Here is a 57,671-nt window from a genome sequence, read left to right as displayed (position 1 = left end):
GCCGGACGCTCGCAGGGCCGCAAGGGCGCGCTCGGCGCTCTCGGGCACGCGGTGCGTCTTGAAGCTCGTGAGCGTGCCGTCGATATCGAAGAACGCGGCCTTGATCATGGTTGTCCCCTCTCATGCTGCCGAATGGGCGCGAGGGCCATTCTAACCAAATAAGGCGGTCTGCACATCGCGGCGCGACGGGGCCTACCCCCTCCGGAAGAACGCGAGCGCGATCGCACCGGGGCCCACATGAGTGCCGATGGTCGCCCCAACCCTGCTCACCGGCAGCTCGGCGCGATCGAGCGCGCGCTCCCAGAGCGCCCGGGAGTCGTCGATGTACTTCTGCAGGACCCGGTCGCTGAGTCCGGTGTAGCCCAGATGGAGGGGCAGGTCGAAATCGACGCCGCCGGCCTCCTCGATCGCGCGGTTGAGCAGGTTCCGGCCGTTCTTGGAACCGCGCGCCTTGCCGCGCAGGACCACCAGCCCGTCATCGATGCCGATCACCGGCTTGATCGCCAGCAGCTCGCCGATGGCCGCCGCGGCCGCCGGCACGCGGCCGCCGCGCCTGAGGTACTCCAAGGTGTCGAGGAGGCCCACCACGCAGACGAGGTCGCGGGCCGCTGTGACGGCCTCCGCGATAGCCGCCCCATCGAGTCCCTCATCCACAAGCTCGAGCGCCCGCTCCACGAGGATGCGCTCGCCCACCGTCGCCGACAGGGTGTCCACCACGTAGACGCCGGCCGCCTCGCCGCCGGCTTCAAATGCGGCGGTCTGCGCGCTCTGACAGATTCCGGAGAGCTTCGACGACAGGGCGATGATGACGATCTCATCCGCTCCCGCCGTGCGCGCCGCCTCGATGGCCTCCGTGTACTGAAACGGGTTCACCTGGCCGGTTGTCGGCAGGTGGTCGCTCTCGATCAGGAGTTCGTAGAAGCGCTCCGTGGTGATGTCGACGCCGTCTCGGTAGACGTCGCCGCCGAAGGCGATCGTGAGCGGCAGCACCGTGAGGCGTGGATCTGCCCCCTGCGCGATATCGCTGGCGGAATCGGTGATGATGTGAACGGTCATGGCTCCTCCATCGAGGTCATAGTGCGCGCGGTCAATGTTGGACATGCTAGCCTTGTTCGTCCCCTATCACTGCATCACCATAGATAACGTTTGTAAACTAGGCTGGTCAGACGGTGCGACACCCGCTTATCTCGTTATCTGGGGATCACTCGGTCTGCGCGGACCCGTGGCACGGAGCGCTTTACCGCGGCGCGGGTCCGGCGGCGGGCACAGCATGGCGTTCAGGTCCTTGCAGCGCATGAACGACGCCTGCGGTGCGAGCCCCAACAGCGGACTCCGTCCAACCTTCCGGCAAACGTCCGTCGANGCGCGAAGGCCGCGCACCGCCGCCCCCTCGGCGGTGTCGCGCCTCGTCAACGCCTGGTGGACCCGCCTGCTGCAATCCATCTACCGGGGCTCCCTCTCAGAGCAGGAAGCCGAGTGCGCGGAGCATGAGACCCGCCGCGACTACCTGTGGAACACCGTGGGCACCGCCGCCTGGGGATTCAGCTTCCCGCTGCTCACGATCATCGCCACGCAGCTCGCCGGTGCCGAGCAGGCGGGCAGGTTCTCGATGGCCTTCGTGACGGGCACCCTCCTCATGATCGCCGCCGGCTACGGCGTGCGCACGCACCAGGTCTCCGATATCGACGAGCGGGCGTCGTTCGCCTCCTACCAGGTGAATCGCCTGATCACGGGCATCATCGCCCTGGTCATCGGCATCCTCTACTGCAGCCTGCGCGGCTACGATCCCGAGATGGCGACGATCTCCATGGGGGTCTACCTCTACAAGATCATCGACGGGGTGGCCGATGTCTACGAGGGTCGGCTCCAGCAGGCCGACAAACTCTATCTCGCAGGCGTGAGCCAGACGATACGCTCGCTCGCCGCCGTCGCCGCGTTCACGATCCTTCTGGCCATCACCCGCACCATGGCCGCCGCCTCCATCGCGATGGCGGTCGTCGCCCTCGCCTCCCTCGTGGTGGTGACGGTGCCGCTGGCGTATTTCGAGACCGAGAAATCACGCGGCGTGAGCATGGCCGAGGTCGGGCGCCTCCTCGCCCAATGCCTGCCGCTCGCCGCGGCGCTCCTGCTCTTCAACCTCATCGAGTCCATGCCGAAGTTCGTCATGGAGGGCTCGCTCGCCTACGAGAACCAGCTCTACTTCAACGCGCTGTACTTCCCCGCCCAGGGGATCCTCCTCGCCGCCGGCTTCATCTACAAGCCGCAGCTCCTGCGCCTCGCGAGCATCTGGGGCAACCCGCGCCGCCGCCGGCGCTTCGACCTCATCGTCGTGGCGATGCTCGGCGTGGTCATGCTCATCACGGCCGTGGTGGCGTTTGCCATGCAGGCCTTCGGCGTCGGGCTCATGGGCATCATGTACGGCCTCGACTTCGAGCAGTACCGCGAGCTCGCCTTGCTCATGGTCGCTGCGGGCGGTGTCACGGCGGCGATCGACTTCCTGTACGCGATCATCACCGTGCTCAGGCGGGCCGGGGATGTGATGAAGCTCTACCTCATCTCCTTCGGCGCCTCGGTGGTCCTCCCGCTCGTCCTCGTGAACCTGTTCGGGATCACCGGGGCCGTCGCGAGCTATCTCGCCACGATGGCCCTGCTCTTCGCGCTCCTCGTCGTGGAGTACGCGCGCATCCGCCGCGCCATCACCCGCGAGCGCAACCCCTTCGGCCGATGCTAGGCTCTCGCCTCGGCGCGCACGGCATCGCTGACGCGCACGGTGTCACCGTCGTCGCGGTGCCCCGACTCCAAAGCCGCTATCCGGTTGCTGCTATCCGAGGTCCGTAGTCCGGTTGCCGCAATCCGGTGGCCGACATCCCGGGGCTACTCGACAAGACTCTGCGCGCCCGGAAAGATTCAGCAAGCCCCCGGTCTCCGAAACCCCAGCCCCTCATTTCGGATTCCACGCGTTTTTGCATTATTGCGAGCTGTGAATAGCCGGTTTGGCAGCCGACGAGTATCGGAATAAAAGATGCAGGTCAGGACTGGTGCATTTTTTGCGTTCTGTATAGAGACGTTCATAGCTCGTGCTTTTTCAGCACAAATCTATGCACAGCTCAAGAAAATGCAATGCAAGAGCGGCTCGACCATAAGAACGCGCCCGCCGAGTCACTCGCCTTCGTTGACCGGCGCGTACCAAACGCGGTGGTCCTCAAGCCTCATGACGGCAACTTGGCCGTGGGGAAAGCCCCCGGCCGCCGACGCATCGATATCGATCTTGTCGGCGATGCCGCCGGTGTCCTGCCATGCCCCCACCTCGACGATGCGCGCATGACCATTCGCATCGAGCACGGGCCCCGCCATGCGTTCGGCGAAACTGCCGAGCAGGATGCTGGGGGTGTGCCCGGCCACCACGATCGGCCCCCGTCCCTGATCATCCACCAGCCCTGTCGGCACCCCCCAGAACCGCTCGCGAATCCAGAGCAGGTCCTCGGCCTCCTGGGCCTCCATCATCGGCATGAGATCGGTAACGGTGAGACGCGCGGGCACGCCCGGATCTGTCAGGTCGATGCCGGCCGTCGCCAGGTGCCCGCGGGCCGCGAGCGCATCGATTCCCGCATGCGCGAGCAGGTAGATGCGGCGCGGCGCCTCCCCCACACTGGCGCGCGCGGCGGAAAACGCGTCGTCCACCTCGATGATATCGAAGAGCGGGAGCTCGGCGACCCAATCGATCAGGTCAGCTGCTTGCGTGCCGGGGAGATCATCGAGCTGCGCCGCCGTGACCCAACCGCCGTTCAGATCCCAGCCGCCCCGTATCGAGAGGTCATCGGTGAACAGGGCCTCGAGCATCATACGCTCGTGATTGCCCATGAGCACGCGGGCCCGGGTAAGCCCGCGCACGAGGCGCAGCACTCCCACCGGATCCGGTCCGCGGTCGATCATGTCACCCATGACGACAACCGTGTCGTCGTCCCCCGGCCCAGCGAGGGCAAGGGCGCGATCGAGGGCGCGCAGGTGCCCGTGAGCATCGGACGTCACGTAGGTGGCCATGGGACCTTCTCTCAAAACCTTCAAGTTCAAGTTCTAGTTGAAAGTTTACCCCTTCCGCCCCAGATGGGGAAGGAGGGCGGAGACGGCACAGCACGCACACGGACGGCAGCATTCCGGGCGTACAATAATTGAAAACCCGCACGACAGGAAGGTGGCCATATGGCACGGGAACTCGCGCTCATCGGATGCGGCAACATGGGGTCGGCGATCATCAGGGGCATTCTCGAAGCGGGTCTGCTCGCACCTGAGGAGATCACGGTGTCCTCCCCCTCCGCCGTCACCGCGGATCGCCTCAGCGGCGAGCTCGGCTGCACCGCGACCACGGACAACGTCGAGGCGGCCCACGATGCCCACATCGTGATCCTTGCGGTCAAGCCCCACCTCATCGAGGTTGTCGCCCGCGAGATCGAGCCTGCGCTCGCTGACGGCGCCATCGTCGTCTCAATCGCGGCCGGCGTCACCCTCGCACGGCTCCATGCGGTGCTCGGCGACGACCGCAAGATCGTGCGCGCTATGCCCAACCTGCCCGCGATGGTGGGCGAGGGCATGAGTGCGCTCTCCGCCGGCGCGCAGGTGGACCCGGCTGAGATCAACCGCGTGAAGAGGCTCTTCGAGGGCTTCGGCAAGGCGGTGGTCGTGCCCGAGCGTCAGATGGACGCGGTCGTGGCCGTCTCGGGTTCCGGGCCCGCCTATGTCTGCCTCTTCATCGAGGCCCTGGCCGACGCCGGTGTCGCTGAGGGGATGGGGCGCGCCGACGCCTACGCCTTCGCTGAGCAGACGGTACTCGGGACCGCGCGCTGCCTCCTGGAGACCGGGACGCATCCGGCAGTGCTGAAGGACCGGGTCTCCTCCCCTGCCGGCACCACGATAGAGGCGGTCGCCACCCTGGAGGAGCGGGGACTTCGCTCGGCCGTCATCGAGGCGGCGAGGATCTGCGCGCAGCGGAATCGCGAGCTGTCGTAGGTAACAAGGGTCTATCCCGGCGATCCGGGAGGGCCCGCCCCCGGGGCGTGGCTTCGCGAACGCCCCGGGGGCGGGCCCTCCCGGATCTGGATATCCACTCGCTACCGTACGTGGGAAAGATGAACGTGTGTGGTCCGCGGCTTTGCCGCGGGCTTTTGCATGGGTGTTTGGGTTGCGGCCGGTTTCTATGCTGGACGGCCGAGAAAGCGGTCGATATCCCGATCATCGAACGACCGAGCCCATTCCTTGTTGACGGGCCGGACTTGATGGTAGGCAGCGTCGACCATGGCGCAACAGTCCGATCAGCTCGCCCGTCTTTGATAGTACAGGCTGGCCTGCTTGTCGCTTTTTGCTCGGTTTGGCGATTCAGCGGCTGGGTCGAGTTTTGCATTTCTTTGAGATATGCATAGATTAAGGGCGAAATGGGTGCCGATATGAACGCCTCTATGCAGAACGAGCGATTTTGCACCAAGCTTTACCTGGTCGTTCTTCTCGGCTAGTCAAGACGTCGGCACTGGGGTGTTCATATCTCAAAGAAATGCAAATCCGACCCATGCGGCCCGCTCCGCTCACCGAAGCACAGCGTTGAAGCAACACTGCGCGCCGATGAGCGCAGCCCTGCCCGCGCCTGCGCGAAGCGCCAAACCGGACCCCCAGCAGAGCGTCCGCAAAGATACGCTCGGGAAGTCCGGGGCTCGGTTTTGCGCCACTTGACAAAGCAGCGGCTATTTGATCACGCGCACGCGGTAGATCGCGGGGATCTCCTTCAGGGCCGCGATCGTCGCGTCGCTCAGGTGCTCGTCGGTATCGAACATGGTGTAGGCGTTCTCGCCGGCGCTCTCGTTCATCATGCGCTGGACGTTCGCGTTGTCCCGCGCGAGCACGGCCGTGATCTGGCCGATCATGTTCGGGACGTTCGCGTGGAGGCAGGCGATGCGGCTCGCCGCGCGGGCCTTGCCCATCGAGCAGGCCGGATAGTTCACCGAATGGGCAATGTTGCCGTTCTCGAGGTAGTCCTTGAGCTCGGAGATGGCCATGTCGGCGCAGTTCGCCTCGGCCTCGGCCGTGCCCGCGCCGGAATGCGTGGTGATGAAGGTCCGGGGCATCGCGACGGTCTTCGGCGTGGCGAAATCGCACGCGAACCAGGAGAGCTTGCCCGCGTCGAGCGCCGCCGCGACCGCGTCCTCGTCGACGATGGTCTCGCGGGCGTAGTTGATCAGGACGGCGCCGGGCGCCAGGAGATTGAGCTGCTCGGTTGAGATCATGCCCACGGTGTCGGCTTTGGAGGGCACATGGAGCGTGAGGTAATCGCAGTCGCGGCAGAGGTCCTCGAGCGTGCCCACGCGCTGTACCTGCTGGGAGAGCGCCCAGGCATGCTCGATCGAGATGAAGGGGTCGTAGCCGTAGACGTCCATGCCAAGCTCAACGGCCGCGTTCGCCACCTTGGAGCCCACATTTCCGAGACCCACCACGCCCACGCGCTTGCCGCGGATCTCACGCCCGACGAAGGCCTTCTTCGCGCGCTCGGCCGACACGAGGATATTCGGGTCGTCGGCATGGGCGCGCACCCATTCCATCGACTGCACGACGCCGCGGCTCGAGAGGATCATCATCGCGATGACGAGCTCCTTCACCGCGTTCGAGTTCGCACCCGGCGAGTTGAAGACGACCACGCCCCGACGGGCGTACTCCTCGATGGGAATGTTGTTCACGCCGGCCCCGCAGCGGGCGATGGCGCGGATGGACTCCGGCAGCTCATAGCCGTGCAGGTCGGTCGACCGCATGAGGATGGCGTCTGCGTCCTCGGCGGTGTCGACGAAATCGTAGCCGTCTCCGAACGCGACCTCGCCGTCTTTGGTGATGTCGTCGATGGTCTTAATATGGCGCATGGTTATTCCTTTCGAGCGGTGTCATGATGGGGATCCTTTCGGCCCGATGCCCCTATTGCCCCAGATGGGACGCGGCCGCCAGAAACGGCGAACCGCACGGGCAACGGGCCTACATAGACTCCTGATGCTCCCGCTCGAACCTGCCCAGATAATCGACGAGCACGCGCACGCTCTCGAGGCTGACCGCGTTGTAGACGCTCGCGCGCATGCCGCCCACCAGCCGGTGTCCCTTGATGCCGACGATGCCATGCTCGGCCGCGCCGGCGATGACCGCTGCATCGAGTTCGGGGGAATCGGTGCGGAAGGTCACGTTCGAGATCGAGCGACTCGCGCGATCGGCGGTTCCGTGGAAGAGCTTCGAGCCGTCGAGGAACCCGTAGAGCAGCTCGGCCTTTTCACGGTTGCGCCGCTCCATCTCAGCGAGACCGCCGGTCCGCTCCACCCAGTGGAAGACCTTCCCGGACAGGTAGATACCGAAGCTGTTGGGCGTGTTGTACATCGAGCCGGCGTTTGCCTGCGCGCGGTAGCTCAGGTAGGTGGGGCAGATGTCGGCGCGGGCGGGCGCCTCGCCGATGAGGTCGTCGCGGACGATGACGACGGTCACGCCCGCGGGGCCGGCGTTCTTCTGCGCGCCTGCGTAGACGAGGCCGTAGCGCTCGATGTCAAGCGGGAAGGAGAGGAAACAGCTCGACACATCGGCCACCAGCGGGGTGTCCCCCGTCTCGGGAAGATCCCAGACGGTGGTGCCAAAGATCGTATTGTTCTGGCAGATGTGCACGTAGTCGAGATCCCGCGCGGCGGCCGCGATCGACGAGAGGTCGGGGATGCGGTCGAAGTTGGTCTCGGCGCTTGTGGCGAGGAGATGGGCGTCTCCATAGCGCTGAGCCTCCTGCCAGGCCTTCTTCGCGAAATTACCGGAGACGACGTAGCCGGCGCGACCGGTGCGCATGAGGTTCAGGGGCACGCCCGCGAACTGGAGCGTGGCGCCCCCCTGGAAGAACAGGATCCGATAGGTGTCGGGAACCCGGAGAATGCGGCGGAGCGTTGCCTCAGCGTCATCGATGATGGCCTGGTAGACCGCAGAGCGGTGGCTCATCTCCAACACGGACATGCCGGTGCCGGCGTAGTCAAGAAACTCCGCCTGGGCCTCCTCGAGCACCTCGAGCGGAAGCGCGGCCGGGCCGGCCGAGAAGTTATGCACGCGTGCCATGCTGTCTCCCTCACGTGTTTGAACAGCTCAGAAGCCTAGCACCGCACGGGCGGGGCATCTGCGTCAAGCGCGTGGTTCATCCGGTGGAAACGTGGGGGTCCGTGGACTATCGGGCTGAGCCGAACACCAGGGCTTTGCTCACTCCCCCAGGACGCTCCGCATGTCCTCCTGCTCGAGGATCTCCTCCAGCGAGAAGCCCTCGCCGTCGAAGGCGTAGCGAACCAGCGAGCAGTTGCCTGGAACATCGGTGTAGCGGGTGTCCCCCGCATCGCGCCAGCGCTCCATGAACGCGAGGCTCGCCGACCCATGGCTCACCGCAAGGACATGCTCATGGCCGGGGCGGCGCATGATCCGAACGAGAGCGTCGTTCACCCGGCGGCTGAACTCCTCCTCGCCCTCGCCGCCAAACTGCTTGAAGAAATCGCCCCAGGGACGCGGCGGCATCAGGTCCACCCGCTCGGCCTCGTACTCGCCGAATGACCATTCGCGCAGATCGGGCACGCGCTCAAAGGGCAGGTCGCAGATGCGTTCGATCGTCTGATGCGTGCGGGCGAGCGTGGAGGCGTACGCGTGGTCGAACCGGATGCCCGCATGACGCACATACCGCCCCACGCGACTCGCCTGCTCCTCGCCCTCGGGCGTGAGCGGGGAGTCGACCCAGCCCTGGATGATGCGGCGCTCATTGAAGAGCGTGCGACCGTGGCGGACGAAGTAGAGCGTGCATGCCATGAAGCCTCCCCTGCCGATGTGTGTTTCGGCGGCATTCTAGCATGGCGAAAGCGGGAGGCGGCTTTGCCGGGCAACGCGCAGATATGGAATGGGAAATCACTGGTGAATGAAGTCCGCATCACCGAATGCGTTACGCATCTTGCGAATTCGCATACCCGCCGCAAGCCCCCGCCCGCGAGCATCGTACACTTGGGTCACCACCTGCAGGAGGGAGACCGTATGCAAAGCGTCATCGATGAGCTCACCGATCTGGCCGATCCCGGATATCGCAGCTTTCAGGCGAAGATCATCCCCACGGTCGATCCTGAGCGCATCTTGGGCGTCCGCACCCCCGACCTCCGCGCCTTTGCCCGGCGCTTCGCCAAAGACCCGAGGCTCAGCGACTTCCTCGTCGAACTCCCTCATGCCGCCTTTGAGGAGATGGGGCTGCACGCCGAGCTCATCGGCCTCATCGCCCGCACGCCTGAACAGGCGTTCCCTATGCTCGATGCCTTCCTTCCCCACGTGGATAACTGGGCGACCTGCGACATCATCCGCGTCCCGGCCTTCGATCGGGACCTGCCCGCCACCCTCTCACAGGTCAGGCGCTGGATCGAACCGGAAAAGCCCGAGTACGTCGTCCGCTTCGGCGTCTGCACGCTCATGGGCCACTTCCTGAAGGACGCCTTCGACCTTGCCCACCTCGACCTCGTCGCCGACATCCATCGGCCCGAGTACTACATCAACATGGCTCGTGCCTGGTATTACAGCATGGCGATCGTGCGGCACTTCGACGAGGTGCTGCCCTTCTTTGAAGCGCGCCCCCTCAAGCTCGACGCTTGGACGCACAACAAATCCCTGCAAAAAGCACGCGAGTCACGGGTGCCCACGGCAGATCAGAAGGCGTATCTGCAGTCGTTGAAGGTTCGCACGGCGCGCTCGAAGGCGTGACCGAACGCCGTGATCCGACACGCACGGTTTTGCATATGAGGAGATGGGCTGCTATGACAGAGCTAGAACGGATGGAGCGCGGTCTCTGGTACGACGCAAACAATGATGTGGAGCTGCTTGCCAAGCGCTCTGAGGCTGAAAGCCTGTGCTTCACCTTCAACCATACGAGCTCTGATGACCCCGCGCACGACGAAGCTCTTCGTACGCTCATCCCCCAGATGGAAGCCGATGCTATCGTGCTCGCTCCCTTCTACGCCGATTACGGTTACAACTGTACGATCGGCGCGGGTACCTTCATCAACCATGGCGCCTATCTGATGGACGGCGCGCCGATCTCCATCGGACGAAACTGCTTCATCGGCCCCTCATGCGGTATGTACACGGCGGCCCATCCCCTCGTCGCCGAGGATCGAAACCTCGGCCTTGAAAAGGCGTCGCCGATCTCCCTTGGCGACAATGTGTGGATCGGCGCGTCGGTGACCATTCTCCCCGGGATCACAATCGGCGACGGAGCCGTGATCGGTGCAGGCAGCGTGGTGACGCGGGACATCCCCGCGTCAGTGATCGCCGTGGGGAATCCCTGCCGAGTGATCCGTCCCATCTCAGAGCTTGATCGTCTCGATGCCTCTGAGCGGTAGACCTCGGTGCGTGCCCGGCCATGGCTCCGTGGTGAATCATCAGCACCTGCGCTCGCGTGCAAACTGCAGGCACACGCGATGCACATGTATCTCCAGAGGGATGTGAAAGGTTCATCTCCTCGCACCGACGGCAGTCCGGGGGGATACCGCCTGGGTTATGGTACCGATGACCGCTGTTAGGCGCCGACACTCGGTGGAGGCGGTGCCCGCTAGAGCCGCTGCCGGCTGATCACATCCCATGCACCTGACAAGCCGCGGCGACAACCTGTGAAAGGAGCCATATGAACGTCAACCAGGCGCTTGAGTATGCAAATGCCTTCTACATCCCGGAGTTCATCTTCGCGGGCGGCTACGAGTCCATCGAGGCCGAACGCGTGAAGGGTGAGGAGGCCCTGAAGGCTCTCCTCGATGAGTGGCGCACCGCCGAGAACCCGGGCTTTGACTTCGAGGTCGTGCGCGAGCTCGCCGACCGCAACCGCGGCCTCTGCGACGCCATCGGCGAGGCTCGCCTGCGCAACGTCACCAGCTCCGCCCTCAGCCGCAGCCTCTCGGATGCCGACCGCTGCGCCGGTATCGCCGCCATGCAGGGCCGCACCGCCGCGAGCGTCGCGCGCGAGGTCCGCGGCGACCGCGACGGCTACGCCGTTGCCTACGTGCGCAAGCCCATCAAGGGCACGGTCCTCGGCATCGACATCGAGACCACCGGCACCGCGCCGGAGCGCGGTTACATCATCAACGTGGGCTGGGAGACCATGGAGCTCGCAAGCGACTCCGCGCCGCAGGACGGCGAGGCTGTGTTCTGCGGTCTTCCCGAGGACCCGTACAAGCAGACCGGCGTGCCCCTGGAGCACATCCACCATATCAACTGGGACATGGTTGAGGGGAAGACCCCCTTCCGTGAGGACGCCGCCCTGCAGGAGCGCCTGCTGAAGCTCATGAAGAAGCACCCGATCATGGCGCACAACGCCGCCTTCGAGGACTCCTGGTTCACCCTGCACCTCGCTGGCTACGCCGAGGCGCGCCGCGCCGGGAAGATCGTGGTCATCGACTCCCGCGATATCTGCCGCAAGCTCGACGGCGAGGTCAACGCCCTGCCGCGCGAGTCGGCCCCGGCGGCCCTCGAGAACTGGGCGCGCCGCCGCGGAACCCTCGTTGAGGGCGAGGTCGAGCGCCACCTCGGCCTGGACGACACCGACCTCATGCTGCGCACCGTGCAGGCCGAGATGAACCGCAAGTCGATGTTCGCGAAATAGACCGCTATGCACTGCGCCGAGGACCGCCCGACTCCCGGTCAGGGCGGTCCTCACGGCTTCCGGACTATGGTGTCGCACATCTCATCTGAGCGCCAGACGCCTACGTTGGCTTGCCGCCCTCTTTTGTCCGTGCTCCTTTCCCGCATATCGGCTCGCGCTCTGGCACCGAAAATTGCATTTCTTTGAGCTATGCATAGCCCCGACGGGCCATTTGAAGTAGTAGCACTATTATGCCAGGTAGATGATGGTGCAAAATTGCGCGTTGTGAATAGCTGGGTTCGCAGCGCACGCTTTCTTTAAGAAAATCTATTCATAGCTCGCATTATTGCAAAACGGAGGAGTCCCTTCGCGCCACAGCATCGACAACTACCCGGCTCCTGGGCAGTGTCGTGGCACCCCGCGCGAGCTGCGCAGCGTCACCTTGGTTCCAGCTTACAGCCCCGCAACCACGGCATCCCAGACACCACCGTACAATTCAGGTACGTAAGCTGCATCGTCTCATGCAGACAGATGACATCGGCACGAGTTGCCTGCATGGAATGTAAGCAGAGCGGTACCCACACACGTGTTAGATCGTTCGCAGCGCGCAAGGGACTCACCCTCGACCGCACGGGCCCGCCCTCACGTGCACGCGGGATCGTCCTGACCCCACTCGACTACTATCGATTTAGCCGCCTATCGTCCGCTTTAGCGGCCCTCACACGCGCACATGGAATCATCGCTCGCAGCACCGTCGAGAGACGTGATTGAAGCGAGCCGATTCGCGATCTCCCCTTTTTCTGCTATTTCTCTTCTCTTTTTCTAACTAATTCATATATAATCACCCTTTATATATAAAATAAATAGAATATAATACTTTTCTATATCAATGAGATGAACGATCATAGATCCATGGCTATCGTCTTCTCACATGCAACCGCACGCGCCTACCATCGAGCGCCCTATCGGCCAACCACCCCGGCTGCGGCACCGTCCTGTCCGCAACCGCTACAGTGTTCCGCCCCCGACGCAAGCTCCCTACAACACGCGCGCATCAAACTCATGGAACTCGGCGTGCCTCCCGGCGCACTGGACTCCATCGACCTTCTTGTTCCAAGCGCGAAAACCCGCCGGGACCTCGCGGGCGTAACGTCTCACGTGCACACGGGCATCGTCGAGACCGGCTCGCTGCTCGCGATCGGCCCGGGAATTCATGTGGCCGACATTCGGCTCACCGCCCTGCAGGCTGCCCAAGACCTCAGCTTTGTCGAACTCGTTGAATACTATTCGGAGATCTGCGGGAGCTATGAGCTTCCGCTCGATCCTGACGATTCCTACCGGGAGCGACCTCCCCTCACATCAATCGTCGAACTCCAAGCATACTTCGATTCGATGTCGTCCTGTTGCCGCGGTTCGAGGAAGGCGCGCCGGGCGCTCCAGTACACACGGGAGAACATGCGCTCTCCCCTCGAGACCGCGCTCGTCATGATGCTCGTGCTTCCGCGAAGCGAAGGAGGTCTCGGCTTGCGAACCTTGCGGACAGACCACCGGATTGATGTGCCGCCCCGGGCGCAGCACCTTACGCGTCGCCATCACTTCTATTGCGATGCCTACCTGCCGAATCCCAGCATCGACTTCGAGTACCACGGTTTTAAGCATGATGATGAGTGCCAAGCAACGATCGACGACGAACGCGTGAACGCGATGCGGGTCATGGGCATCAAGGTGCTCGCTGTCAGACGATGAGCTTTCTTCGACTCCGCCTCATTCCGGCGGTTCTCAGCTGCGGTACGACGTGAAGCCCATCTCGCCGCAACGCGGTTTCCCCCGCATTTCGATCAGCTGCAGGAGCGGCTTAGGCAATTTGTCCTGCGACGCTATCCGTGAGTGCAGGGCGCTCTGGAGGGGAAATCGACTTAGAATCCCTGCGCAACGTGAGTGCAGATCGACCCTCCGGACGACATTGTGACGCGTCGATCGGCTCGTCGCACGTTAGCACGGATCGACTCTGTCCCTCGCCGCACGTACACGCGGATCGGTTCCCTGACGACGCATCGCAAGGCGATCAGTCCAAACCCCATGCCGGCATTGCAAAATCTTGAGCTATGCATAGATTTTCGCCCAGATAGCACGTGCTATGAACCAACCTATTCATAACACGCAATATTGCACCATAATCTACCTGCTCTTTCTCTATATCTACTTCACGTGGCTCCGATGAGCTATGCATAGCTCAAAGAAATGCAAAAAGTCGCCCCATCGCATACGAGCGACGAGGCGACCTTCACAAGGCCAGCTTCAAGCCAGCTGGACAAACGTTCTTCAGGACCGGTGAGGGTCAATGGCCTCCATCACAGCTTGCGCACGCTCATCGCACGCATCGCGTTCAGGATCGCGATCACGGCCACGCCCACGTCGCCAAAGACGGCGAGCCACATGTTGGCGACGCCGAGGGCCGCGAGCACGAGGATCAGCAGCTTCACCCCGAGGGCGAACACGATGTTCTGCCAGACGATCGCCATGGTGCGGCGCGCCACCGCGATGGCCTTCGCGATGTTCGAGGGCCGGTCGTCCATGAGCACGATATCGGCCGCCTCGATCGCGGCGTCGGAACCCATGCCGCCCATCGCGATGCCCACGTCGGCGCGGGTGAGCACCGGCGCGTCGTTGATGCCGTCACCCACGAAGGCGAGCTTCCCGCGCTCCGATTCGGCGGCGATCAGCTCCTCAACACGGTTGACCTTGTCCTCGGGGAGCAACTGCGCGTGCACCTCGTCGATGCCGAGCTCGTCCGCCACCGCGGAGGCCACCTCGGCGCGGTCGCCCGTGAGCATGACCGTGCGCGCGACGCCCGCATGATGCAGTCCCGCGATCGCGGCTGCGGCATCCTTCTTCACCACGTCGGCGATGACGATATGGCCGACATAGCGCCCGTCGACGCAGACATGGAGGACTGTGCCGGTGAGCTCGCACTCGTGGTAGTTTCCGCCATGGTCGCGCATCAGCTTGTCGTTTCCCACGAGGACCACATGCTCATCCACGTGCGCGGACACGCCGTGGCCGGACTCCTCGCGCACCTCGGCGAGACGCGACTCATCGATTGTGCCCGAATAGGCCGCGCGCACCGACAGCGCGATCGGGTGGTCTGAGTACGCTTCGGCATGGGCTGCGAAGCTAAGCACGTAATCGGGGTCGATCCCCTCCTCGGGGTGGATCGCCACCACGTTGAACGTGCCATCGGTGAGCGTGCCCGTCTTGTCGAAGACCACGGTGTCGACGGCAGCCAGGGTCTCGAGATAGTTGGAGCCTTTCACGAGGATACCGAGGCGCGAGGCACCGCCGATACCGCCGAAGAACGACAGCGGAACGCTGATCACGAGCGCGCAGGGGCAGCTCACCACCAGGAAGGTGAGGCCGCGCAGAACCCAGTCGCTCCAGGCCCCGAACCCGAGCAGCGGGGGCAGGACCGCGAGGGCGAGGGCCGCCGCGCAGACCGCCGGTGTGTACACGCGGGCGAACCGGGTGATGAAGCTCTCGGAGCGCGCTTTCTTCTCGCTTGCGTTCTCCACGAGCTCGAGGATGCGGCTGACCGTCGACTGGCCGAAGGCCTTGGTCGTCCGCACGCGAAGTAGGCCAGTCATGTTGATGCAGCCGGATATGACCTGGTTGCCCGGTCCGACGACCCGGGGCACCGACTCGCCGGTAAGGGCTGCGGTATCCAGCTGGGACTCCCCCTCGTCGATCACGCCGTCGATCGGCACGCGCTCGCCGGGCTTGATGACGATCACGTCGCCGACGGCAACCTCATCGGGCTCAACCTGCACGAGCTTCCCGTCGCGCTCAACATTAGCGTAGTCCGGCGCGATATCCATCATGGCTGCGATGGACTTGCGGCTCTTCCCCACCGCATAGGCTTGGAAGAGTTCACCCACCTGGTAGAAGAGCATGACGGCGGCGCCCTCAGCCATATGGGGGTCGGCATCGGGGAAAAGGATCATCGCGAACGCGCCGATGGTCGCCACGCCCATGAGGAAGTTCTCGTCGAAGACCTGTCCACGGCGTATGTTGCGCACGGCACCAGCCAGAACGTCGTGTCCGGCGATCAGATAGGGCACGAGGTAGAGCGCGAAACTCGCGTACAAGCCTCCCCGCTCGCCAAACGCCGACGCCAGGACGCCGAGCTCATCCATGATCAAGATGACCGCGAACAAGGCCAGGGCGGAAAGAATGCGCTTGAGCTTATGCTGCAGCGTCTCCCGTTTCCGGCGGTGCTTCCTTCCCTCTGCCATGATCCCCTCCTATCGCTCAAATATGAATATATGAGCACTTAGATATATATAAGACGGACAAAAGGCCGCCGGCGACGACGACCCTGTGCACTAGACCAGAACGGCGCAATCGGGCTCGAGATCCTCGATGCGGTCGACCACACGGTCGAGCACGGCGTCAAACTCGTTCTCGGCGGCCTCGAGCGTGAGCTTCTGCGTGAGGAAGTTCACCTTAACCGAACGCACCCCTTCAAGGCTGGCCAGGTCATCCTGCATCTTCTGCGCGCAGACCGCGCAATCGATCTCATCGAGCTTGAAGGACTTGCGCATGGTGGCTTCCTTTCCGTTGGACTGCGGTGCGGCGTCATCGTGGCTCCGCGCCGTGGGATCGGAGCTTTGGCCCCGGTTCGCGATGAACTCCAAAACATGACTCATGCCCTGGTTGAGGATGGTGGTGACATGACCGTCCGCGAGCGTGTAGAGGACGCTTCTCCCCTCCCGGCGGAACCGGACGAGACGCGCCTGGCGCAGGGTCCGCAGCTGATGCGACACCGCGCTTTGAGAGGACCCTGTGGCCTCGGCGATCTCCCCCACCGGACGCTCGCGCTCCATCAGAGCGTAGAGGATCTTGACGCGTGTGGTGTCTGAGAACATGCGGAACAGGTCCGCAAGGTCGTAGAGGATCTCATCGGCCGGCAGATCATCGAGGGATGAGAAGTACAGGGCGAGGTCGTCGGTGGCGATGGAGCCGTCTGCTGCGGACTTGTCGCGGTGATTGGCCACCATGCTCGAACCTCCTTCACATATGAACAATCGCTCATATTTCAAGACAACCTCATTATATGAGTGGTCATTCATATGTCAAGGAGAAATCTCTGGAATCCGTGAACGGTGGCACCGAGCGAACAGGCGGCTGGCAGACATCTACGAACGGCGGGAAAGAGCACGCTACAAGAACCGTGATGAGGACTCCCCAGCCCCAGCCGACGTGCTCTGGAAAGGATACCGGGCGGCTCGAAAACGGGCGTCGGATACGCGACGGCCCCCGCTATGATCCCTCAACAGGCAGGTTCGCGCCGCCGGACCGTGATCTTGAGATCGGGCGCAAGCCGCGCCACGAGCGAGATACCGTTCCCCGACAGGCGGTCCCCGGGATCAAGGGCGACCTCCGCGCCGCGCAAGGACACACCGGAAAGTGGCTCGAGCAGGCGCTGGAGCGGCGGTGAGACCGGGGCGACAAGCTGCAGGGGCCCCCTCCCGCGAAACAGGGGGACGTGCATGTTGCCGACCTCCCAGGCGACCCGGGCGAGCGCGGCCGGTTCAGCGGGATCAATGTCGATGATGAGCGCATCGACCGATTTGAGGCGGACCGCGATCGCCACCGGGCGGCCTCCGGCAGCGGATACCGACTCGACAGCGATGACATCGCCGTCCGCAAGCGGGGTGTCGTCCCCGCGCGGGCCGAGGTCGATCTCAAGCTCCCGTCCACCGCGACTGCGCTTCCGCTGCGTGCGCAGGTGAGCCTCATGCCAGGAGAGGTCAACGGGATCGACGTCGAAGGGGCCGCCGAGGCGCCGCTCAAGGGCGATCACCACGGCGGGATCGTTGATATTGCCCAGCAGCTCAGTCGCGCGCACGAACCCACCTCGCATGATCCGGAGCGGGATCAGACCGCTTTGAGCGCATCCAGGATGAGCTCGGTGAGCACGTCGGGGAACTCGCGACCGGCGGCGCGCATCATCTGCGGGAACCGCGAGTAGGTGGTGAGGCCCGGCGTGGAGTTGACCTCGTTGAAGACGACCTCGCCCTCCCCTGTCACGAACAGGTCGACCCGCGCGAACCCAGAGCAGTTCAGCGCCTCGTAGACAGCCATGCCCGCCGCGCGCACGCGGTCGAGCGTGACTGCCGGCAGGGTCGAGGGGCAGCGCAGCTCGGTGTTGGCGCTCGGATCCTGCTCGAGGTGAATGCGGAAGAACCCGCCGCCGGTGACGACGATCTCATCGACCTCGCCCATCTCGATGCCGCGACCGGCCTCGCCGATGACGGCGCAACCGACTTCGACGCCCTCGATGGCCTCCTCGACCGCGAGCTTGGGGTCCAGGTCGAAGGCAAGCTTGAGCGCCGACGCGAGCTCGTCCTCATCAGCCGCCTTGGACACGCCGATGGACGAGCCGCCACGAGCGGGCTTGACGAAGACAGGAAAACCACCGCAAAGCGCCACGGCGGCACGGGCCTCCTCGAGGTCGGCCCCGCGATGGAGGGTGGTGCACCGGGGAGAGCGGACTCCGGCGGCCGCGGCGAGACGGTGGGCGACGTCCTTGTCCATGCAGGCGGCCGACGCGAGGACGCCGCAGCCCACGTAGGGAATACCGCAGGTCTCGAGCGTGCCCTGAACGGTGCCATCCTCGCCGCCCTGTCCGTGCAGGACCGGGAAGGCCACATCGATATCGAGCTCGTGGAAGGTCTCGTCGACGAGCTCCATGAGCCCGCCCTGGGCCTCCTCACCGCGACCCGGGATGAGCACGACGGGGCTCACATCGTGGGTCTCCCAGGCACCGGTCACGATATCGGCGGGATCGCCGGTGTAGTGAAACCAGGCGCCGTCGCGATCGATGCCGATCATGATGGGCGTGAAGCGGTCGGCGGGAAGGCTGGCGATGACATTGCCGGCAGACTTCAGCGAGATGTCATGCTCGGACGATATACCGCCGAAGATGATCGCGACGTTCAGCATGGATCAGCCCTCCTCGATGCTCACGAGCTCGATGTCGAAGTTGAGGTCCTGGCCGGCGAGCTCGTGGTTCGCATCCAGAGTGACACCCGTGGCGGGATCGACGCTGACGACGGTCACGGGCACGGGCTGACCGCCGGGGCCGGAAAGGTAGAGCTTGTCACCGGCGTGGATGTCCTCGATGTTGGGAACCTGCTCGGCCGGGTAGGTGAGGACGAGGTCGTCCCGACGCTCGCCGTAGGCTTCGGCGGCGGGGATGTGGACGGTCTTCTTCTCCCCCACCTCCATATCGCGGACCGCGGCATCGAAGCCGGCGATCATCTGATGGGCGCCGCAGGTGAACGCGATGGGCTCACCTCGGTCGTAGGAGCTGTCGAACTGGGTACCGTCATCCAGCGTGCCGCGGTAGTGGGCGCACACCTTCTTGCCGTCGTTTGACATGGTGGTCTCGCTTTCATGCGGGGCGTCTCGTGCAGGGACAACTATAGAGCATGGCAGGCGACCGCAGACGGCTCGCAGGTGAATGCATGAAAGGGACAGTCGTAGCGGAATGTCTAGACAAGTTGACAGAGGGCGCCGCCCCATTCCGCAGAGGATCAGCGCGCGGTGAGGCTTCGGCAACGTGGGGCTGCAAGGCGGATTTGCCCTGACGATGAGAGCGCGGGGGGGGCGCAGACGTGCACGGCCCGCCAGCTTCCAGCAGATTCCAGCACGCTATGCCGGCGGTGACTCGGGGACGTAGAATGTGGAGCACACCGCCCGCCCTCTGAGAGGATCCCGATGCCGCAGACATTCACCCTCCTCGCCACCGGCGCCGACGGCACGGTGATCGAGGTCGCCGTGACCCGCAAGCGCGTCAAGAACCTGAATCTACGGGTCAGTCGCACGGGCGCCGTCAGTCTGAGCATCCCGCCGCGCACAAGTCTCGCACGGGCCCAGGATTTCCTTGACCGCCGAAGCGCCTGGATCCTCGAGCACGTGAGGCAGGCGCAGGCGAGGCATGCAGCCGGCGCGCAGCCGGTCCACGGTGGCGTCATCGACCGCGACGGACGCCTACCCCTGTGGGGCGTGGCCATCCCGCTCGCAGATGCGCTCGCCAGCCCGCGCATGCAGGTGCAGGCTCCCCGGCAACGTGCATTCGGCGCGGCTGCCGAGGGGTTCTCGGCCGGCGCCCGTCACACGGGCGTCCCACCGGCGTCAACCCCCGCGCGGGCCGAACTCTCCGTCATGACCGAGGACGAGCTCAAATCCGCGGTGACGGGCCTGTTCCGTCGCGAGGTCGCGCAGGCCTTGCCGGGCCTCGTCAGCCGTCTGGAGCCCGCGGTGGGCGCGCATGCCTCGCGCTGGAGCGTGCGCAGCATGCGGACGCGATGGGGCTCGTGCACGCCGAAGACCGGCTCGATACGCATCGCGCTCGAGCTCGCCGCCTACCCGCCGGCCTGTTTGGAGATGGTGGTCGCACACGAGCTCGTCCACCTGCGGGAACCCAGCCACAACGCACGGTTCCACGCGCTGTTGGACGCATATTGCCCACAAAATCGCGAGATCACGGGCCTTCTCAAGCGCCCTGCGATGGAGATCGCACAGGATCGGGCGCCGGAGCGGACCTGAGGCCGCCCCGGTGCCCAAAAGGCTCAGATGCGGATGGCCGCGAACGGTCGCTCAGACCCGTGCCCGCTCGATCTCGACCGCGCACGAGGTGAGCGGCAGGCCAACCGGGGCCCAGGGCTTCTCGATTTTCACGCGGACGGCGGCAAGCGCTGAATGCCGATGCAGCAGCAGTCCGGCCACACCCTCGGCAGCCGCCTCGATCAACTTGAAGGTGTGCTCGCGCAGGTAGGCGTCGACCTCATGGCAGACGGCCCCGTAATCGATCGAGGCGTCAAGGTCGTCGTGCTCGCCAGCCTGACGCAGGTCGCAGAAGAGCGTGAGCGATACGACGAACTTCTGCCCGAGCTCGTTCTCCGCCGGATAGACACCGTGGTTCGCGAACACCTCGAGGCCGTTGATGGTGATTCGGTCCAAGTGGGGCGAATCGTGTTGAATGCGTCGTGCGAGCCGGTCGCGCACCGCCGGCAGGGCGCACTCATGCCGGATGAGCGAGGCATCTGCAGCCTCAGTCGCGTGCATAGGGAGCTCCATCTCAGGCATACCGATCATCTCCTAGATCCTGACGTTGAGGTTCCGTTTCTCGAGAGACCAATTGCAATCGGAGGCGGCAGGGCAGGCGAAGCAGGGTCGCGAGGCCTTGTCGGCCCAAGCGATCACCCGCGCGAGCGGATCCTGCACCGCATGCGAGCGGTGGGCCCGCACCGCGGAGCGTATCCGACGCTGCTCATCTTCATTGAAGCACGCTTGACCCGGCAGGGCGGCGAGGATTTCTGTGGCGATCCGCTCCCCGGCGACGTCATGCGGCTCCCCCGTCTCATATTGCTCAGCGCGGCCGATATCATGCAGCAGGGCGACCGCGTACACGAGGTCACATGGAATGGAGACGCCCTCCTCCAAGATCCGGATCCAAGACAGGCGGGCCACATCAAGCAGATGGGCGAGGTCGTGATGGCAGAACCGGCGGCCCCGCTCAAAGACGGCTATGCGTGCGAGCTCGTGCTGGAAGAGCGGGGCCCGCCAGATGGCGTCCACCCTGGGCATCATCTCCGCCTCCGCGGCGAGCCGATCCATATCAGGCACGGAGCAGATCGAAGAAGCGCCGTTCCAGGGCCGGATCATCCTCGAAGGCGCCGCGGCGGGCGAGCGTCGCCGTCTTGGAGCCAGGCTTGGAGACGCCGCGCATGGTCATGCACATGTGCTCCGCCTCGAGGTAGACGATGACACCGGCCGGGGCCAGGTGCTCCATCATGGCGTCGGCGATCTGGGAGGTGAGGCGCTCCTGCAGCTGCAGGCGGCGGGCGAACACCTCGACCGTGCGCGCGAGCTTCGAGAGACCGGCTACGCGCCCGTTCGGGATGTAGCCGATCGCAGCGGTTCCGTAGAACGGCAGCAGATGGTGCTCGCACAGGGAGAAGAAGGGGATGTCACGCTCGAGCACGAGATCGTTCGAGGTTACCTCGAAGGTGCGGGAGAGGTGCTCGGAGGCGTCGGCGTCCATACCGGCCATGAGCTCGGCGTACATGCGGGCCGCGCGCATCGGGGTCTCGAGCAGGCCCTCGCGATCGGGATCCTCCCCGATACCCTGCAACAGCAGGCGCGTGGCCCTCTCAACCAGTTCCTGATCGACCATCCTCGATGCCTCCTCGCGTCAGTTCGCAGGCCATGGTACCACGGGTGCAGGGCACCGCGACGGAGGCTGCGTATGGTAACGGTTCAGATCATCTCATGCGTGGAGAAGATGGGGTCGTCCTCCCAGAGCGTGACCGCCTCCCTCGCCCCAGCACCTGAGGCCATCTTCTCGCGCGTACGCACGAGGTCGATGATCCGTTGGTTCGAGGAGCCGCGGAACCTCAGGTCGATGTCGTGCTTCGCCTGGACGAAGGGGCCGTCCACCAGGATGTCCGCAAGCTCAAGGATGCGATCTGTGGTGGCGGTCCGGTGATGGCGGCCGCCGGGGACGAGCTCGATGTGAAAGACATCCCCTGTGTAGATCCATATCGTCTTCCCGCTCTCGCGCGGATACGCCTCGCGGACCCGCTCCAAGAAGCCTACGAGCCCTGCCTGATTCTCTGGTTCCATAGGCTCGCCCCCGAGCACCGTGAGGCCGTCCATGAACGGGGTCGCCAGGCTCTCGATGATCTCGTCCTCCACCGCACGGGTGAACGGCTCGCCTGCATGGAAGTTCCACGCGGCCTCGTTGAAGCAGAACGGGCAACCGCGCCGGCACCCCGAGACGAACAGCGACGTGCGCACGCCCTCACCGTTGGCGATATCGGTGTACTTGATCGTTGCGTAATTCATGCACACTCCTCGGGGCTCACCTAGATCGGACGGGACAGCCTGCGGCCATCCCGTCTCCCCGTACTTCCCTCTCACCGTTACATTCTTGGCAGGATTGCCCGCGTTGAGATGCGCTCGTTTGAGCGGACGCATCGACTGCCTCGAGAACAAGAAGCGTATTCCCCCAACGAGAGCGCTGAGGGCCACTTGGGCTCCGCAACCGCGACGACAGCCAAATCTGCCCATGGCCGTTGCAGCCCTCGGGGCGACCGGGACCGCCATCACACAGCAGCCCAGCTTCCTCCTCAGAGACTCTCGCGCCCGCGTGCCCCGTAGCCCGTTCATGGGCTGGGCAGGGGCGCGACGTCCCGGCGCAGTTCGGGCGTAGCCCGCTGTCTGAGCACGGGATGTCGCACCCCTGCCCAGCCCCGAGAACCCCTACAGATGGAGCACCCGGTCGCGGATCTCCTCCGTTCGGCCCTGGTTCCAGAACTGGGTTCCGATGTAGCCGCAGGTGCGACGGGCGACGTTCAGCGTCTCCTGATCGCGGTTGCCGCACTTGGGGCACTCCCAGACGAGCTTGCCATCGTCCTCGACGATCTGGATCTCACCGTCGAAGCCGCATTTCTGGCAGTAGTCGCTCTTGGTGTTGAGCTCCGCGTACATGATGTTGTCGTAGATGTACTGCATCACGCGGACGACCGCCTTGAGGTTGTCCTGCATGTTGGGCACTTCGACGTAGGAGATGGCGCCGCCCGGGGACAGGCGCTGGAACTGGCTCTCGAACTTCAGCTTGTCGAAGGCGTCGATCTCCTCGGTGACGTGCACGTGGTAGCTGTTCGTGATGTAGCCCTTGTCCGTCACGCCGGGGACGATCCCGAAGCGGCGCTGCAGGGCCTTGGCGAACTTGTACGTCGTTGACTCAAGCGGCGTGCCGTAGATGGAGTAGTCGATGTCCTCGGCATCCTTCCACTCAGTGCACTTGTCGTTCATGTGCTGCATGACGGCCATGGCGAACGGCGTGCCGGCGGCATCGGTGTGGGAGGCGCCCGTCATGTACTTGACGCACTCGTAGAGGCCGGCGTAACCCAGGCTGATCGTGGAGTAGCCGCCGTAGAGCAGCGGGTCGATGACCTCGCCCTTGCCCAGGCGCGCGAGGGCGCCGTACTGCCAGAGGATGGGCGCGGCGTCGGAAAGGGTGCCCTTCAGGCGCTCGTGGCGGCAGCGCAGCGCGCGATGGCAGAGCTCCAGACGCTCATCGAAGATCTCCCAGAAGCGGTCCATGTCGCGCTTGGAGGAGAGGGCAACATCGGGCAGGTTGATGGTGACCACGCCCTGGTTGAAGCGGCCGTAGTACTTGGGGCGATCGGGCTCGTAGTTGCCGGCCTTGGCCACGTTGCCGTAACCGTTGCCCGAGCGGTCGGGCGTGAGGAAGCTGCGGCAGCCCATGCAGGTGTAGGTGTCGCCCTCGCCTGCCACCTCGCCCTTCGAGAGCTTGAGCTCGCGCATCTTCTTCTCGGAGATGTAGTCGGGCACCATGCGGCGCGCCGTGCACTTGGCGGCGAGCTCCGTGAGGTGGAAATACGGGGTCCCCTCGGTGATGTTGTCCTCTTCGAGCACGTAGATGAGCTTGGGGAAGGCGGGGGTGACCCAGACGCCGGCCTCGTTCTTCACGCCCTCATAGCGCTGGCGCAGGGTCTCCTCGATGATCATCGCCAGATCGCGCTTCTCGGCCTCGCTACGGGCCTCGTTGAGGTACATGAAAACCGTGACGAAAGGCGCCTGGCCGTTGGTGGTCATCAAGGTGACCACCTGGTACTGGATGGTCTGGACGCCGCGCCGTATCTCATCGCGGAGGCGCTCCTCCACCACGGAGGAGACCTTCTCGGCGTCGGCGCTGACCCCGAGCTCCTCGAGCTCGGAGAGGACCTGGCGGCGGATCTTCTGACGGCTCACGTCGACGAACGGCGCAAGGTGCGTGAGGGAGATGGACTGGCCGCCGTACTGGCAGGAGGCCACCTGGGCGATGATCTGCGTGGCGATGTTGCAGGCGGTTGAGAAGCTGTGCGGGCGCTCGATGAGCGTGCCCGAGATGACCGTGCCGTTCTGCAGCATGTCCTCGAGGTTCACGAGGTCGCAGTTGTGCATGTGCTGGGCGAAGTAGTCAGAGTCATGGAAGTGGATGATGCCCTCGTTGTGGGCCTCCACCACCTCGGCGGGAAGCAGGACGCGCTGGGTCAGGTCCTTGGAGACCTCGCCGGCCATGTAATCGCGCTGCACCGAGTTGACGGTTGGGTTCTTGTTGGAGTTCTCCTGCTTGACCTCCTCGTTGTTGCACTCGATGAGGGAGAGGATCTTATCGTCCGTGGTGTTCTTGGTGCGCTTCAGGCTCTGCAGGTAGCGGTAGATGATGTAGCGGCGGGCAACCTCGAAGTGGCCGAGCTTCATGATCTCGTTCTCGACCATGTCCTGGATCTCTTCGACGGAGACGGTGTGGCCCGCGGCTTCGCAGGCTTCGGCGACGTTCTGCGCGGCGAAGGCGATGCCGCGCTCGCTCAGGCGATCGGCCTCCTGCACCTCGGCGTTGGCCCCCTTGATGGCGTTGATGATCTTGTCGATGTCGAACGCGACCTCGGCTCCGCTCCGCTTGATGATCTTCATGGTTGCCGCCCTTCCCCAGCTCGGTCCGATAGATGCCCTTCGTGGTGGGAAGCCCCCGCCCGATAGGCTCGCGCCCCTCGGGTTCCTCTTCTCCAGCCACGGTTGAACTACGTTTGCATGATGCGCTGTCGCGCGGACACAAGGTTTGGCGCATCGATGCAGCTGATGTGCTGCCCTTCTATAGTAGGCCAACTTCTCCACCATATGATGTACATTTTTTCTTATCAATCACTACATATTGTGTTGCAGCAGGTAAAACGGTTGGATGACAAGTCTGTCATCAACGAACCAGTCGGACGGGTTTATAGGTGTCAACGCGGACACCTGCGGTCTTTCAAGGTGCGTGCGGAGGGCGGGGCGTCGCCATATTTGATTGAAAATCCACTAATCGAGGATTACGAACAGCTGCGGATGTGCGGAGCCACATCTTGTGTTCGCGCGGCGGAGCGGAGGGCGGCTTTGAGTGTGCGGTGTCGGCAGGCCGCTCTCGCTTGGCGGTGGAGCGATGCGCTCACTCAACGTTGGCGCCACTTGCGGCCTGGTTCCCGATCCTCCAACTCCTGCTCTCCGGCCCCGCACTGCCCCGTTCGGCGCAAACGAGCCTCAAAACGTCATCTGGACGGCGGTCCCATGCAAATCGCCTCTGGAATGGCGTCGAGATGACGTTTTGGAGGACACGGGCACGGGCGCCATCCATTAGGGCCACTGGACACAACCTGCATGAGGTTCCGCCCCCCCCGCCGCCACAGGAGGAGAGTATGAAAACGCAAGGTGATAACCATCGTAAAGAGCATTTGACAGCACCGACCCGACCGGTGAACCGGATGTCGAAACCCTTTGATGGTACGATGCGACGCGATGCGCCATGGTTGAGACAGCACGGGGCCACAGCGTGATTGAAGGAGGTGGGGAGCATGGGGTTGGAGATCGGGAACCACATCCGCGGTCTGCGGACGAATGCGGATATGTCCCAAGACGAGCTGGCCGCACGGGTGTATGTGAGCCGTCAGACGATCAGCAGCTGGGAAAATGGCCGAACCTTCCCTGACATCCAGAGCCTGCTCCTCCTCTCCAAGATCTTCAGAGTGACCGCGGACTCCCTTATCAAAGGAGATGTTGAGACCATGGCAAAGACGATCGACAGCGGCATCCGGACCTTCCGCAACCTCAGTGTTGCCATGCTTGCGCTCATTGCGCTCGCAGCCGCTGCGGGCATCTGGTTCACCACACAGACCATCATCTGGAACTGGCCCCTGGAGCACGCGGTGCCGACGCTCCTGCTCGTCGCGCTGTTTGCCGGCGCGGCCATATTCGCCGCCTTCTGGGTGGAGAAGATCAAGCTCGACCATGACCTTGTGATATATCAGGAGGTCCTCGCATTCTACGAAGGACGAGAGCCCGATCGCTCCACCGCGGTGTCCCGCCGCAGGCGCCTTGCACCCTGGTGGATGAAAGCGCTCCGCATCGGCGGCATGGCGATCCTGGGCGGGATTGCGGGTTTCCTGGTCATGTATGTCGAGATGGCGATCGTGGATAGTGTGCTTGGGTGAGCGGTCCTGTAGGTGTATGACCACATGCATACAGGGGCCTCTGTGCATCCAGGACGACGTTCAGAGACCATGTCGATAAAATCAATAGCCGGTGTGGCCGCCCCTACTGGACAACCACACCGGAACCCAAACGATCATCTGGAGCTCTATGCGCGTCTTAACACGCTCAATCTGGGGTGCCAACATGCAGCGCCCGAACCCTTAAGCGCCTGAAGCCTCAGGATATCCCGGTCTAATCAGAGACGGCAGCTAAGCGCTCAGCAAGCCCCCTAAGATCCAAGCCATTAACCTGATCGATGAAAGCCGCGGTCTCCATGGTGAAAACCGGCCTCATCGCTCCGCATATCGATGACGCAATCGATCCTATTGTGTCGGTATCACCTCCCAACGTCGCCGCAATGCTAGCGGCGCGCATTGGATCGCCATCAGCAAGTGTTACCACGGCAAGCGCAGCCGGGGCCGTCTCAGCAGCCGACATACCCGTACCAAACCTATGCCTCAAAGCAGAGATTACAGCGCTGGAACCCTCAGAAAATGCTAGCCTCTGAACGGATTCGAGCCTGCCGACAACGTCAGGCGAAGGGGCGTTGTAGCCACGACGCGCACCTTCGCGCGCCGCATCAAGAGCAACCTCCCAGAGCTCGTAGATTGAATCACCCCCACGAACGCCGTAGCTCACTGCTGTTGCAATGGCCGACGCGCATGCGATCGCCGGGCTTGTATTATGCGTTGGAATACAGATGCATTCGACTTCGTCCACCAGCGAAATAAGGTGCCTATAATCACGCACGATACCGACGGGGCTTATTTTCATCGCCGCGCCATTTGTCACACCAAATATTCCTGCCCGCTCGATTGGCATGCCGCGCTCAATCGATTCAAGGGCACGTCGGGTGCTTGGGCCAACCACGAGGTCTGCAATTGTGCGGTGCTCATCGACCCAAGCCATCAGACCGTCTATATAAGCCTTTGGATCAATAGACCCGCCGCTAGAGATATACATCTCTGCAACAAGCACGGTATTCACCGTATCATCGGTCACCGTCCCCGCCTTCATAGACCTACCGAAAAGGTCTCTTTCGCTCGAAGGATAGAACCGATCGATGCCATTGGGAAACACTTCCTCGATGTCGTCTATGGACATCATCTCAGTGGGCATGCCCATTGCATCCCCAACCGCACAGCCGAGGAGCGCACCCCACGCGCGGTCGGCGCGACTGAAGCTATTCATGCCACCACCTCAGCATTAAAAGGCAACGTACCTTCGGCGTGCACATCGGAGATCGCCGCGATGACCTCATCGCCAGCGGTGACAACATCCTTCGCCGTTACGATGGCATCGAGGCACCCACGCCCGAGTATGGCGTCGAGCGTCATCACAAGGTTATCTGAGGGCCCTTCGACATATGCGACCTCGTCACCGGGCAGCACATGTGAACCCGCAGGCACAAGCCATGTTATTGAGCCTCCGCCATACTTGATCGCATCATCATCGAATGACATGCGCACGAGGATGCCCCCGGCGGATCGAACTTCCATCGCGCCGGGCAGGGATGGGTACGACACCTCGCCCCCGAGTGGAGCGATAAGGGAGGTGCGACCCGCTGTTTCCATCAGGATGCGCGTCGCGCCGGCAGAAGGCGCGGAGCGCACAACCTTGCCGTTAACAGGAGCAATGATGGAAACGTGCTCGTGACGCGTGGCCAGTTTTCCTGCCTCGCCTTCGTCTTCCTCCAATCCCGCATTGTTTTGAGGTTCAATGCCATCATCAAGTGGGCGATAGCTAAGCCATGCAGCCACAAACGCCACGACCATCGTCACAGCAACGGCAATGATGCACGTCATCACCGATGAAGCGTTGCCTGTGGCCGGATCGATGAAACCTGCGAACCCCGTCACACCCATGGTGAGCGCAAACATCCGCGTGCCCGTGAGTCCGGAAATCACCGCTCCGATTGTCCCAGCCACCATGCAGATTCCGAATCGTTTCTTCACCGGTAAGGTGACACCATAGATTGATGGCTCGATGATGCAGAAGCACGCTGAGACCACGGCGCCCACTGACATCTCGCGCATTCTCTCACTTTTTGACCGCATTGCGATCGCGGCGCAAACGGCAAGATGTGCGAAGGATGCGGGGAAAATAAGCCCGATGAGCAGCGTCGATCCCGTTCCCATGAGCTCCATGATGCCGACCGAGATCAGAGCCCAGTGTAGACCGAGAATAACCAAAGGCTGATAGACGAAGGCAAAGACGATATATGCGATAACGGGGACCGTGTCCAGGAGGACATTGATCCCCCAGCTAATTAAGTTAGTGAGCATAATCGAGACAGGGCCCACGATCAAAACTGATATCACCCCAGCAACAAGTACGGTCACAGCGGGGGTCAGAAACATCTGAGCTTTCTGCGGCATGATCTTGTTAGTGTTGCGCTCCACAATCGATGCGAGATAGGTCGCAAATATGATTGGGATCACAGTTGAAGTGTAGCCTGTCGATGGAAACAGTATTGGGATGCTGAAAAACGTCTTGTACACGGGCATAGCAAGCGGGGTACCAGGCAAAAGAGTATATATTGCCTCACCGGAGCCCATACCAGAAGCAAGGTCGGGAAAGACCAGGGCACATCCGAGGATCATACCAATAAAGGGATTCAATCCGAATGCCCTGGCAGACGTGTATCCCAAGATTACCGGAAAGAATGTTAGACAGGCGCTGCCGAGGGCGTTCAGCAGCAAGTACTCCCCACTGTCCTTCACAATAACGCCAGCTGCGACCAGTAAAGCCATAAGACCCGTGATAAGCGCCGTTCCGCCAAGTACCCCCAGCGTCGGGGCGATCGTCTGTGTGATGATGGCGGTCAAGCGGTCGAGAATGCTCCCACCGCTGTCAACAGGAGCCGAGACACCCTCTTCGATTCCCAGTTGATGGATCACCTCCTTGTACACCGCGTCGACATGGGATCCGATCACCACTTGGTAACGTCCTCCCGAGCGTTGAGCAGTAACGATTCCGCCATTGGCAAGCAGGGCATCCTCATCAACCAGATCCTCATCATTCAGTTTGAATCTCAATCTGGTTAGACAGTGCGTGACGTCTTGAACGTTCTCGCGACCGCCCACATTCTTGATTACGAATGCGGCCAGCTCACGGTAATCAGCCATGATCCTTTACCTCTTTCTCCTGCATAGTGTGCTGAACATGAATAGTCAGATACAAGAGCTCCTCTCCGCCAACATGGCAACCATATTTGTCCTCGATGTATTGCGTAATCGACTGCGCGCAGCGATATGCGGCACCATAGGTCGCAGAAACCACGCGGAGTAAATCCAGATCTTCTTTTGCGCTGCTGAAATCCTCGGAATCTTGTATGCGGTTCGCAAAATACCTGAGGTGGTTGATGAGACGCGAGTGAACAGGTGAGTCCTCGGCAATATCGATACCAAGCTCGATGCGAATGATTTCCAGAACACCTGCGATGACTTCGGCGACAAACGACGCACGTTGAATTCCAGAACCTGATCCTGTCTCTGCGTTGACAATATGAAGCGCGATAAAACCCGCCTCGTCCATTGGAAGATCGATGCCTGTGTTCGCATGAATAACGCCAAGGGCCTGCACGCCAAGGCGATACTCATCGGGATAGAACCGAACGACATCGATCAGGAGTCCATTGGGAACGCGAAGACCTTTTACATAATTTGAAAGAGCCTGGTTGAGGTGGTCAGCCAGAGCAATATAGAGAGATTCACTCACCTCACGTCCAAGGCCCGCTTTTACCATATCCACAATTTGCTCAACAGCACGAATCTGATCGATCGGAAGCTCAGTTAGAAGCTCTTCGAAACGGAGACGTAAGTCGTCCGTTGAGAGCGAGAAAACCTTTTCGATGCGATCGGAGTTTGGAGGCTCTCCAACCATCCGCCCATATGCCACACCTTTGCCAGTAACGATCTTTTCTCGACCGTACTCATCCATTACAGCAGCTGCGTTATTGCTGAGAAGTTTTCGGATCCTCACAACAGCCTCTTTACACTCGATACCTTCATACGCACATACAAAGTTGTTTTATCCAAATAGAAAAAGACCTGCCCGCGACAAAGGTCGTAAACCTCAATCGCAGACAGGCCTAGCTTGCTAATGGCAATCACTACCCTGTATATGTTTGAAAGTATACTGCGCTCTTGAGTGCTCCCCCGATGAGCGAACTTGGATAATCGGTGAACGGCAGGCTCTCGCAGAGCGCATTCCGAAATATGGAAACCTAGCTGTAAAAAAACAGCCCAGAGGATATGTCCTCAGGGCTGTGAACTTTGTGGTGGGCGTTACAAGATTTGAACTTGTGACCTCTTCCGTGTCAGGGAAGCGCTCTCCCCCTGAGCTAAACGCCCGTCTCAGGTGCGCGTTTTTGCGCAAGGAGTACTATACCAAGCCCCGACGGCCGTCGCAAGACCTTTTTGGATTGATTTACTGACACGCGGTCGGGCAACGAGAAACGGTCGAACACCCGCGTGTTTCCCCACGGACCGAGGGACTCAGAAACGTTTTGCTCGCACGTAGCGCAGTGTTCGGCGCTCGATTTTGCGGCGGGCTTTGGTGCACACCCCTGAAAACAAAACAGCCCAGAGGCTGAAACAGTACCTCTGAGCTGCTGCTCTCCTATGGAGGCGACGCCCGGATTCGAACCGGGGGTAAAGGCTTTGCAGGCCTCTGCCTTACCACTTGGCCACGTCGCCGATGAAAAAGGCCGATTTTTCAACCGGCCCTTCGCATGCGATGGAGCGGACAACGGGACTCGAACCCGCGACCCCAACCTTGGCAAGGTTGTGCTCTACCAACTGAGCCATGTCCGCTTGCGAGAAAGTAATATACGCGATTTGCAAGGACCATGCAAGGGGGAATTTTAAAAAGTCTGCCGCAAAGGGGCGCTATACACTCGAAACCGCAGGTCTCTCATGCTGTGAGCAACTTCTCAAACCATGGGGAGGCGGTCTCCCAGACACCACCACCTCCGGCGCAACTGGACTGAGTCGAATCTCCAGACTGTAAGACCACAGGAGGGCGCTCGGCGCCCCTCACGCAACGGGATCCAGCAGCTTGACCAAACGCACGCTCGTACCGCAGACGCCGTCGTTGCGGCGGCGGACCTCGACGCTGTCCATCAGCATGCGCATGAGGCGGATCCCCCGTCCGCGCTCCTCGCTCTCCTCAGGCTCCTCGTCGTCGGCGATCTCGAACCCGCAACCACGATCCCGCACCTCGACCACCACGCGATCAGCGTACGCGCGAATCGACAGCAGGCTGTCCTTTCCATCACCGTGGTCGTAGGCGTTCGAGAGCGCCTCCCCAGCGGCAAGGGCTGCATCGAACCGCGCCTGATCCCCCATCGCCACCTCGTCGAGCAGCTCGCTCACACGGCGACGGCACTCGCACAGATGCTCGATGCCCGCCGGAACCTTCATCGTACGGCTCCACCGGGGCATGGCGTCGGGCGCAAGCACCGGAAGCGGCGGCTTATCAGCCGGCGTCACGTGCAGGATGTCGATCAGTTGGGCAATCTGAAAGATGCGCAGGATCTGCGGAGATGCGTTCGCAAGCGAGAGCACGCCCCCGCGCGCGACCATCTGGCGCGTCCGCGAGAGCAGCAGGGCGAGGCCGCTCGAATCGATGAAATCAACGTTCTGACAGCCGATGATCACCCGGCGCGTCTCGGTGTCAAGGACCGCGTCAAGCTGCTCGCGCAGCAGCGGCACGGTGTTGATGTCGATGTCGCCTGAGGGCGCGATAACCGCTATGTCGTTCATCTCGTTCTTCATGCCGCTATCGTTCCCCTATGCAATCGGGCTCAACCGCAGCGTCCGGCGAGCGGACGAAGCCGTCACAGGAACGGCACCGAATCTGCGAAAAGCGGACCAAAGCCGTCGACCCGCACCGCACCGCCATCATCAGGCCCCCGCCTCCCCTGCGGTCTCCTCCGCCACGCCGAGCTCCAAGGCCACCATGGCGACATCGTCATCCAGCGCCGATGCGGTAAACTCATCCAGGCGGGCGAGGACCTGCTCGCACAGACCGTGCACCCCTTGCGAGCTCACGGAGAGCACGGTGTCGCGCAGGCGCTGCTCGCCGAAGAACTCACCCGCCGGATCGCGTGCCTCGATGGCCCCATCCGTGTACATGAACAGCAGGTCGCCCGGGTCGAACTCAAAGGAGCCGCTCGTGTAGCGCATCGTGTCGAAAGCGCCCACCACACCGGACTGCACGGTGAGCAGCTCGAGTTCGCGGCCGGGATGCACGAGCATCGTGGGCGGGTGCCCGGCAGAGCAGTACGTGGCCACGCGGGCGCGCAGGTCGATCTTCACGACGAACACGGTGACGAAGGTCTCCACGCGCGAGAAGGCCGTGAGCATGCGGTTCAGGGCCCGCACCATCGTGGCCGGCGTCATGCCCTCCCAAGCGTAGGCCGTGAGCGCGGTCTTCGCCATGGCGGACATCGAAGCCGCCTCGACGCCCTTGCCCGACACGTCTCCCAGGATCATGACGGCGCGGTCGTCGGGCAGGCGAATCAGCGTGTAGAAGTCGCCGCCCACGAGCGCCTGCTTCGTCGCGGAGGAGTACAGCGAATCGCAGGCGATTCCCGGGACCTCGCCGAGGGCGTTCCTCATTCCGATCTGCAGGGCCTGCGCGATCTGGTGATCGGCCCCCCTCGCGCACTCACCCGCGTCGATCAGCTCGTAGTCGCGGATCAAGCGCTCGAGGTAGTCGTACTCGATATCGTCGACGGGCTCCTGGCTGGCGTCACGCAGGAGGAGGAACATGCACCGCGGCGTACCCTCCCCGGAGCGCGCGAGCTCGACCGTGTCGACCGGAGCCGACCCGCCATCCGACGTCTCGGGGGGGACGGCATCGGGGCCCAGATCCACGAAGGCGCCCTGGCACGGCATGCCCTGATCCCGCAGCCAGCGCCCCGCCGGCGTGGTCAGGTCGATGCGGGCGAGCCGTCGGGCAAGCGAGGGACCGGCGCCCCTCCCCTCGCCCCCGAAGCCGCCGGTGCGAGCCGTCACGCCCGTCCGCGAGGCCGGGGCCGTGGTGGAGAAGAAGAGACCGTCGATCCCCCCGGGGAGCTCGACGAGGTTCCCCCCTTCGAAGTCAAGGAGGTAGCGGTCTCGTAGGCGGTCCCGGAGGATCGGGAGCATATGGCAGGAGAGGGCGCGGCTCGCCTCGGTGATCAGAGAGCGCCAGGCGAGCCCGCGATCGCCACCGGCGGCGAACAGCGTGTCGCGCAGGCGGTTGAGGGAGCGCGTGAGCTCGGAGGTTCGCTGGGCCCTCATGGCGCTCACCAGGCCCACGAGCTCGATGGAGAGGTAGTCGCAGACGACCTCGAGCACGCGGACATCGCTCTCGCGCGGCGTGGTCGGCCTCATCCAACCGAGCTCGATCACACCAAGGACCTGGGTGCCGAAGTAGACCGGAACGGCGATGAGGGCCTTGAACGGCGGCGTGTCCTGCATGCGCAGGGGCGTCGACTCGCGGGTGTCGAGATCGTAGAGGGTGGCAGCCCGGCCCCCGCCTGAGGCCGCCACGACGGAGAACCGGCACGGCTTGCCCACATGCAGGACATAGGTGGCCACGCCCGACCCGAAGGGGACGAATTCGGGCAGATAACCCGTGCGATCTGCGAGCGAGGACGAGGTTCCCCGCAACTTGAAACCGCCGTTCTCCGCAAAGTAGATCGTGGCGCCCCCGGCATCCAGGGTGTCGACGAGGCGGTTCAGGACGGTGTCGAGCAGCTGCGGCATGTCGCGCGAGCCGACGGTGGACATGATGATGGAGAGGGTGCCCGAGAGGCGCTTGTTGGCGGACTGAAGCTGGGAGAGCAGGCGGCGCGTGCGGCGGTCGTTCTCATACTGCTCCTCAAGGCTCTTTATGACCACGAGGAGGCGGTCGCGATCGCGGCGCCTGCGGCCGAACGGAATCCGATGCGCGATCATGCCGAGGGCGCGAACGCGCACCGGGATGAACGATCCGTCCGCGAGCTTGAGCATGAGGGTGTTGTCGCTGCCGTCGGTGGTGAAGGGTAGGCGATGGTCCTGAGACCGCTCGAAATCGGCGCTGAAGAGCAGGTCCTTGATGTCGACGTCGACCACGTTGCGGCGACGTTCCTGCATGAGGGAGAGCAGCTGGTGGTTGACGTGGATCACCGTGCCATCGGGATCGACGAGCGCAACCGCGTCGCTTGTGATCTCAACCAGGCGGACGATCTCGGTGATCTCGCCTTCTGACATAGCCTCCATGTGCGCCTCCTTGCGTTCCACGCTTCAGGGTCGGTCAGGGTCGGCTTGGTAGATGGGGAGCGGGCCCATGAGGCCCGTTCGACACGGCTCGCGGCGGTCTGAGCACCCGACTCATCAGGCCCACGCGAACCACCAAGGCCGGCTGCGAGCCCCGTCATCTACAGAAACGCATGATAGCACGCGCTGCAAAACCGGCTGAGCAGCGGCTGGGCGGGATGGCCAGAGAGGGCAGCGGGCACCCTGGAACACGGCCTACAGCACCCCGCCCCTGCACTGTAGGAGCGCCGCGCACCCAGGGGCGCACGGCAATTCAAATCGACAGACGGGTATGGGGCCCGCCGCCGCATCTCGACGGTCGGACCTAAGCCGTTCAAACTGGCCCGGCGGGGCCCACAGCTAGCTGCCTGCGATCCCCTCTACTCGCTGCCCAGGAACGCGCCGGACTGACGGCTCCAGAGGGCCTCGTACTCGCCGCCGGCCTCGACGAGCTCGGCATGCGGGCCGTCCTCGACCACCTGGCCGTCGCGGATGACCACGATGCGGTCGAGCTCGGCCACGGTCGAGAGGCGGTGCGCGACCACGATCGCGGTGCGCCCGCGCATGAGCTGGGTGAGGGCGTCCTGAATGAGCTTCTCGCTCTCGGAGTCAAGCGCGCTCGTCGCCTCGTCGAGCACCAAGATGGGGGCGTCGGTGAGCATGGCGCGGGCGATGGCGATGCGCTGGCGCTGGCCGCCGGAGAGCTTGACGCCGCGCTCACCCACCTGCGTCTCGAACCCGTCGGGCAGCTTCTCGATGAACTCGAGGGCGTTCGCCTCGCGAGCCGCCTCGACGATCTCCTCCTCGATCGCATCGGGCTTGCCGTAGGCGATGTTCTCCCTGATGCTGCGGTGGAAGAGCAGGGGCTCCTGCGGCACGTACGCGATGCTCCGGCGCAGGCTCACCTGGTTCACCCGGGAGATATCCTGCCCGTCGATGCGGATCTCGCCGCCGGTGAGATCGGCGAGGCGCAGCAGCAGGCTCGTGAGCGTCGTCTTGCCCGAGCCTGAGCGACCCACCAGGCCCACGCGCTGACCTGCGGGGATGGAGAGCGAGAAATCACTGAACACCGTATCGCCCTCGCTTGCGTCGGCGTACCTGAAGTCGACGTGGCTGAAATCGATCGCTCCCTCCCCCACCTTCAGGGCCGGCGCGTTCGGCTCGTCATCCACGAGACGGGGCTCATCGAGGACAACGGTTAGGTCATGGGCCTCGCCAAATGAGCGGTTGATGGTTTGGAAGGTCTGGGCGAGCATGTTCATGCGCATCGTCAGGGCGTTCGTGTAGGTGAACATCATAACGACGGTGCCGGCTGAGATGCCGAACCACGCCGTTCCCCCGGCGATGAAGATAGCCACAATCGTCATCATGAGGACGATCATCGAGCTCGTGACCGCACCGGTCTTCACGGTGCGCAGCATCCGCGCCGAGTCGGCCCGGCGCGAGTCCTCGTTTGCCGCTTCGAAAAGCTGCTGCTCGTAGGCCTCGCGCGCCGAGGTCTTTACCGCGAGGATGTTGGTGATGGAGTCTGAGAGCTCGCCGGAGAGGCGGTTCTGGGCGGCACTCGCGGCGTCGTTGTAGGGCAGGATCTTCCGGTAGAGCCGGTAGACCACAGCGGTGTAAACGATGACCACCACCGTGAGGACCGCGGCGTATGCCGGGACGAGCGGGGCGAGCAGGCCGATGGTGAGGACCGCCGACGCCACCGTCGGCAGGGCCGCGTAGGTGAAGTTGTGCACGAGCTGCGTATAGGCCCCAAGGAACTTCTGCGTCGAGCTGACCAGCGCACCGCCGAACCGGTTGGTGTGGAAGGTCATCGACTGGTTCGAGAGGGCGTCGAAGGCCTCACGGCCGAGCTCGAAGCTGCCGCCGATCTCCAGGCGGGCGCAGGTGTAGTCCTGCAGCTTGCTGCAGACCTGGCCGAGGGTGTTCACGACGATGAGCGCCAGGATGGCCGGGCCGAAGGTGGGAATGACCTCATCTGCTCTGATGCCGCCGGCCCCCACCATGTCGACGATGCCACCGATGATGTAGGGATTCATGAACGATAGGAAGAACACGAAGCCCAAGGTTGTCAGGACGTTTGCGATGAACATGGGCATTTGGCGCCTCAGCACGCGCCAGAAGTATTGAAGCGACCGCATGGTCACCGCGACAGATGTGCGCGTCCGTGCGTTAGCTGATGAGCTCACAGCTGATCTCCTCCCAGATATATATGCATACTTAGGGACTGTACCCACTGGGGCCCGCTTCGACACGAGGGTGCGATGGCGGTGGGCGCGGGAATGTGGGCAGCAAGTCACGGGCCCGGCGTGCGCGTTGACCCCTGTACGCTGGCCCTCTATGAGAAACGGACGCAGGGGGCGCATGACGGCGGGCGCCGCGGGCTGCACGCGATACAAAGAAAAACGCGAACCCAGATGGATTCGCGTCTACAATGCGCTGGTGTCGGAGGCGGGACTTGAACCCGCATGACCGCAATGTGGTCACTAGCACCTCAAGCTAGCGCGTCTGCCAATTCCGCCACTCCGACGTGGTTTCAGCAAGGAGAATAATAACCCGAACGGTTCAGACAGTGCAAGAACTTTTTTGGGAAGTTTGGAAGTCAGTCCAAGCCGTTCGATCGGCGCGCCCTTTCGACGCGACTTTGGCTGGCAGGGTGCCCGCGCATGTGATCGACATCAAGCACATCTTCATGTGGTTTGAGCATGGCCAGGGAAAGATAGTATCCAAAAACATACTCTTGACAACGCTTTGAAGCCGTTTTGCCTTGAGACAGCGAGTAAAGTACGTTTTCCTAGACGAAAGAGCATGCAGCCATCCAGCCTGACCGGGATGACGTCCAAAACATACTTTGGACAAGCTCTGAAAGCAGATTTGCCTCAAGACGATGAGTAAAGTACGTTTCCCTGGGCAAAGGCGCGCACGATTCTCTCCCTAGCAGCAATGACCTCCAAAACATACTCTCGACAGCGTCCAGAGGCAAATCTGCCAAAACGCGATGAGTAAAGTACGTTTTCCCGGCCAAACGAGCGCGCGGGCGTCGTCCCGGGTGGAACGATGTCAAAAACATACTTTCGGCAGTGCCTCCTGGCAGATCAGCCAAAAAGCGAGGTCTAAAGTACGTTTCTTGCACGAATTAAGTCTCCCGGGGCCAAAGCCATGAGCCCCCATATCCCAAGCTCTGCTATCCCAGGGCCGCAGCCACGAGCCTTGCACTCCAGGATCCGCTCATCCGGGGCCGCAAACCCCGCAACCTGAGGCGCCGCTCACCTCCCCCTTCTCTGGAAAGGGGCCAACGCACAGCGGGCTCCCCTCGCTACTCCCGGCGCGTTCGCGAAGCCACGCGCCGGGAGTAGCGAGGGAAGCCCGCGTCAGGGCAACGAAAACCCCTACAGGTCGATATGGCTCTCCTTGATCGGGAACGCCTCGGCAAAGTGGCAGGCGCACCGATGTCCGGGAGCGACCTCCTTGAACTCGGGCTGCTCCTTCGAGCAAATCGCCTGAGCGATCGGGCAACGGGTGTGGAATCGGCACCCGGTCGGCGGATCGATCGGCGAAGGCGGATCGCCGGCAAGAATGACGCGGCGACGATCGCGCTGAATATCCGGATCGGGCACGGGCACGGCGGACAGCAGGGACTGCGTATACGGATGGTGCGGCTCGGCGTAGAGGCTCTTCCAATCGGAGACCTCCACCATCTTGCCGAGGTACATCACGGCCACGCGGTCGGAAATGTGCTGCACCACCGAGAGGTCGTGCGCGATGAAGAGATAGGCCGTGCCGAAACGGTTCTGCAGGTCCTTGAGCAGGTTCAGCACCTGCGCCTGGATGGACACGTCGAGGGCCGACACCGGCTCGTCGCAGATGATGAGCTTCGGACGCAGGGCGAAGGCGCGGGCGATGCCCACACGCTGACGCTGGCCGCCGGAGAACTCGTGCGGGTACCGGTTGATGTGCTCGGGATTCAGGCCCACCACATCAAGGAGCTCGCGCACGCGGTCCATGCGCTCCTCATGCGTGCCGACGTTGTGGATGGTCATCGGCTCGGAGACGATCTCGCCGATGGTCATGCGCGGGTTCAGGCTCGCATACGGGTCCTGGAAGATGAACTGCATGTCGCGGCGCATGGCCTTGAGCTCCTGCTTGTTCATCACAGAGACATCGCGGCCGTCGAAGAAGACCTTGCCCTCGGTGGGGCGGTTCAGGCGCATGATGGTGCGGCCCGTGGTCGACTTGCCGCAGCCCGATTCACCAACCAGACCGAAGGTCTCGCCCGGATAGATCTCAAACGAGATGTCCTTCACCGCGGAGACGACGCTCCGGGAGAGGCGGCCGCCGAAGACGCCGGAGCCGGCGGGGAACTCCTTGCTCAGATGCTCGACCTTGAGCAGGGGCTGTTTCTCAGTGGATGCCATGGCTTACGCCTCGCCTCCCTCGGAAGTGGACCGATTCGCCTTGACGGGCTCGCCCAGGGCGACCTCACCGCGCGAACGCGAGGTGTCGGGTGCGTTGGCAGCGACGAAGGCGTCGTCGTCAGCAAAGTGGCAGGCAGCGTAGTGGCCGTCGCCGTGGGCGTGCTTCTCCGGGCGCTCGTTCATGCAGCGCTCCTGCGCATAGGGGCAACGCGGCGCGAATGCGCAGCCCTTCGGTAGGTTCACCAGCGAGGGCGGGTTGCCGTGGATGGGCGTGAGCGGCTTCTTCTCGTCGATCGCCTGCTCGGGGATCGAGCGGATGAGGCCCCAGGTGTAGGGGTGGCGGCTCTCGTAGAAGATCTCCTCGGCGGTGCCGAACTCAACCGGGTGGCCGGCGTACATAACCATGATCTTGTCGGCCATGTCGGCGACGACGCCCAGGTCATGCGTGATCATCACGATCGCGTTGCCGTTCTTCTCCTGCATCTCCTGCATGAGCTCGATGATCTGCGCCTGGATGGTCACGTCGAGTGCCGTCGTAGGCTCGTCGGCGATCAGGATGTCGGGGTCGCAGGCGAGCGCCATGGCGATCATGACACGCTGGCGCATGCCGCCCGAGAACTGGTGCGGGTACTCGTTCGCGCGACGCTCGGGCTCGGGGATACCCACGAGGTCGAGGAGCTTGACGGCCGCCTCATGCGCCTCCTGCTTGGAGTAGCCGCGGTGCAGGCGCAGACCCTCCCCCACCTGCTTGCCGACCTTGTAGACCGGGTTCAACGAGGTCATCGGATCCTGGAAGATCATCGCGATGTCGTTGCCGCGGACGTGCTGCATCTCCTCCTCGGACATGTTCAGGAGATCATGCCCGCGATAGGTGACGCGACCCCCCTCGATCTTTCCGGGAGGCATCGGGATCAGGCCCATGATGGTCATGGCCGTCACGGACTTGCCCGAGCCAGACTCGCCCACCACGCCGAGGGTTTCGCCGCGGTCGAGCGTGTAGCTCACACCGTCGACGGCATGCACGATGCCGTCCTCGGTGTGGAAGTACATCTTGAGGTCGTCGACCTCGAGCAGATGCTGGCCCTCGGGGACCGGCAGCGTCTTGAGATCCACGTGGGAGCTGTTCTTCTTTGCCATGGGTTTACGCATCCTTCATCTTCACGTCGAGGGCGTCACGCAGGCCGTCACCGAGCAGGGTGAAGGCGAGCACCGTCGAGAGGATGGCCAGTCCGGGCATGATCATCATCCACGGAGCGGTCGTGAGGTAGGCCTGACCGTCCTGGATCATCGTGCCCCACGAGGGCGTGGGCGGCACGACGCCCATGCCGAGGAACGACAGGGCGCTCTCGGTCAGGATGGCGCCGCCGATGTTCATGGTCGCGTAGACCACGATCGAGGCGACGGAGTTCGGGAAGATATGACGGAAGATGATGCGCATGTCAGAAGCGCCCATCGCACGCGCCGCATCCACGTAGTCGTTCTCCTTGACCGTGAGGATCGCCGAGCGGAAGACGCGGGCGATGGACGGCCAGCCGAGGATACCGATAGCGACGAAGACGTTCGTGAGCGAGCGCCCGATGACCGCGATCATCGAGACGACGAAAAGCACGTAGGGGAAGGCCAGGAAGATGTCGGCGGCACGCATGATGATCGTGTCCCAGATCCCGCCGTAGAAACCGGCCAGGGCGCCCAAGATGAGGCCGATGACCGTGGAGATCGCCGTAGCCATGATGCCGACGGACAGCGACACGCGCGCGCCGTAGATGACGCGGACGAGGATGTCGCGGCCGAGGGCGTCGGTACCGAAGGGGTGCTCCGCATTGGGGGCGAGCAGCGACGTCTGCGCCAGCGTGGTGGAATCGGACGACGTGGGTGAGCCGAGCAGCTGCTGGGCCCAGAGATCTGCCGTGAGCGCCACGATCACCACGAAGACGATCCAGATGATCGCCGCCACGGCGAGCTTGTTGCGGCGCAGGCGCTTGAAGGCGTCGCCCCAGAGCGTGCGCGAGGGGCGCGGCGCCTCGGTGGAGGATTTCTCCGCCTTGGCTGCCATGCCGGACCGCTGGGTGGGGCTCGGCTCTTGCATTGTACTCATAGTGTTCCTCCCCGGGCCTTAGTTCGACTTGCTGGAGCGGTCGAACCGGATCCTGGGATCCAGGAACCCGTAGCTGACATCGACAAGCAGGTTCACGACCATGACCACCAGGACGACAAGGGTGACGCCGCCCATGACGATGGGCCAGTCGCGTCCCGAGATCGCGCGGTAGATCTCATAGCCGACCCCCGGCCAGTTGAAGACCGTCTCCGTCAGGATGGCGCCGGAGAGCATCGCGCCGAAGTCCACACCGATATAGGTGACGACCGGGATGAGGGCGTTCTTGAGCGCGTGCTTCCAGATGATGGCGCGGTTGGAGAGGCCCTTGGCCTTGGCCGTGCGGATGTAATCCTGGCTCATGACATCGAGCAGCTGCGAGCGCATGATGCGCGCCGTGTAGGCCGTGGAAACAGAAGCGAGGGTGATAGCGGGGAGGATGTAGTGCATCCAATCCTGGAACTGCGAGCTCGCACCACCGGCACCCGAGATGGGCATGACCTTGAAGATCACGCCGAACACGAGTTGCAGGATCATGCCGAGCCAGAAGGCGGGAACAGCAACGAGCACCGAGGTGGTCAACGTGACCAGGGTGTCCCAGAACGAGTAGCGCTTCACAGCCGAGATGATGCCGGCGCCGATGCCCATGATCGCCTCGAGCACGATGGCACAGAGCGCGAGCTTCACCGTGTAGGGGTACTTCTGCGCGAAGATCTCCGTCACGGGGATCTTGCGCTGGTACGAGGTGCCAAGGTCACCCTTCAGGAGGTTTCCCATGTAACCGATGTAGCGCTCCCAGGTGTTTGTGGGAACCGCATCGCCGTTGGCATCGAGGACGGCATTGCCGTTCTCGTCAACCTTCACCAGGTTGTACTTGATACGGAGCTGCAGCTCCGTCTCGGGGGGCAGCGCCTTGTCTCCGCCGATCAGAGTGATCGGGTCACCCGGCACGATGTTCTGGAGCGCGAACAGGATAAGGGTCACGCCCAGGAAGACCGGTATGAACTGGAGCACACGCTTGAGGATGTACTTTCCCATACTTCTCCCCTATCGAAGGGACACAATCCAAACGGGATGCCCGCCGCCAAGCGGGCATCCCGTCATGCGAGCTAACAGTATAGCCGACCAGACACGTCTGCGCTCAAATATCGCTTGAACTACGCCGTGAGCTCTGCGGTCCCCAGATCAGCGTGCTTCTGCGGGTCGATGTAGAGCTTGGAGATGCGGTCGGAACCGGCGACCACGTGCGTGTAGAACATCAGCGGGATGACCGGGCAGTCGGCGGCGATCTTCGCGTCGGCCTCCTGCAGCTTCGCGATGCGCTCGGCACTGTCGACCGTGGCGCGAGCCTCGCTGATGAGCTGGTCGACCTCGGTGTTGCTGTACGCGGACTTGTTGTCCCCGCCAATGGACTCCGTGTGGAACAGCGGGTAGAGGAAGTTGTCCATGATCGGGTAGTCGGCGATCCAGCCGAGGCGGCCGAACTCATAGTTGCCGTCACGGTACTGGGTGAGCAGCGCCGCCCACTCGGGGGTGTCGGAGGTGACATCGATGCCGACCTTGTTGAGGTCGCCGATGACGGACTCCATGATCTCCTTGTGACCGCCGTCCTGGTTGTAGGAGAGCGTCAGCGAGATGCCACGGGAGCCGTTGGACATCGGGGCGACCTTGTCGAGGTACTCGTTGGCCTTGTCGACGTCATAGGCAGCGAACTCCCATGCGCCCTCCTTGTAGCCGTCGATTCCCGGAGGAACGATGCCGTCGGCCGGGGTGCGGGTGCCTTTGAAGATGGTCTCGCAGATGGCCTCGCGGTTGATGGCAAGGGAGATGCCCTTGCGAAGGTCGGCGTTGTTGAACGGCGCCTTCGTGTTGTTGCAGGTGAGATAGTAGGTCGAGGGCTCGGAGCCGAGGAGCATGTGCTCGCCCGCAGCCATGGTGTAGCCGTCCTTGGACTCGCCGCGATCGGCCTTGGCGGCGTCGATCTGGGCCACGGGGACCTCGGAGACGTCGAGGTTGCCGGCCTGGAACTCCTTGTAGGCGGTCTCCACGTCCTTGAAGATCGCGAAGTGGACGCCGTCCAGCTTGGCCTTCTCGCCGTAGTAATCGTCATTGCGGACGACGTTGATCTCCTGGCCGTCCTCCCAGCTGCCGTCCATCTTGAACGGGCCGTTGCCGATGGGGGCGCGGAAGAACGCCTTGGCGTCGGTGTCGGCGGCCTCGGGGACCGGGGCCAAGGCCGGGTGCGCGCAGACGTAGGCGAAGTCGGCGTACGCAGAGGAGAGCTTCACCACGAGGGTGTTGTCATCGGGCGCGGTGACACCGGTGAACTCGTCCGTCTCACCCTTGTTGAGGGCGTCATAGCCCTCGACCACGGAGAGGTGGTAGGAGATCTCGCTCGGCGTGTAGGCCGTGGCGACGGCGGAGTTGGGGCTCACGATACGGGTCCACGCGCGCTTGAACGCCTCGGCGTTGACCGGGTCGCCGTTGTGGAACTTGGCGCCCTCGACGAGGTGAAAGGTGAACTCCGTGGCGTCGTCGTTGGCCTCCCAGCTCTCAGCGGCGAGGCCGACGAGTTTCTCCTGCTCGAAGTCGAAGAGGGTCAGCGTATCGAACAGCTGGAAGCAGACCTGGGTGCCCTGGTCCTCCTGAACGTTGTACGGGTCAATGGAGACCGGGTTGTTCAGGTAGTAATTGAGCGTTCCGCCGCCCGACGCAGCACTTGAGCCGCCCGCAGAGGGCGAGCCCTTCTGGCCGCAAGCAGCGAGAAACGCCAGCGAGCCCGCGGCGAGCGAGCCACCCACGAACGCGCGACGGGTGATCTTGGTGTCAGCCATGCCATCCTCCTTCTTAAAAATGCCGCCGGGGAGACGACGAACATGGCCGGGACCCCTGCCCGGTATGCCGCAACGCAGCGCCACCCCGCAACGCCGCCCTCAGGCCCAAGGCTGGATAATGAACCTCAAAGAGACGTTCTGTTCACTCTAGCGCACTTTAGGCAGGTGCAGCCACTGATTTTGGCTAACGCGCAAATATTCTTTATCGTGCGACAGTACATGCTCTTAGAATATTGCATAGTATTGCATATGTAAGTATTTCGTTAGATAACTGCAGAAACGCTGCTGTAACAATCTTGTTTGGTCATCGCTCGGCCGATTCGATCCAACCCATCGTCCGTTCCCGCATCAAGATGCCTGCGGATCAGCTCATCCGAGGGACGTGAGTGCGGTGCGCGCTCTCGGATAATCTGGCAGCTGGCATAAAAAAAACCGCAGCCCGAGCGGACTGCGGTCAAAACATGCGTTGTTGTCCGGCTGAACTTAGATGCCGACGATCCCCTGGGGGAAGAAGAACATGCAAAGCACCACGCAGAGCGTGAACACGCCGGCGAGGATGACGGTGAGCCGATCGAGATTGCGCTCCATGACGCCCGTGGCGGCATTCGAGTTGTACAGCGAGCTGGCGATCATGTCGGACACGCCGGTACCCTTGCCGGAATGCATGAGCACGAGGGCGATGAGGGCGATTGTGGACAGCGCCCACACGACGAGGATGATGTACTGAACGGGACCCACCGGGACTCCTTACATTTCATGCAGACCGCACCGCATCACAGAGATTGAATTGGTGCAGACACATTTCAACGAACTGTGACAGTATAGCGCACCGTATTCGCCCCTGCTGAAAAACCATTAAGTCAATGCCGGAATGCTCAGAACCGCGCTGCAAAAACGGGCCGCCCCCGAAGGGACGGCCCGGACTCAGCTACGGTCGAAGGCTGCGGTATGCGCAGGCCCCTGACTTGCGGGCCTCCCCCGCCGTCTTGACCATCGCGGCGAAATCCTCTGCCTTGAGCGAGGCGCCGCCCACGAGGGCACCGTCCACATCGGGCTTGGAGACGAGCTCGGCGATGTTGCCGGGCTTGGCGGAGCCGCCGTAGAGGACGCGGATGCCGTCGGCCAGCTCGGCGCCGAAGATCTCGGCGAGCTGGGCGCGGACGGCCGCGCAGACCTCCTGCGCGTCATCGGCCGTGGCGGTCTTGCCGGTGCCGATAGCCCAGATGGGCTCATAGGCGACGACCAGCTGATCGGCGGACGTGATCTCGAGGCCCTCGAGACCGGCCTTCACCTGGGCGGTCACGTACTCGACGTAGGTGCCGGCCTCGCGGACCTCCTCCGGCTCGCCGCAGCAGAAGACGGGCACGATGCCGCCCTCGACCAGCGCGCGGGCCTTCTTGTTCTGGTCCTCGTCAGTCTCGTGGAAGTACTCGCGGCGCTCGGAGTGGCCGATGATGCAGTACTCCACGGGAACGGACTTGAGCATGGCCACGGAGGTCTCACCGGTGTAGGCGCCCGAGGGCTCCCAGAAGACGTTCTGGGCACCGAGCTTGATGGGGCTCTGCACGATGCCGCCATGGCAGCCGGCGAATTTGAGGTCGACCGTGGGCGGGCAGACGAGCGCCTCGACGCCCGCGGGGATCTCGGGCAGGGCCTCGACGATCTGGGATGCGAGCTCGGCGGCCTCGGGAAGATCCTTGTTCATCTTCCAGTTGCCGGCGATGAGAAGGGTGCGGTTACTCTGCGTCATTGAGTGCCTCCACTCCCGGCAGGGGCTTGCCCTCGACGAGCTGCATCGAGGCGCCGCCGCCCGTTGAGATGAACGTCATCTGATCGGCCAGGCCGAACTTGTTCACGGCCGCGACGGAGTCGCCGCCGCCGATCACGGAGTCGCAGTCGCGGTTGGCCGCGATGGCCTCGGCGATCGCCTTGGTGCCGTGGGCGAACTTGTCCATCTCGAACACGCCGCAGGGGCCGTTCCAGAAGACGGTCTTGGCCTTGGCGATGGCGTCCGCGAAGAGCTTCTCGGTCTCAGGGCCGATGTCCAGGCCCTGCCAGCCGTCCTCGATCTCGCCGGTCTTGGCAATCTTCGTGTTGGCGTCCTCGGAGAAGGCGTCGGCGATGACGTTGTCGATCGGGAGGAGGAACTCGACGCCGTTCTTCTTGGCCTTGTCAAGCATCTCGAGGGCGCGGTCGGTCCAGTCGTCCTCGCAGAGGGAGTCGCCGATGCGGCCGCCCTGGGCCTTGGCGAAGGTGTAGGCCATGCCGCCGCCGACGATCACGGTGTCCGCGGTGTCGAGCAGGCGGTCGATGACGCCGATCTTATCGGAGACCTTGGAGCCGCCGAGGATGGCGACGAAGGGGCGCTTCGGCTCGGCGAAGAGGCCGCCGAGGGTGGAGACCTCCTTCTCGAGCAGGAAGCCGGCGACGGCGGGGATGAACTCAGCCGGGCCGACGACCGAGCCCTGGGCGCGGTGGGCGGTGCCGAAGGCGTCGAGGACGAAAACGTCGCCGTAGGAGGCGAGGGTCTTGGCGATCTCGGGATCGTTCTTCTTCTCGCGCTTGTCGAAGCGGACGTTCTCGAGGACGAGTACGTGACCGGGCTCGAGGGCCTCGACGGCCGCGGCGGCGCGCTCACCGTAGGTGTCGTCCACGAAGGCGACCGGCAGACCGGAGAGCTCGGCGAGTTTCTCGGCCACGGGCGCGAGCGAGAAGGCGGCCTCGGGGCCGTCGCCCTTGGGGCGGCCGAGGTGGCTCATGAGGATGACGCGGGCGTTGTGCTCCACGAGGTACTTGATCGTGGGCAGGGCGGCCTCGATGCGGGTGGTGTCGCCCACCACGCCGTCGGCCACCGGCACGTTGAAGTCGACGCGCACGAGCACGCGCTTGCCGTCGACCTCGACGTCGCGGATGGTCTTCTTTGCGAAAGCCATGGGGTCTCCTTTCCGTTGCGGTAACAAAAGGGACGCGGCACCGGCACCGTGTGCCGCATGGCCGCGCCCCTCACGAGCGCATCTTACGCGATGTGCATCCGAGCGAACGCCACCTTAGGCGACGAACTTCTCGAAGTACTTGATGGTGCGCACCATCTGGGAGGTGTAGGAGTTCTCGTTGTCGTACCACGAGGTGACCTGCACGAGGCTCTGGCCGTTGCCGAGGTCCTGGACCATGGTCTGGGTGGCGTCGAAGATGGAGCCGTGGGTCTCGCCGATGATGTCGGTGGAGACGATCTCGTCCTCGTTGTAGGCGAAGGTGTCGGAGATGGTCGCGGCGTAGGCCTTCATGGCAGCATTGACCTCGTCGGCGGTGACCTTCTTGTCAACGACGGCGTAGAGGTTGGTGAGGGAGCCGGTGGGCGTCGGGACGCGCTGGGCGGCACCGATGAGCTTGCCGTTGAGCTCCGGGAGGACCAGGCCGATGGCCTTGGCGGCACCCGTGGAGTTGGGGACGATGTTCTGGGAGGCCGCGCGGCTGCGACGCTTGTTGCCCTTGCGCTGCGGGCCGTCGAGAGTCATCTGGTCGCCGGTGAAGGCGTGGATGGTGGTCATGATGCCGGACACGATGGGGGCGAAGTCGTTCAGGCCCTTGGCCATCGGGGCCAGGCAGTTGGTGGTGCAGGAGGCGGCGGAGATGATGTTGTCCTCGGCCGTCAGCTCCTCATGGTTAACGTTGAAGACGATGGTGGGCAGGTCGTTGCCGGCCGGAGCGGAGATGACGACCTTCTTGGCGCCGGCGTTGATGTGCGCCTGGGCCTTCTCCTTGGAGGTGTAGAAGCCGGTGCACTCGAGCACGACGTCCACGTCGAGATCGCCCCAGGGGAGGTTGTTGGCGTCGGCCTCCTTGTAGATGCGGATGGTCTTGCCGTCGACGATGATGGAGTCCTCGGTGGAGGAGACCTCGTGATCGCGGGAGTAGTTGCCCTGCGTGGAGTCGTACTTCAGCAGGTACGCGAGCATGTCGGGCGAGGTGAGGTCGTTGATAGCGACGATCTCGGAACCCTCATGACCGAACATCTGACGGAACGCCAGACGACCGATGCGCCCGAAGCCATTGATAGCAACCTTAACTGCCATGTGTGTCTCCTTTCGTGGGGCCCCGGTGGACTCTTCTATCCGCCGCTCAGGCCCGCAGACTAACCACACGCCTAATATACCTTTTTTTCCAAAGTCGAATCACTGCATGACGCGTTTTTGAGCGTACAACGACGTTGAAGCGTTTACGATTTTGGAGATTGCAAAGAAATTGAAGCGCTTCGAAATATTGTAGAGCCCATCATAAAAGGACGTGGGGCGGGTGGCTGACAGGGCTTCCGCCGTGCCCGCACACGCGGATCAGCCCTCGAGACCCGCCGCCTCGGCGAGCTTCTCAAGTCTGAGCACCCGGTGGTAGAGGGCCGACTTGGAGAGCGGCGGCTCGGCCAGGGTGCNGGGGGGGGGGGGGGCGGGGCACCCGCCGCACCGGCCGAGCGGCCCTGGTTCGCGAGTTCCGCGTTCACCCGGCGGTTGACGTCGTTCTTCACCGACTTCACCGCCCGGGCGTCCTCGATCTCGGTGACGGACCGCGAGGCGCCCGCGAGCTCGAGCAGGCGCCGGATGTCCTCGGCGCTCTTGATGTACACGGCGAAGCTGCCGCGCCGCGGGTTCACACGGGCGGGGATCCCCAGCTCGCCGATGAGGTCGGCGAGGGCGTGGGCGAAGGTCTCGCCCTGGACGGCGATCTCCAGGTGGAAGTCGCCGCGCGGGTCGGCGACGAACCCTCCGGCGATGAGGGCGCCGCGGATGTAGGCGAGCCGGCAGCAGTCGCGGGCCACGATATGGTGCGGGATCCCGGCGATGAGGCCCCCGTGGCGGTCGAGGATCCCGAGCAGCACCAGGGCCTTCTTGAGATCGGGCTGGTCGGGCAGGGTAATCAGGTAGTTCCTGACCTTGTGGAGGACCGAGCGGCGCACCGTGAACTCCGTCTTCAACTTCAGGATCTGGTGCGTGAGGCCGATCATCGTGCGGGCGACCGCTCCGGTCTCGGTTGCGACGGCGACGCGGTAGCGGTCGGGGCCCGTGATGGAGAGGGTTCCGCAGACGCGCGTGAGCGCCGCGAGCATGGCCAGGTTGCAGTACTCGCAGGTGGGCTCAGCCCGTGCGAGCTCGTCTCTCACCTCCGCGCTGAATGACATGCGTCGATCACCTCGGTGAGGGCGGCGGCGAGGAGCCGGGGGTCATGTGCGGTGCAGGCGTCCTCATCGGCCATGTCGCGGATGAGGACGGCGGGTATGCGGCGAGCGAGACGGCTCTCGGCCGCAGCGGGCAGCGGGACATCCGGGAAGCGTCCGAAGCGCGGGTCGTGGCTTGAAAAGCCCGGGCGGGCCCGCTCGTCACGGCGGTGGAAGAGGGCCACGTCGACCAGGGGCAGGAAGCCGGCGGCGTCGAGGGCGTCGATGTAGTCCTCGGCGGCCATGCCCTCGGTCTCCCCCGGGACGTCGGCCTTGGGGCAGACGAAGATCCGGCATGCGTCGGTCTCCGCAAGGGCACGGGCGATATCCGGCACCAGGAGGTTCGGCATGAGCGAGGTGAAGAGCGAGCCCGGCCCGATCACAACAAGGTCGGCGGCGCGGATCGCCTCCGCCGCGGGAGCATAGGCCGCAGGCTCGGCGGGCTCGAGCCACACGCGCTCGAGGCGGCCGGCCCCGTAGGAGAGGAGCGCCTGGCCATGCACCCGCTCCCCCGCCGCCGTGACGCCGGCCATCGCGACCGGCTCCAGGGTGGAGGGCAGGGTGCGGCCCACGCAGCCGAGCATCTCCTCGACCGCGGAGAGGGTCGCCATGAAATCGCCCGTCTCGTCGGCGAGTGCGGCGATGAGGAGGTTCCCCATCGCATGGTTGTCCAGGTAGGAGAAGCGGTGCTCGAGGGCGCGGGCGAGCGGGCCTGTTGGGTTGGCGGCGAGGGCGACCATGCACTTGCGCAGGTCGCCGGGGGGCAGCATGTGCTCCTCCCGGCGGAGGATCCCCGTGGAGCGGCCGTCATCGGCCATGGCCACGATGGCGCTCAGGTTGAGGGGGCAGTCGAGTTTGCGAAGGGCGCTGATCAGGGCGGGCTGGCCGGTGCCGCCGCCGATGGAGACGACGTTGACGGCGCCCGCGGAACGTGCGGGGGCCATGACCTCAGCCCGCCGTGTTCGCCCGTGGCAGGTCGCGGTGGGAGATGCTCACGTGGTACTGCTGCCGCTCGAGGTAGCGGGCCGTGGCTTCGGCGATCGCGACGGAGCGGTGCTGGCCGCCCGTGCAGCCGATACCGATGGAGAGCTGCGGCTTGCCCTCGGCAATGTAGCCGGGCATGACGGCGTCGAGCAGCTGGAACCAGGCCGAGAGGAACTCCTTGGTCTTCGCGTTCTCGAGCACGAAGGTCGACACCTTCTCATCAAGCCCCGTGAGCGGGCGCATCTCGGGGTCGTAGAAGGGGTTCGGCAGGAAGCGCACGTCGATCATCAGATCGGCCTCGACGGGCATGCCGTGCTTGAACCCGAAGGAGAAGACGTGGACGTCCATGAGTTGCTGGTCGGAGAGCTCCGAGAAGGCCGCGCGCAGACGGGTGCGCAGGGCGTTCGTGCGCAGGCGGCTCGTGTCGATGACCATGTCCGCCCGCTCGCGCACGCTCCCCAGCTGCACGCGCTCGCGCTGGATCGCGTCGGCCGTGGTCTCACCCCGCTTCGCAAGCGGATGGCGACGGCGGTTCTCGCTGTAACGGCGGATGAGCACCTCGTCAGAGGCCTCGAGGAAGACGATCTTGCAAGAGAGCTCATGGTCCTCGAGGGTCTTGATCACATCGAGGAGCTCGTCGAACAGGCCCTGGCTGCGCAGGTCGCAGGTGACCACGAGGTGGCGCCCGATGCCCGCGTTGATGCCGATGAGCTCGGCCAGCTGCAGGATGAGGCTCGGGGGCAGGTTGTCGATGCAGAAATAGCCCATATCCTCGAAGACGTGCATGGCCTGGGTGCGGCCGGAGCCCGCCATCCCCGTGATGATGACGATATCGGGCACGCGGTCGGCAAGTTCCGCCGTCGTGATGGGGTCCTGCGCGGTCTCTGCCATGGCGCCTCCTCTGGGATGCGGTGCGTTGACCAAGTATAGTTCAGGACCGTGGCGCACGTGTGGAGCGGACCCGTCGGACACCAGACGCTGACCGCGCATGACCCGATGCATTGTGCCGAAGCCAGACAGGCTCGTCCCGCCAGAGGACGCATGCGAAACCGCACGGCCCGCCTCTGCGATAGACGCGCGAGGACGGGCCGTGCGGCTGGATCGGCGCACCCTCCCCTCGCGGGTGCGGCCATCTGAGTGGCATTCGACGGGGATCGACGACTTCTTACGCGAGAGCGTCGGTGAACCAGCTTGTGAGCGAGGTGGGGTGCGTGATCGCCGTGCCGACGACCACGGCCCAGGCGCCGGCGTCGATCGCCTCGGCCGCCTCGGCGGGCGTGTGCACGCGGCCCTCGCAGATGATCGGCAGATCGGGGAACTCGGAGACCGCCTGGCGCAGCAGCGGGAGGTCGGGACCGTCGGCCATCGTGCAGTCGACCGCGGCGACCCCATGGGAGAGGGTGGTCGAGACCAGGTCGAAGCCGAGCTCGGCGGCGCGGCGGATGTCATCGATCGTCATGCAGTCCGCCATCGTAAACACGCCCTCCGCCTTGAGCGGCTCGAGGGTGTCGGCCACCGTGCGGCCGTCGGGCCGCGGACGATCGGTGGCGTCGAAGGCAACGATGTCGGCACCCGCAGCGACGCAGGCGCGGGCATGGCGCAGGGTGGGCGTGATGTAGACGCCCTCGTGGCCGTCCTTCCACAAGCCAATCACCGGGATCTCAACCCGGCCCTTGATGGCCGCTATGTCGGCGATGCCCTGGCAGCGGATGGCCGCCGCACCGCCGATCTCGCAGGCGCGGGCCATCTGCGCCATGGTCTCGGGGTTGCGCAGCGGCTCACCCGGATAGGCCTGGACGCTCACGATGAGCTTGCCCTTGAGGTTCTCTATCAATGCGTTCATATGCGTCTCCTCTGCGTGCGGGCATTCGCACCCGCACTATAAGCATATCCTCAGCTGCCCCCATCGCAGAAGGCGCGGCGTCCTCGGCGATGTTCTCGCCGATTTCAACCGAACAGACGGCGCCGGCGGCCGACCCGAAGGCGGCACCGGCGCCGTCATGCGACAGACAGATGGGTGCGGACCCTACTCGTCGATGCCGAGCTCCTCGAGGACGGCCGACTTGTACAGGATCGCCTTCGCGCCGAAGACCGCCTGGATGCCGCCGTCCACATCAAGGACGCCCGCGGCGCCGAGCTTCATGAAGAGGTCCTTGTCGACCTTCGAGGTGTCGTGCACGCCCACGCGCAGACGCGTGATGCAGGCGTCCACGTCCTCGATGTTCTCCGGACCGCCCAGGGCCGTGATGATGACCTTGGCGTCCTGGGCGAGCTCGCCCTCCTCCTTCTTGGAGGGAGCCGCCGCAGGCAGGGAATCGGAGGCGTCGGCGTCCTCACCGCGACCGGGGGTCGCGATGTTGAACCTGGTGATCAGGAAGCGGAAGGTGACGTAGTACAGGCCAGCCCACGCGGCGCCGACGGGGAGCACGAGCAGCCAGTTCGTCTTCGCCTCACCCTGCAGGATGCCGAAGAGGAAGAAGTCGATGAAGCCGCCGGAGAAGGTGTTGCCGATGCGGATCTGCAGCAGGTCGGCGACGAGGAACGAGAGGCCGTCGAAGAACGAGTGCAGCACGTAGAGCGGCGGGCAGACGAAGAGGAACATGTACTCGAGCGGCTCGGTGATGCCGGTCAGGAAGGACGTGGCAGCCACGCCAAGGAAGAGGCCGGCGTACTTGCCGCGGCGCTCCTTCGGTACGCAGTGGTACATGGCGAGCGCCGCCGCGGGCAGGCCGAACATCATCGTCGCGAAGCGGCCGGCGAAGAAGCGCGTACCCTCCGTGAAGAGGCCGGTGTGGCTGGGGTCGGCGAGCTGGGCAAAGAAGATGTTCTGCGCGCCGACGACCTGCTGGCCGGCGACCACGGCGGAACCGCCGAGCTCGGTGTACCAGAACATCGGGTAGATCATGTGGTGCAGGCCGATGGCACCGCAGAGGCGCATCAGGAAGCCGTAGAAGAAGGTGCCGATGACGCCGGTGGCCGCGATGCCCTCGCCGGCCATGACGAGCAGCTGCTGGAAGGGCGGCCAGATCACGTAGAAGATCGCGCCGACCACGATGCCCGCCACGCTCGTCACGATGGGCACGAAGCGCGAGCCGCCGAAGAAGCCGAGCACCTGGGGCAGCTGGATGTTGTGGAAGCGGTTGTGGAGGTTCACCGCGATGAGGCCCATCACCAGGGCACCGACCACGCCGGTGTCGATGGCAGCGCCGTCGGGGCTGAAGATGGAGAGCAGCGTGGTGGAGGTGGTGGTCATCACCAGGTAGCCCACGACGCCCGCGAGGGCGGCGACGCCCTTGTCGCGACGGGCGAGGCCGATGCAGAGGCCGATGCAGAGCAGCATGGGCAGGTTTCCGAAGACGATGCTGCCGGCGGCATTCATGACCTTGAAGACGGCCTGCAGCCAGGGCACGTCGAGCATGGGGTAGGCCGCGATGGTGGCCGCGGAGCTGAACGCGCCGCCGATGCCGAGCAGCAGACCCGCCGCCGGGAGGATCGCGATCGGCAGCATGAACGCCTTGCCGATCTTCTGGAACAGTTTAAACACCGTGTCTCCTTTCATAGGGACCTTGGAACCTGGGTGTGAGGGGGTGCCTCACGGGACGGGGCCGGGCGCGGGCGTTGGCATGGCGCCGCGCCTTCAGCCGGCTACCGGGGCGATGGGCCTAGGGCCCCCTCCCCTGATCGCGCTCGCTGGCGCGGACCCGCTCGATATGCATCGTGAGGTACATCCACTCGTTGCGCGGCACCTCGTAGCCGTGCTCGCGGGCGACGAAATCTACGATGGCGTCCGCGCAGGCCCCGGCGACCCGGTACTCGCGCTCAACCAAGGCGATCAGGCGACGGTCCTCGGGCAGGGTCTCCGCTGCGGCATGAGCTGGGGAGACCGCGCGCTGGGCGAAGAGCTTGAGATGCACCATGAAGCGGTAGTACGCGAGGGAGTCCTCATCGAGGTCGACGCCGAGCTCCTCGCGGACGATGCCGATGGCGCGCTGGATGATGTCGGCCATCTCGGTGGTGGCCTCCATGCCCACGCCGGTGCTCGCGTTGACGAAGTGCAGGGCGATGAAGGCGGCCTCGTCCTCGGGCAGCTTCACGTCGAAGACACGTTCGAGATAGGAGACGGCGGTGAGGCCGCACTCGAACTCGTCGCGGTAGACCAGGCGGGTCTCGAAGGTGAGGCGATTCGCCACAAGCTGCCCGGTGCGGGCGCGCTCGATGGTGAAGTGGATGTGGTCGGCGAGGGCAAGGTAGATGCCGTCGTCGAGCTCACGGCCGAGGCGCAGGCGGGTGTGCTCGATGATGTCCTGCGCGGCCTCGAAGTACTCCTCGGGGATGAGGGCGATGAGGTCGGACAGGCGGCGTGAGAGCTCGGGCACGTGCTGGGTGAAGAGCCGCTCGACGGATGCCTCGTCGAGCTGGTCGCCGTGCTTGCGCCCGAAGGCGAGCCCGCGGCCCATGGCGATGCAGTCATGGCCCGACTCATCGACCACGATGGCGATGTTGTTGTTGAGAACCTTTGCGATCGTCAACACGGGTACGCGGCTCCTTAGGCGGTTGCAGCATGAAGATAGGCGACATCGAAAGCGGTGAGCTTCTCACTTTCGGTGTCGCCCGCATGACCGGTCACGATCCTCATCAAGTTTGTGCGTTCAGTGTAGGCTGTGGGGCAGGCGGTGTCAACAGAAAGTAAAGACGGGTGTCGGAGCTTCGCCTCGGGGCTAAAACGGGAGCGGCCCCCGGACATGCCGAGGGCCACCCACACGCTAAAACGTGCAACGGGGCGGCTTCGGAGTGCAGCCGGGCTACCCACATAATACATATTAGCACACGCACTACCAATAGAAAAGAAAGCTGACGCTGCGATAGCCAAGTGACCTCGGAATATCGATTAAATATTGATGTTTGTACCCAGTCACCTTGGACATGTCCATGTGCCCCATCAGCGCCGTGGTGTCGATGCACCCGGCCCCGGTCAGCTCCGCCGCGACGGTCAGCGCCTTCTCGCGGTCGGCCCAGCTGGCCTTGGCCGCGTCGAAGTCGGCGGTGGCCTTGGCGAGCGCCTCGTCCACGGCCTGCTTCACGTCGTCGGAGGTCTTCAGCTTCTCCATCGAGCCCTTCAGCCCGTCGAGCTGCTTCCGCATCTCCTCGGCCTGCTCGCGGGCCGCGTCGCGCTGGGCGCGGTAGTCCTCCGCCGCGCGCTGCCAGTCCGGTCCGCCCTTGGGCTTGGCCTCGCCCTGGGGCTCGGTGACCGGCTCCTTGGGATCGGTCGCTGTCGGTTCTGTTGGTTTGGGCATGGGTTCTCCTCCCGTGGTCCCCCCGGCGTTTGGTCGGCGGTTCACTCCGCATCGGGTGGCGCATGTGGGCCGCGCCTCGCCTGTTCCGGCGGGATCGGCCCCGCCCTGCCACGGCACATGCTCCACGGGAGGTCACACGGCAAAAAGAAAGGCCCGCCGGAGCGGGGCCTCGTGGGCTGCTTTATATCATCGTCCGTTCAGATTATGCCTCCAGCCCGCGCCAAAGCGGCGACTAGGGTGGAGACGCCCGCCTCGAACCCAACCCCGGCGACGGCGCGCGCCTTCGCCATCGCCCCGTTCTCGCAGAGGTACTCCGCCCCGGCCAAGGTGAGCCGCGCCTCCCGGAACGTGATACCGACGGTCCCGTCGATGTAATCCGCCACGCTGATCCCTGACACAAGCCCGTCTGAAGAGAGCGCTTTGAGCACTGTGGCCAGGTACCCATCTGCCACACCAGCGGCCTCGCGGGCCTGGCCCTCGTCCGGGGACACACCCTGTTTTTGGCACGCGTCGATGTAGCGCAGGACGCGGTAGGCGACGGCTGGCATGTCGTCGCGCTTCACTCGACCACCTCGAAACCCTCAATATCGGAGAGTGGGATGCTCACGATCACGCCGCCGTCCAGCAGGCCGATCGCATCCGGTTCTCCCGGGTAGTCGTTTTCAAGGAAGATGCTTGCCAGCCTTCCCGAGAACTCCTTCCCTCCACGGCACGCGACCGTGATCGTGCGGTGCATGAGTTTCTCCGCCTCGTCAACTACCATTCAGCGCCTCCGATGGGCTGGCCGGGACGATGTGGGTCCCGTCTTTCGAGTAGTGGATGGTGAAGGTGTCCGTCTCCTCGACCCCATCCTTGGTGACATTATACCCTATCACCCTGTCTGACCTGCATATCTCCTTCTTCGTCCACTCCCCTGAGCTGGTCGCGACCGGGATGCCCCTACCGGCGTGCTCGTCCACGAGGCGCTGCAGGTCCTCGTACGTCAGCGACGGATCGATCCAGCTCGGGGACGCGTACTCGGATCCATTCGCAACCCTGTTCTCCACCTCCCGCTCGAAGGCGTGCGTGCCCCTGATGTGCTTGTCCTGCCTGCCCTTGAAGATCGTGTTCGGGAGAGGGCCGTTCACGCGCTCGTCGCGCTCCCGGATCGCCCGCGCGGTGGTGCCCTTGACGTTGATCCTCCGCCCGCTGGCGTCGTACGCCTCCTCGCGGCCCACCCTGCGGCGCGTCCTGCGGTCCGCCAGCAGGTTCCTCTGCGCCGTCTCGGCCCGCTGGAGCCTGATCCTGGCCCGCGCGCTGTCCAGGCCCTCGGCCTCCAGCGCCGCGACCTCGCGCTTGGCGTCCCTGATCCTGCGCTCGTTGGCCCGCTGCCTCTGCCGCCTCTTGTACGCCTCCTCGGGGTCGTCGCCCGCGTCCTCGTCCGGCGTCTCGCTCCACCGGCGCTCCCTGCCGGGGATGTACGGGGCCACGCTGTGGCCGCAGTTCGGCTCCATGAGCCCGTCTGCGGCCCCGCTCTCCTCGAAGCCCTTGTAATGCACGCCCTCGATCGTCACGGGGCCGTCCAGGCCGTACACGCGGCCCTGCCACTCCCGGTGCGACGGGCGCCGGTGGCTGCCCACCTCCACCAGGGCGACCCCGGCGCGTCGGCAGATGTCCAGCGCCCGGTCCACCGACGCCTGCTTGGTCATGGTCACGATGTGCCTGCGCATCACGGTGTCCGGCTGCTTCCGACACCCGCTGGCGTAGTCGACCACGCGCACCCCGCGATCGGCTCCGCGC

Annotated in this window: 46 protein-coding genes, 4 tRNA genes and 2 pseudogenes (1 of these 52 running past the window's edge); 7 read left to right on the top strand and 45 right to left on the bottom strand. The window is 63.9% G+C overall.

Going from position 1 to position 57,671, the window contains the following annotated elements; genetic code table 11:
* The 3 genes and pseudogenes from CAP13_RS09095 to CAP13_RS09080 all read right to left on the bottom strand — a co-directional run.
* Positions 1-108 (bottom strand): annotated as a pseudogene (locus CAP13_RS09095) (Cof-type HAD-IIB family hydrolase); it reaches 659 nt to the left of the window's first position.
* Between the two features lie 84 nt (positions 109-192).
* Entirely contained in the window at positions 193-1,101 is a 909-nt protein-coding gene (locus CAP13_RS09090) for a DegV family protein (protein WP_245798983.1), read from the bottom strand.
* 2,058 nt (positions 1,102-3,159) lie between these two features.
* The gene (locus tag CAP13_RS09080) at positions 3,160-4,041 is read right to left on the bottom strand and encodes a metallophosphoesterase (protein WP_085831272.1); all 882 of its coding nucleotides are present in this window, start codon (positions 4,039-4,041) and stop codon (positions 3,160-3,162) included.
* A 159-nt stretch (positions 4,042-4,200) separates the two neighbouring features.
* Between CAP13_RS09080 and proC the strand changes: the two genes are divergently transcribed.
* A complete protein-coding gene (proC, locus tag CAP13_RS09075; RefSeq protein WP_085831271.1) occupies positions 4,201-5,004 on the top strand; it encodes a pyrroline-5-carboxylate reductase in 804 nt (267 codons plus the stop codon).
* Between the two features lie 725 nt (positions 5,005-5,729).
* Here the strand turns inward: proC and CAP13_RS09070 are convergent.
* The 3 genes from CAP13_RS09070 to CAP13_RS09060 form a co-directional block, all read right to left on the bottom strand.
* Positions 5,730-6,893 (bottom strand): phosphoglycerate dehydrogenase, encoded by a 1,164-nt coding sequence (locus CAP13_RS09070; protein ID WP_085831270.1) that lies wholly within the window; start codon positions 6,891-6,893, stop codon positions 5,730-5,732.
* Positions 6,894-7,002: 109 nt separating this feature from the next.
* A complete protein-coding gene (gene serC, locus CAP13_RS09065; RefSeq protein WP_085831269.1) occupies positions 7,003-8,103 on the bottom strand; it encodes a 3-phosphoserine/phosphohydroxythreonine transaminase in 1,101 nt (366 codons plus the stop codon).
* 138 nt (positions 8,104-8,241) lie between these two features.
* The gene (locus tag CAP13_RS09060; protein WP_085831268.1) at positions 8,242-8,832 is read right to left on the bottom strand and encodes a histidine phosphatase family protein; all 591 of its coding nucleotides are present in this window, start codon (positions 8,830-8,832) and stop codon (positions 8,242-8,244) included.
* 219 nt (positions 8,833-9,051) lie between these two features.
* Here CAP13_RS09060 and CAP13_RS09055 point away from each other — a divergent pair, with 219 nt between their 5' ends.
* The 4 genes from CAP13_RS09055 to CAP13_RS09040 all read left to right on the top strand — a co-directional run bounded on the left by CAP13_RS09055 (position 9,052) and on the right by CAP13_RS09040 (position 13,378).
* On the top strand, positions 9,052-9,762 hold the full coding sequence (locus tag CAP13_RS09055) for a DNA alkylation repair protein (protein ID WP_085831267.1): 711 nt from the start codon (positions 9,052-9,054) through the stop codon (positions 9,760-9,762).
* Positions 9,763-9,815: 53 nt separating this feature from the next.
* On the top strand, positions 9,816-10,400 hold the full coding sequence (locus CAP13_RS09050; protein ID WP_085831266.1) for a sugar O-acetyltransferase: 585 nt from the start codon (positions 9,816-9,818) through the stop codon (positions 10,398-10,400).
* 281 nt (positions 10,401-10,681) lie between these two features.
* Positions 10,682-11,653 carry a 3'-5' exonuclease gene (locus CAP13_RS09045; RefSeq protein WP_085831265.1) on the top strand — a complete coding sequence of 324 codons (972 nt, stop codon included), beginning with the start codon at positions 10,682-10,684 and terminating at the stop codon, positions 11,651-11,653.
* Positions 11,654-12,694: 1,041 nt separating this feature from the next.
* Positions 12,695-13,378, top strand: a complete 684-nt coding sequence (locus CAP13_RS09040; RefSeq protein WP_143764949.1) for a hypothetical protein — start codon at positions 12,695-12,697, stop codon at positions 13,376-13,378.
* Positions 13,379-13,983: 605 nt separating this feature from the next.
* Here the strand turns inward: CAP13_RS09040 and CAP13_RS09035 are convergent.
* The 5 genes from CAP13_RS09035 to CAP13_RS09015 form a co-directional block, all read right to left on the bottom strand.
* Positions 13,984-15,921, bottom strand: coding sequence for a heavy metal translocating P-type ATPase (locus CAP13_RS09035; RefSeq protein WP_085831263.1), 1,938 nt, complete (start codon positions 15,919-15,921; stop codon positions 13,984-13,986).
* Between the two features lie 90 nt (positions 15,922-16,011).
* Positions 16,012-16,686, bottom strand: coding sequence for an ArsR/SmtB family transcription factor (locus tag CAP13_RS10340; RefSeq protein ID WP_179185036.1), 675 nt, complete (start codon positions 16,684-16,686; stop codon positions 16,012-16,014).
* Between the two features lie 272 nt (positions 16,687-16,958).
* Positions 16,959-17,537, bottom strand: a complete 579-nt coding sequence (locus CAP13_RS09025; protein ID WP_179185035.1) for an urease accessory protein UreE — start codon at positions 17,535-17,537, stop codon at positions 16,959-16,961.
* Positions 17,538-17,566: 29 nt separating this feature from the next.
* Complete coding sequence (locus CAP13_RS09020) at positions 17,567-18,634, bottom strand: D-alanine--D-alanine ligase family protein (RefSeq protein ID WP_085831261.1); 1,068 nt, start codon at positions 18,632-18,634, stop codon at positions 17,567-17,569.
* Positions 18,635-18,637: 3 nt separating this feature from the next.
* Positions 18,638-19,072 carry an FKBP-type peptidyl-prolyl cis-trans isomerase gene (locus CAP13_RS09015; RefSeq protein ID WP_085831260.1) on the bottom strand — a complete coding sequence of 145 codons (435 nt, stop codon included), beginning with the start codon at positions 19,070-19,072 and terminating at the stop codon, positions 18,638-18,640.
* A gap of 339 nt (positions 19,073-19,411) precedes the next feature.
* Here CAP13_RS09015 and CAP13_RS09010 point away from each other — a divergent pair, with 339 nt between their 5' ends.
* Positions 19,412-20,242 carry a M48 family metallopeptidase gene (locus CAP13_RS09010; protein ID WP_085831259.1) on the top strand — a complete coding sequence of 277 codons (831 nt, stop codon included), beginning with the start codon at positions 19,412-19,414 and terminating at the stop codon, positions 20,240-20,242.
* A 51-nt stretch (positions 20,243-20,293) separates the two neighbouring features.
* Here CAP13_RS09010 and folB read toward each other — a convergent pair whose 3' ends face one another.
* The 5 genes from folB to nrdD all read right to left on the bottom strand — a co-directional run bounded on the left by folB (position 20,294) and on the right by nrdD (position 25,183).
* Positions 20,294-20,782, bottom strand: coding sequence for a dihydroneopterin aldolase (gene folB, locus CAP13_RS09005; protein WP_085831334.1), 489 nt, complete (start codon positions 20,780-20,782; stop codon positions 20,294-20,296).
* Positions 20,783-20,794: 12 nt separating this feature from the next.
* Positions 20,795-21,313 carry an HD domain-containing protein gene (locus CAP13_RS09000; protein ID WP_097677704.1) on the bottom strand — a complete coding sequence of 173 codons (519 nt, stop codon included), beginning with the start codon at positions 21,311-21,313 and terminating at the stop codon, positions 20,795-20,797.
* Position 21,314: 1 nt separating this feature from the next.
* A complete protein-coding gene (folE, locus tag CAP13_RS08995; RefSeq protein ID WP_085831258.1) occupies positions 21,315-21,872 on the bottom strand; it encodes a GTP cyclohydrolase I FolE in 558 nt (185 codons plus the stop codon).
* Positions 21,873-21,955: 83 nt separating this feature from the next.
* Positions 21,956-22,543: an anaerobic ribonucleoside-triphosphate reductase activating protein gene (gene nrdG, locus CAP13_RS08990; RefSeq protein ID WP_085831257.1), complete on the bottom strand. Its 588-nt coding sequence runs from the start codon at positions 22,541-22,543 to the stop codon at positions 21,956-21,958.
* Positions 22,544-22,960: 417 nt separating this feature from the next.
* On the bottom strand, positions 22,961-25,183 hold the full coding sequence (gene nrdD / locus CAP13_RS08985) for an anaerobic ribonucleoside-triphosphate reductase (protein ID WP_085831256.1): 2,223 nt from the start codon (positions 25,181-25,183) through the stop codon (positions 22,961-22,963).
* A gap of 914 nt (positions 25,184-26,097) precedes the next feature.
* Here nrdD and CAP13_RS08980 point away from each other — a divergent pair.
* Positions 26,098-26,733, top strand: a complete 636-nt coding sequence (locus CAP13_RS08980; RefSeq protein ID WP_085831255.1) for a helix-turn-helix transcriptional regulator — start codon at positions 26,098-26,100, stop codon at positions 26,731-26,733.
* 232 nt (positions 26,734-26,965) lie between these two features.
* Here CAP13_RS08980 and CAP13_RS08975 read toward each other — a convergent pair whose 3' ends face one another.
* The 29 genes and pseudogenes from CAP13_RS08975 to CAP13_RS08830 all read right to left on the bottom strand — a co-directional run.
* Positions 26,966-27,964: an ADP-ribosylglycohydrolase family protein gene (locus CAP13_RS08975; protein ID WP_085831254.1), complete on the bottom strand. Its 999-nt coding sequence runs from the start codon at positions 27,962-27,964 to the stop codon at positions 26,966-26,968.
* A complete protein-coding gene (locus CAP13_RS08970) occupies positions 27,961-29,901 on the bottom strand; it encodes a PTS transporter subunit EIIC (RefSeq protein WP_085831253.1) in 1,941 nt (646 codons plus the stop codon). Before CAP13_RS08970 ends, CAP13_RS08975 begins: the two co-directional genes overlap by 4 nt.
* The gene (locus CAP13_RS08965; RefSeq protein ID WP_281249012.1) at positions 29,894-30,757 is read right to left on the bottom strand and encodes a PRD domain-containing protein; all 864 of its coding nucleotides are present in this window, start codon (positions 30,755-30,757) and stop codon (positions 29,894-29,896) included. Before CAP13_RS08965 ends, CAP13_RS08970 begins: the two co-directional genes overlap by 8 nt.
* 296 nt (positions 30,758-31,053) lie before the next feature.
* Positions 31,054-31,128: transfer RNA gene (locus CAP13_RS08960), tRNA-Val, on the bottom strand.
* 271 nt (positions 31,129-31,399) lie between these two features.
* Positions 31,400-31,473: transfer RNA gene (locus CAP13_RS08955), tRNA-Cys, on the bottom strand.
* Positions 31,474-31,514: 41 nt separating this feature from the next.
* Positions 31,515-31,590: transfer RNA gene (locus CAP13_RS08950), tRNA-Gly, on the bottom strand.
* A 222-nt stretch (positions 31,591-31,812) separates the two neighbouring features.
* Positions 31,813-32,553: an anti-sigma factor antagonist gene (locus CAP13_RS08945; protein WP_085831251.1), complete on the bottom strand. Its 741-nt coding sequence runs from the start codon at positions 32,551-32,553 to the stop codon at positions 31,813-31,815.
* Positions 32,554-32,682: 129 nt separating this feature from the next.
* Positions 32,683-35,028 carry a SpoIIE family protein phosphatase gene (locus CAP13_RS08940; RefSeq protein ID WP_085831250.1) on the bottom strand — a complete coding sequence of 782 codons (2,346 nt, stop codon included), beginning with the start codon at positions 35,026-35,028 and terminating at the stop codon, positions 32,683-32,685.
* Positions 35,029-35,444: 416 nt separating this feature from the next.
* Complete coding sequence (locus tag CAP13_RS08935; protein WP_245798995.1) at positions 35,445-37,166, bottom strand: ABC transporter ATP-binding protein; 1,722 nt, start codon at positions 37,164-37,166, stop codon at positions 35,445-35,447.
* Between the two features lie 341 nt (positions 37,167-37,507).
* Positions 37,508-37,597, bottom strand: a tRNA-Leu gene (locus CAP13_RS08930).
* 859 nt (positions 37,598-38,456) lie between these two features.
* The gene (locus CAP13_RS08920) at positions 38,457-39,482 is read right to left on the bottom strand and encodes an ABC transporter ATP-binding protein (protein WP_085831248.1); all 1,026 of its coding nucleotides are present in this window, start codon (positions 39,480-39,482) and stop codon (positions 38,457-38,459) included.
* Between the two features lie 3 nt (positions 39,483-39,485).
* Complete coding sequence (locus CAP13_RS08915; protein WP_085831247.1) at positions 39,486-40,619, bottom strand: ABC transporter ATP-binding protein; 1,134 nt, start codon at positions 40,617-40,619, stop codon at positions 39,486-39,488.
* Between the two features lie 4 nt (positions 40,620-40,623).
* Positions 40,624-41,535 carry an ABC transporter permease gene (locus tag CAP13_RS08910; protein WP_342743228.1) on the bottom strand — a complete coding sequence of 304 codons (912 nt, stop codon included), beginning with the start codon at positions 41,533-41,535 and terminating at the stop codon, positions 40,624-40,626.
* A 60-nt stretch (positions 41,536-41,595) separates the two neighbouring features.
* Positions 41,596-42,612 (bottom strand): ABC transporter permease, encoded by a 1,017-nt coding sequence (locus CAP13_RS08905; protein WP_085831245.1) that lies wholly within the window; start codon positions 42,610-42,612, stop codon positions 41,596-41,598.
* Positions 42,613-42,731: 119 nt separating this feature from the next.
* Positions 42,732-44,408: a peptide ABC transporter substrate-binding protein gene (locus tag CAP13_RS08900; RefSeq protein ID WP_085831244.1), complete on the bottom strand. Its 1,677-nt coding sequence runs from the start codon at positions 44,406-44,408 to the stop codon at positions 42,732-42,734.
* Between the two features lie 483 nt (positions 44,409-44,891).
* Positions 44,892-45,146, bottom strand: a complete 255-nt coding sequence (gene secG / locus CAP13_RS08895) for a preprotein translocase subunit SecG (protein ID WP_085831243.1) — start codon at positions 45,144-45,146, stop codon at positions 44,892-44,894.
* Between the two features lie 190 nt (positions 45,147-45,336).
* Positions 45,337-46,158 (bottom strand): triose-phosphate isomerase, encoded by an 822-nt coding sequence (gene tpiA, locus CAP13_RS08890; RefSeq protein ID WP_085831242.1) that lies wholly within the window; start codon positions 46,156-46,158, stop codon positions 45,337-45,339.
* A complete protein-coding gene (locus tag CAP13_RS08885; RefSeq protein ID WP_085831241.1) occupies positions 46,145-47,341 on the bottom strand; it encodes a phosphoglycerate kinase in 1,197 nt (398 codons plus the stop codon). The genes tpiA and CAP13_RS08885 overlap by 14 nt, the downstream gene beginning before the upstream one ends.
* A gap of 114 nt (positions 47,342-47,455) precedes the next feature.
* Positions 47,456-48,481: a type I glyceraldehyde-3-phosphate dehydrogenase gene (gap, locus tag CAP13_RS08880; protein ID WP_085831240.1), complete on the bottom strand. Its 1,026-nt coding sequence runs from the start codon at positions 48,479-48,481 to the stop codon at positions 47,456-47,458.
* 258 nt (positions 48,482-48,739) lie between these two features.
* Positions 48,740-49,578 (bottom strand): annotated as a pseudogene (gene whiA, locus CAP13_RS08875) (DNA-binding protein WhiA).
* Complete coding sequence (locus CAP13_RS08870) at positions 49,557-50,558, bottom strand: gluconeogenesis factor YvcK family protein (protein WP_085831239.1); 1,002 nt, start codon at positions 50,556-50,558, stop codon at positions 49,557-49,559. The pseudogene whiA and the gene CAP13_RS08870 overlap by 22 nt, the downstream one beginning before the upstream one ends.
* Positions 50,559-50,562: 4 nt before the next feature.
* Positions 50,563-51,489 (bottom strand): RNase adapter RapZ, encoded by a 927-nt coding sequence (gene rapZ, locus CAP13_RS08865; RefSeq protein ID WP_085831238.1) that lies wholly within the window; start codon positions 51,487-51,489, stop codon positions 50,563-50,565.
* Between the two features lie 274 nt (positions 51,490-51,763).
* A complete protein-coding gene (locus tag CAP13_RS08860; RefSeq protein ID WP_085831237.1) occupies positions 51,764-52,441 on the bottom strand; it encodes an N-acetylmannosamine-6-phosphate 2-epimerase in 678 nt (225 codons plus the stop codon).
* A 183-nt stretch (positions 52,442-52,624) separates the two neighbouring features.
* Positions 52,625-54,142, bottom strand: a complete 1,518-nt coding sequence (locus tag CAP13_RS08855) for a PTS transporter subunit EIIC (protein ID WP_085831236.1) — start codon at positions 54,140-54,142, stop codon at positions 52,625-52,627.
* 118 nt (positions 54,143-54,260) lie between these two features.
* A complete protein-coding gene (locus CAP13_RS08850; RefSeq protein ID WP_085831235.1) occupies positions 54,261-55,130 on the bottom strand; it encodes a PRD domain-containing protein in 870 nt (289 codons plus the stop codon).
* Between the two features lie 300 nt (positions 55,131-55,430).
* Positions 55,431-55,892: a phage scaffolding protein gene (locus CAP13_RS08845; RefSeq protein ID WP_085831234.1), complete on the bottom strand. Its 462-nt coding sequence runs from the start codon at positions 55,890-55,892 to the stop codon at positions 55,431-55,433.
* Between the two features lie 197 nt (positions 55,893-56,089).
* Entirely contained in the window at positions 56,090-56,455 is a 366-nt protein-coding gene (locus CAP13_RS08840; protein ID WP_085831233.1) for a YjcQ family protein, read from the bottom strand.
* Positions 56,452-56,655: a hypothetical protein gene (locus tag CAP13_RS08835; protein ID WP_085831232.1), complete on the bottom strand. Its 204-nt coding sequence runs from the start codon at positions 56,653-56,655 to the stop codon at positions 56,452-56,454. Before CAP13_RS08835 ends, CAP13_RS08840 begins: the two co-directional genes overlap by 4 nt.
* Positions 56,645-57,671 (bottom strand): phage minor capsid protein (locus CAP13_RS08830; RefSeq protein WP_218775356.1); only part of this gene is annotated, 1,027 nt, incomplete at its 5' end. The genes CAP13_RS08830 and CAP13_RS08835, both read right to left, overlap by 11 nt.

Origin of the sequence: Collinsella vaginalis, assembly GCF_900176655.1 — a bacterium.
Lineage (GTDB): Bacteria > Actinomycetota > Coriobacteriia > Coriobacteriales > Coriobacteriaceae > Collinsella > Collinsella vaginalis.
Note: the sequence above shows the minus strand (reverse complement) of the source record. Positions and strands in the feature narration are given on the sequence as shown.

Bases quoted from the DNA above. Each gene is read 5' to 3' on its own strand.
- CAP13_RS09090 (WP_245798983.1), bottom strand. From the start codon at position 1,101: ATGTCCAACATTGACCGCGCGCACTATGACCTCGATGGAGGAGCCATG.
- CAP13_RS09080 (WP_085831272.1), bottom strand. From the start codon at position 4,041: ATGGCCACCTACGTGACGTCCGATGCTCACGGGCACCTGCGCGCCCTC.
- proC (WP_085831271.1), top strand. From the start codon at position 4,201: ATGGCACGGGAACTCGCGCTCATCGGATGCGGCAACATGGGGTCGGCG.
- CAP13_RS09070 (WP_085831270.1), bottom strand. From the start codon at position 6,893: ATGCGCCATATTAAGACCATCGACGACATCACCAAAGACGGCGAGGTC.
- serC (WP_085831269.1), bottom strand. From the start codon at position 8,103: ATGGCACGCGTGCATAACTTCTCGGCCGGCCCGGCCGCGCTTCCGCTC.
- CAP13_RS09060 (WP_085831268.1), bottom strand. From the start codon at position 8,832: ATGGCATGCACGCTCTACTTCGTCCGCCACGGTCGCACGCTCTTCAAT.
- CAP13_RS09055 (WP_085831267.1), top strand. From the start codon at position 9,052: ATGCAAAGCGTCATCGATGAGCTCACCGATCTGGCCGATCCCGGATAT.
- CAP13_RS09050 (WP_085831266.1), top strand. From the start codon at position 9,816: ATGACAGAGCTAGAACGGATGGAGCGCGGTCTCTGGTACGACGCAAAC.
- CAP13_RS09045 (WP_085831265.1), top strand. From the start codon at position 10,682: ATGAACGTCAACCAGGCGCTTGAGTATGCAAATGCCTTCTACATCCCG.
- CAP13_RS09040 (WP_143764949.1), top strand. From the start codon at position 12,695: ATGGAACTCGGCGTGCCTCCCGGCGCACTGGACTCCATCGACCTTCTT.
- CAP13_RS09035 (WP_085831263.1), bottom strand. From the start codon at position 15,921: ATGGCAGAGGGAAGGAAGCACCGCCGGAAACGGGAGACGCTGCAGCAT.
- CAP13_RS10340 (WP_179185036.1), bottom strand. From the start codon at position 16,686: ATGGTGGCCAATCACCGCGACAAGTCCGCAGCAGACGGCTCCATCGCC.
- CAP13_RS09020 (WP_085831261.1), bottom strand. From the start codon at position 18,634: ATGCTGAACGTCGCGATCATCTTCGGCGGTATATCGTCCGAGCATGAC.
- CAP13_RS09015 (WP_085831260.1), bottom strand. From the start codon at position 19,072: ATGTCAAACGACGGCAAGAAGGTGTGCGCCCACTACCGCGGCACGCTG.
- CAP13_RS09010 (WP_085831259.1), top strand. From the start codon at position 19,412: ATGCCGCAGACATTCACCCTCCTCGCCACCGGCGCCGACGGCACGGTG.
- folB (WP_085831334.1), bottom strand. From the start codon at position 20,782: ATGCCTGAGATGGAGCTCCCTATGCACGCGACTGAGGCTGCAGATGCC.
- CAP13_RS09000 (WP_097677704.1), bottom strand. From the start codon at position 21,313: ATGGATCGGCTCGCCGCGGAGGCGGAGATGATGCCCAGGGTGGACGCC.
- folE (WP_085831258.1), bottom strand. From the start codon at position 21,872: ATGGTCGATCAGGAACTGGTTGAGAGGGCCACGCGCCTGCTGTTGCAG.
- nrdG (WP_085831257.1), bottom strand. From the start codon at position 22,543: ATGAATTACGCAACGATCAAGTACACCGATATCGCCAACGGTGAGGGC.
- nrdD (WP_085831256.1), bottom strand. From the start codon at position 25,183: ATGAAGATCATCAAGCGGAGCGGAGCCGAGGTCGCGTTCGACATCGAC.
- CAP13_RS08980 (WP_085831255.1), top strand. From the start codon at position 26,098: ATGGGGTTGGAGATCGGGAACCACATCCGCGGTCTGCGGACGAATGCG.
- CAP13_RS08975 (WP_085831254.1), bottom strand. From the start codon at position 27,964: ATGAATAGCTTCAGTCGCGCCGACCGCGCGTGGGGTGCGCTCCTCGGC.
- CAP13_RS08970 (WP_085831253.1), bottom strand. From the start codon at position 29,901: ATGGCTGATTACCGTGAGCTGGCCGCATTCGTAATCAAGAATGTGGGC.
- CAP13_RS08945 (WP_085831251.1), bottom strand. From the start codon at position 32,553: ATGAAGAACGAGATGAACGACATAGCGGTTATCGCGCCCTCAGGCGAC.
- CAP13_RS08940 (WP_085831250.1), bottom strand. From the start codon at position 35,028: ATGGAGGCTATGTCAGAAGGCGAGATCACCGAGATCGTCCGCCTGGTT.
- CAP13_RS08935 (WP_245798995.1), bottom strand. From the start codon at position 37,166: ATGCCCATGTTCATCGCAAACGTCCTGACAACCTTGGGCTTCGTGTTC.
- CAP13_RS08920 (WP_085831248.1), bottom strand. From the start codon at position 39,482: ATGGCATCCACTGAGAAACAGCCCCTGCTCAAGGTCGAGCATCTGAGC.
- CAP13_RS08915 (WP_085831247.1), bottom strand. From the start codon at position 40,619: ATGGCAAAGAAGAACAGCTCCCACGTGGATCTCAAGACGCTGCCGGTC.
- CAP13_RS08910 (WP_342743228.1), bottom strand. From the start codon at position 41,535: ATGGCAGCCAAGGCGGAGAAATCCTCCACCGAGGCGCCGCGCCCCTCG.
- CAP13_RS08905 (WP_085831245.1), bottom strand. From the start codon at position 42,612: ATGGGAAAGTACATCCTCAAGCGTGTGCTCCAGTTCATACCGGTCTTC.
- CAP13_RS08900 (WP_085831244.1), bottom strand. From the start codon at position 44,408: ATGGCTGACACCAAGATCACCCGTCGCGCGTTCGTGGGTGGCTCGCTC.
- tpiA (WP_085831242.1), bottom strand. From the start codon at position 46,158: ATGACGCAGAGTAACCGCACCCTTCTCATCGCCGGCAACTGGAAGATG.
- CAP13_RS08885 (WP_085831241.1), bottom strand. From the start codon at position 47,341: ATGGCTTTCGCAAAGAAGACCATCCGCGACGTCGAGGTCGACGGCAAG.
- gap (WP_085831240.1), bottom strand. From the start codon at position 48,481: ATGGCAGTTAAGGTTGCTATCAATGGCTTCGGGCGCATCGGTCGTCTG.
- CAP13_RS08870 (WP_085831239.1), bottom strand. From the start codon at position 50,558: ATGGCCCCCGCACGTTCCGCGGGCGCCGTCAACGTCGTCTCCATCGGC.
- rapZ (WP_085831238.1), bottom strand. From the start codon at position 51,489: ATGGCAGAGACCGCGCAGGACCCCATCACGACGGCGGAACTTGCCGAC.
- CAP13_RS08860 (WP_085831237.1), bottom strand. From the start codon at position 52,441: ATGAACGCATTGATAGAGAACCTCAAGGGCAAGCTCATCGTGAGCGTC.
- CAP13_RS08845 (WP_085831234.1), bottom strand. From the start codon at position 55,892: ATGCCCAAACCAACAGAACCGACAGCGACCGATCCCAAGGAGCCGGTC.
- CAP13_RS08835 (WP_085831232.1), bottom strand. From the start codon at position 56,655: ATGGTAGTTGACGAGGCGGAGAAACTCATGCACCGCACGATCACGGTC.